Raw genomic sequence first — 57,671 nt, 5'->3', positions numbered from 1 at the left:
AATATGTCGGAGCGCACCCCTGCTATTAATGCGTATGTGAGCGGTATTGGCGGGAATGCGCGAATTGTGCTGTGGGACACGACTCTAGAGAAGCTTACGCCGGACGAAATCCTCACGGTAATGGCGCATGAGATGGGGCATTACGTAGAAAAGCACATCTATTGGGGGCTGGCCTACGGGATTGCTCTTAGCTTTGCAGGATTTTGGCTTGCGTTCCATGCGTTTCGCTGGATACTGCGGCGTTTCGGCGCAGCACTGGGGTTGCGCGGTGAGCGTGATTTGGCTGCGCTGCCGATACTTCTCCTGCTCATGATGGGGATGAGCTTTGTTTCCGCGCCCATGCAAAATGCCTTTTCCCGGGTGATTGAACACCGGGCCGATCAATACGCGATGCGGATGACAGGCGATGGCAACGCGGCCATCCATGCTTTCCAGCAGATTGCGAAGGAGAACTTGAGTCCAGTCACGCAGCCAAAGGTCGTGCAGTGGTTCCGGGGCTCGCATCCGACAATCATGGAGCGAATCTTGTATTTTGAACAATTCCAGAAGTGAATAAGTTAAATCGCATAGCGCCGATCCTGATATCACAAATTCAGGGTCGGCGTTTGTTTTTGAACATTGACAAAGGGGAGGCAGTTGTCTAAGATATGCTGTAATCTACACCAGAACGATCAGAATTGTGGGAGGGAAATTATTGAAAGGGTTTACAAAAAGACTGTTTTTTAATCGCTCCTTATTTCGAAAACAACTGCTCTCCTACCTCATTACGGTGCTCATTCCAATCTCGATGATTGTTTCTGTATATGCTTACACCATTAATGAAGACTTAACGTCCCAAATTGAACAGACATCGACGGCCAGCATTCAGCGTACAGCCAAAAATCTCGATAATTTAATTGACCAGATTAACTATTTTGCCCTTCAACTCTCCTTTTTGCCGGATATGAATAACATGTTGAAAAATCCAGTGGCTTTCACGCTGTATGACTATTACAAATTAAAGGAGCAACTGCGTAGTCAGATCAACTCCAATAATCTATTTTACTCCGTATATATTTACAGTGCCTTAAATGAACGCTTTATGACGTCGAATGAGGGACTTTTTGATGCCGATACGTTCTATGATTCTCAGGTTCTAACGCAAATTCGCAAAGAAGATCGACCGCATTTCTGGTATCAGGTGCGGGAAGATTATGTCACATTCTATAAAGATATCCCCGTCACTGAGAGCATGCCGCTTGGCACCCTAGTCATCAATATGCAGAAGAAAATGTTTCTGAATACCATGTACAACTTAAACATCGGGGATGAAGAACGTATTTTCGTCGTAGATAAAAGTGGCTCAGTGATTTCGTCGCATCCGCAGGTAGAGAACGAGATGATTCGTCAAATGATCACAAATGGAGATGCAGTGTCTTCATCAGGCACCTTGCAGAAAATCGTTCTCGATGGTACGAAGTATTTTGCTCATATCGCCTCCATGAAGGGGGATGGTTGGACGCTAGTTAACTTGATCCCTTATGCCAGCTACAAGGCGAAGCTGTTTGAAAAACTATCCAAAGTCCTCACGATTGTCTTATTCGTATTCCTAATTGGTTTGGCCATAGCCTATGCATTTGCCGTGAAGATGTACAATCCATGGAAAAAAATGATCGAGGTACTCTCCGGGGTCGGCGGGGGCAAATCGTCATCTGATGAGTACATGCTTGTCAGCGGAGCTATCAACTCCATGATGGCGACGATCAAACAGAATGAGCCAGTGATGAAGGATCATCTGATTTCGGATATTTTACGTAATAAAGTATCGGATAAAGAAACGATTTCAGCGCGGCTGCAACAGGCAGGTTTACAGTTTACCGAGCCTTACTATGCCGTCATTGTCGCTGTGTTTGATGATTTGCAATCGGAAGACGCCGAGGACCCGCAGCGCAACCTTCTCATTTACAGTATGGTTTTGGAAACGTTGAAGGCTTATCTGCCTGTAGAAGGGACGATATTGGATCGAAGCAAGCTTGGCTTTATCGTCAATTTGCCGCAAAAAGGCATGGACGCCGGCATACGGCAGCGTATTCATCAAACTTATGCAGAAATGAATGCGGTAGGGCAGGAGGAATTGAACGTTTCGCTGCAATTTATTGTGAGTGATGCGGATGCGCCTGAACGTCTGCATCTTGCGTATGAGCAGATTCGCAGAATGCTGAACTACAAAGCGGTCATTAACCGTAATGACATCGTTTTTGTACAAGATCACAAAAGTGAATTGAAATTCGTATATCCGCTTTCCTTGCAAAAGCAGTTGATTCACGCTGTCGCCACGATGAACCGAGAGAAGGCCAATCAGTGCATTGGTGAACTCTTTGATCAGTATATCTATAAGTCGAAATATCCGCTCGAAAAGCTGCAGGGCATGATTGTCGTGCTCATGAGTTCGGTGTTGAATGAATTGCTGAAGGAAGGCTACGACATTGGAAGCCTAAACGAGGATGTCGATATTTTTAAACTGAACGAATGCCAGAATAATGATGAACTGTATCAATTTATGATCACACATATTCATAGAATCATTGCGTTCTTGGAAACGTTGCAGGACAAGCAGGTCACGAATCTCTATGTTGCCAAAACGATTGCCTACATGGAGGAGCATTACGCCAATCCGCTGTCCATTACAGAGATCGCGGAGCGCATAGGAGTCAGCAGCGGTCATTTGAGCCGTACCTTTAAAGCGGAGATAGGGAAATCCATGTTGGAATACTTAACGGAATTTCGAATTAAGAAAAGTAAAGAGCTCCTTAGCGCTAGAAGCGATTCCTTGCAGGAGATAGGCTTAGCGGTGGGTTATCACGATGTGCAAAGTTTCATTCGTTTCTTTAAGAAATATGAGGGCATGACGCCTGGCGAATACCGCAAAAGCATCTAGAAAAACGGATATCATACCAAATTTGTAACATTTCACAAGCTCATATCAGAAAATCCTCATGTTTATTGCAAACTGAGGATTTTTATTATGGCTGCTCCTCGCTACGATGAAAGCGTACACAACAGCATGTGTAACATCGAATCGAGAGGAGGGGATGTGGTGAATCATCCTATAAAGGCATCGCATGGTGCGGTTGTAAATGCAAGACCTCGTGCAAGATCATCCGCCTTTATGAAGTCGTTTCATAAACACAAGTACTATTATGTTTTACTGTTGCCCGGTGTCATTTATTTTCTGTTATTTAAGTACATTCCGATGGGCGGCATTGCAATCGCTTTCCAAGATTTCAAGATTGCGGGAAGCGTGTTCGACAGTCCTTGGGTCGGATTAAAATGGTTCCGCATTCTGTTTGATTCGCCTGACTTTTGGATAGCACTTCGAAATACGGTAATCATTAGCTTCTATAAGCTGCTGTTTAACTTTCCAGCGCCGATTGTGCTTGCGCTCTTGCTTAATGAACTGCTCAATGGCGTATTTAAGCGAATCGTACAGACGATTATCTATTTTCCGCACTTCGTTTCTTGGGTTGTGCTGGGAAGTATTCTATTCTCCGTATTTTCGGTCGATACGGGGGTGGCGAAGCTGCTCGGCTTGTCCTCATCACCGCTGATGAATCCCGAAGTGTTCCGAGGTTTTCTAGTCGGTTCGGAAATGTGGAAGGAAGTCGGATGGGGGACGGTCATTTATTTAGCGGCTATTGCGGGCGTTAATCCAGAGCTCTATGAAGCAGCCAGAATAGATGGTGCGAATCGCTTTCAGTTGGTTCGTCATGTTACGTTGCCGAGCATTGCATCGACGATTGTCGTGCTGTTGATTTTGCGAACGGGACAAATTTTGAATGTCGGCTTCGATCAGATTTACATTTTATATAACCCGCTCGTCTATAATGTAGCGGACACGCTGGATACGTATGTATACCGTGTGGGGCTTACGATGGGCAGATTCCCGTTTGCTACAGCAGCTGGGCTGTTCCAATCGGTTGTAGGCTTATGCTTGCTGCTGTTTACGAACTGGCTCGTGCGTCGTATGGGCGAACGAGGATTGTGGTAAGGAGGTGGATGTGAATGCGTAAAAGTTGGGGTGAACGCGGCTTCGAAATAGGGAATGTGCTGTTTCTGGCTATACTGAGTATTGTGACGCTGTATCCTTTATGGCATGAATTATCAATATCATTAAGCTCGGCGGCTGGTGCCATGCGGGGCGGGTTGTTCTTTTTCCCTAGGGGCTTTACGCTGGACGCGTACAAAAGTGTGCTGGCTTCCAGTTTTATTTGGCTGGCCTACCGAAACAGTATTATCGTGGCGGTGGCAGGCACGTTCCTGCATGTCTTATTTACAGCGACGACGGCTTATGCGTTAAATAAAAGAAGTTTGCCTGGCGCGAAGGTCATTACACTACTGGTTATTTTTACGATGATATTTAGCGGTGGAATGATTCCGACCTATTTGCTTGTCAAAAGCTTAGGATTAACGAATACCCTATGGGCGCTTATGCTGCCGGGGATGATATCTGCTTTCAACGTAATCGTCATGCAAAGCTTTATGCGGACCATTCCGGAAGAAGTGGAGGAGTCGGCTGCCATGGATGGAGCGAATCCGCTGCGAACGTTTTTCACCATTATTATACCGTTATGCAAGCCGGTTATTGCTACGATTGCACTCTGGGAGTGCGTCGGATTGTGGAACAATTTTATGCAAGCGTTGATTTATTTGAATGATAAAAGGCTATTTACCCTACCGTTGTTATTAAAAGAAATTATTGCTGGCCAGCAATTGGCGACAGATACCGGTCAGTTTACAACGTTTGCTGCCGAGTCCGCGATAGCGGCTACCGTCATTATTTCAATCGTACCCATTCTTGCCGTGTATCCGTTCCTGCAGAAGTACTTTATGAAAGGCACCATGTTAGGCTCTGTGAAATCATAATTTGAAGATCATATAAGGGGTGTTCTTATGAAAAGAATGAGTAAAATGGTATCCGTCTTGTGTGTCACTTGTCTTGCAGGATTAGTAGCTGCTGGTTGCGGCTCCAATGAGCAAGGAGAAAGTGCGTCATCTTCCAGCCCAGTTTCTACGAAGCCGGTTACTTTCAATATGTTCTTTAATTACGGGATTCCGGAATATCCGGACACTGGTGGAGAAGCGAAACCGAAAATTATTTCATTGATGGAGAAGGCGGGAATACCGGGTATAGATTACAAAATTAGCATGATCTCTGGTGATGAATACAAAACGAAGCTAAATCTGATGGTGTCTTCCGGCGCAATACCGGATTACTTCAGTGTGGATACGACACAGCTAGCTCAGTATGTGAGTCAAGGGCTATTGAAGCCGTTGGATGATTTGCTGGCAAAAGCGCCGCACTTGATGAAGTACATTCCGAAAGAGCGTTGGGACGGTGTCAAATTTGATGGCAAAATTTACGCGATTCCGCAAGGGGTTAGACAGGAGTCGTTCAATTCCCCGAATACGGCGGGCTTGATGATAAGACAGGACTGGCTGGATGCACTCGGCATGAAGCAACCGACTAATCTAGATGAACTGCATGAAGTTCTTAAGGCATTCACGTTCAAGGATCCGGATAAGAATGGTCAAAATGATACGTATGGGTTTGGCGGCAACAAATCCTCGCTGTTTAATACTGTCTTTGGCGCTTTTGGCATTGCACTAAATGGCCCAGTCTTCTGGACAGAGAAAGATGGAAAGATCGTCAAAAGCTTTGTGACACCAGAGGCGAAGAAAGCTTTAGCCGTTCTGCAGCAATGGTATAAAGAAGGTCTGATTGACCCTGAGTTCCCTGTCATGGAATTGAAGCAGGCAGAGGCTAGGATCGTGAATTCCAAGGTCGGCGTGTTTGAAGGCGATGCTTTTGCAGTCAATGCGACTGGCGGCGGCTATTACACCTCGCTGCTGAAGGTGGTGCCATCAGCTAATATAGCGATGATTAACCGAGTGAAAGGACCCGACGACAAGCTGGGCTGGCCGCAGGTTAATCCCTATTCGGGAGGAGCGCTGCGTGCCATAAGTGCGAAGGCGCAAGAACCTGAAAGACTCATTCAAATGCTGGATTGGTCGGTCAGCGATGACCCGAACGGCGGCGTGGATCTGCTTACCTATGGCGAAAACAACGTGGATTACACCTTTGACAAGAGTAAAAATTTAATCGCACAAACATCCAGTTATTCCGATTTATACAAAAAAGGTTTCTCTAACCCTGTTCGCTTTGTGCAAGTAACGGACCGTCGTTGGACGGACGATAAAGTGCGGGCGGCGTTGGAAATCGCTTCAAAGGATATTATTAAGAATCCGCTTTGGAAAACAGTTCCAGCAGAGCTGGATTATCCGGATCTGGAGAAGAAGCTGTGGACGGAGTACTTTGTTAAGATTGTGACAGGTGTATGGCCCGTTGAGAAGTTCGATGAGTTCGTTCAGAAATATTACCAGCAGGGCGGACAGAAGATCGAGCAGCAGGCTAACGAAGAGTGGAAAAAAGCCAGTAAGTAAATAAAAGCAAAAGGTGATGGAGAGAAGATGAGAAAACAGCCGAATGTCATTGTATTTTTTACAGATCAGCAGCGATTTGACACCACAGGAGTTCACGGGAATCCACTTGGCCTTACACCGAATTTTGACCGTATGGCGATGGAAGGAACCCATGTGTTCAACTCGTACACCTGTCAGCCTGTTTGCGGGCCAGCACGTTCGTCTTTGCAAACAGGGAAATATGCAACAGCAACCGGCTGTTATGTGAACGGCATTCCACTGAAGGCAGAGGAGAAGACGCTAGCTCATCATTTCCGTGAAGCAGGTTATCATACTGGCTATATTGGCAAATGGCATTTGGCCGGCCAAGAGCCTGTCCCAGAGGCGCAGCGCGGCGGTTATCAGGAATGGCTAGCCTCTAATGTTCTGGAGTTCTCTTCTGATGCTTACGATACGGTCATGTATAACAACGATAATGAACCCGTTAAGCTGCCGGGCTATCGGGTGGACGCGCAGACGGATGCGGCAATCCGGTATATCGACAAGCATCAGGAAGAGCCATTCTTCTTGTTCCTGTCTTATCTGGAACCGCATCATCAGAATCACTCCGATAATTACCCGGCGCCAAAAGGCTATGAAGGGCGCTATAGCGGCAGCTCCTTCGTTCCTGGCGATCTTGCCTCGCTAGGCGGGACAGCCCATGCCCATCTCGGTGGTTATTACGGCATGGTCAAAAGACTCGACGAAGCGCTTGGTCGCTTGTTCGACGCTTTGATCAGTCTTGGAATGGAGGATGACACGATCGTGATGTTTACCTCAGACCATGGCTGTCATTTCAAAACAAGGAACAGCGAGTATAAACGCTCGTGCCACGACAGTTCCATCCGAGTACCGACCGCCTTCACGGGAGGACGTTTCCGATCAGGAGGGCGTCTGCAGGAGATGGTGTCCCTGGTGGATCTGCCGCCAACGTTATTAGACGCTGTAGGTATTCCAGTCCCGGCATCCATGCAAGGACGTTCCTTGCTCCCGCTGTTGCGTGGAGATCGTGAGGGCTGGCCGGAAGAAGTCCTCGTACAGATCAGTGAATCGCAGGTTGGTCGCGCCATTCGGACGCAACGTTGGAAGTATAGCGTTTCTGCGCCAGCTGGGAATGCTAGTCTTGATGCAGGATCGGATGTTTACGTCGAGGAGTTCCTCTACGATCTGCATGCGGATCCGCATGAACTGAACAACCTGGTAGGTATACAGTCGTTTAACTCCGTCGCTGCCCAGCTGCGCGAACGCTTGGTTCGTCGTATGCAGGAAGCGGGGGAAGCTGAGCCGGTCATTCAAAGTGCGCCAGTGCAGAGAAATGCCGGTGCACGACGGGTGTCTGTGAGTGAACTTAGGAAGAAGCTGTGAGCGGGGTCCGTCCTTTCGAAGGGTGAAACCTGCTGTAAGACGCCGAAGTCGCGTTAGTCCGATTTCACCCAATTAAATCCACTTCACGCGCCTGCATATCGCGATTAGTCAGATTTAGCCCAATTAAATCGCCCTTTTCCAATCGTCACACACGAAAACGGCCATTTAGTTCGGCAAAACCTGACTATTTGCCAGTTATCGGATGGAATCACCGATTTAGTTCGGCAAAGTCGGACTAATGAGGGAATGGTAGGATAAACAGCTGGGCCGTCCTTCAAGGACGGCCCAGCTGTTTATATTGTGTCTGTTATTGCTCGTTGCGCCGTGTCATCTGCTGCCAGACGGAACCCTCAGCGGCATGGCCGCCTTCGATGCGCTCGAGTGCAATCTTGACCTGCATCCGCACCTCGAATTCGGGGTCGTCTGCAGCCTGCTCAAGATCCGGAAGCACGCTGTGATCCCCGACTTCGTAGAGGAAGCGCGCTGCGCGCCAGCGGACCAGCTTGTTGCGGTCCTTCAGTGCCTTGGCCATCGCTGGCATAGCGGCCGGGTCGCCAAGATCGGACAGCGTGTCGCCTGCTGTCCGGCGCACAGAAGCTGTATCGTCCTCGAGGGCGCGATACAGATAGGGCAGTACCTCGGGTTCCTTAATATCCCCGAGGTACACCGTGGCCAGTCGCCGAAGCGACGTGTTCTCGTCCTGCAAGGCATGGACGAGAAGCGGCAGCGTCTCAAGCGACGGCTGGATCTTCTGAAGCGCCGCGTAGCGCAGCTTCCAATCCGGGTTGCGCAGCTGCTCTTCGGCTGCGACAAGATCTCCTGTGGCGGCCTCTGGCGCCGCAGGGGTGTCGGATGTCTCCTGCATCGCATGGGAGACCAGCTCTTCCAAGCGGGCATCGTCGTAAGAAGCATCCAGTTCCTGGACGACTTCGCCCGCGATGTCCGATAGCTCGCCGTAGCGGACGCCGAGCTCCTCGAGCTTCCGCTCTTTGATCAGGTTCGGCGATGCCGTACCTGCACGCACCGCGGCCTGCGTGAAGCGCTCCGGCATAGCGACGCGCGCTTCTTCAGCGCCTGTGCGCACCCGAACCTGGAGCGGAATGCCGCGAAACATCTGCACGAGCACTTGTGCTTCGCCATAGGCGGCATCAGCCGCAGGCTGCTCGGCAAGCACGCCAGCGCCTGCTGCTCCCTGGGCTTCGCCATAAATTTCGCGCGCCTGCGCCAGAATGAATTGCCAGTCGCCTTTCGAGCTGCGGTCTACCGCGATGAAGTCGGCTGCATGAAACACACTGATAACACCAGGCACAGCAAGCAGTTTTTGCACTTCCTCGGGGGCGCCACTTAGATTCTTCTTGGTATATGTTTCACGTACACCCCCAGGTAAGGACTCGTCCATATTGAGTTTCATGGAATTGGGGCTGGGTGTAGGTTCGATGGAAATGATTTTCATTATGTTCAACTCCTTAGTAGGAACGGATCCGACCATGACGACTTCGCCGTTCATTCGTTAGATGAAAAGGCCCAGACGGGGAACCGTCCAGGCCTTTTATCGGCAGCTAGTGCCCTTGTTGTTCATTGATGACGAAGTGGATAATACCTCTTGAGTTCTAGTCTAGGTCAACTAGATTCCGATTTAAATATTGATCCAATGTTTTGGTAAGGTCAAATACCGTATGAGCTAAGTCCACATTTTCAAAAATATGATCACAGTGGTCACGGTAAGCTAATTCATTTTCATAGTCAGACAAATATTTAGAGGCAATTTCTTCAGAATCTCCGCTTCCTTTCATCCGCTCTTCAAGTGTGTCCCTCTGGGCATAAATGAAAATTTGGACGACGCGGTCACTGTATAGCTTTTTGAGCGTTTCGGCACCGAAGCGGTTCAAGATTAAGTAGATGCTGCCGCTTTGCTGAAACATGAACTCAATATCGGAGCTCTTGATGCCATAGAGATGGTCATTAACAGTGCTAACTTCAATGAATTCGCCGCCAGCTTGTGCCTGGGCAAATTGAGCGGGTGAGATGAAATGATAATCTTGGCCATCTTCCTCTGTAGCTTTCGGAGGTCGTGTGGTGTACGAAATCACTTGTTTCATCCCCAGCGTGGAGCCGGACATTTCCGCAACGGTTTTGCGGCCTGCCCCGTGTGGGCCCGTGAATACAAAAATCATTTCCTTATCCTTTAATGCGTACATGGAACATACCTCCTTTGATTGGATGGGGGGTAAATCCTACGTGCGAGCACGGGTTGAAACGATTTTTATCAAATAGAATCTGAATTAACCATACCTATAGTTTACAACGTAAGGCTTCATCGGTAAAGACTTGGATGAAATCGCTTCATCCGTCTTAGCGTTTACTGCCACCGCCGCGTGTGCCTCTTGGCGCGCTTCCACGAGCGCCGCCTGGACCGCCACCACGCGGACCGCTTGGTTTGTCACTGCGCGGAGCACCGCCGCGCGAGCCGAAGCCTTCGCCACGAGGTGCTGCGCTGCGCGCACCGCGCTCATCGCTCCGTCCGCGAGCTGCGCCGCCAGAGCGAGCGCCGAAGCCCTCGCCGCGCGGAGCGCCGCCTGAGCGAGCGCCAAAGCCTTCACCGCGTGGAGCGCCGCCAGAGCGAGCGCCAAAGCCCTCGCCGCGCGGAGCGCCGCCAGAGCGAGCGCCGAAACCCTCGCCGCGCGGAGCACCGCCAGAGCGAGCGCCGAAGCCCTCGCCGCGCGGAGCACCGCCAGAGCGAGCGCCGAAGCCTTCACCGCGCGGAGCACCGCCTGAGCGAGAGCCGAAACCCTCGCCGCGCGGAGCAGCACCGCGTGCTGCTCCATCGCCACGGCCCTTGCCGCCGCGAAGCGTGCGAGACGCGCTAGCCGCGTCTTCGCGACCTGCGCCAGCGTATTTGTTGTATGGCGAGTAGGACTTGTCGCCATGAGGAGCTGAACGCTTGCGTTCTGCACCTTCACCGCCGTTGTAGGAACCAGTTACGCGTGCTTTCGCAGCGTTCATGTTCCCTCCGCGAGCTGGTGCCGAATTCGTAGTTGGCGATTCATGAACAACCGTAGCGCGTCCCCATGTATTCGGATTGCGTTCTGAATTCACTTTCGCAGGTCTTTCACCGGAACGAGCTGCACCGCCGCGAGTCCCGTATTTGTCACCTTTAGCGCCAAAGCCAGTTTTCCGTTCGCTGCCATATTGCATGCTCGAACGGTCACCGCGCAATTCGCGTGCGCCAGGTCTTCCTGCACGTCCGCCACTGCGTTGCTCTGGGGCACCTGTACGGTCATTGCGTCTGCCACCACGTGCAGAACCAGAACCCGTTCCGCCTTTGCGTGCAGACCCTCTGCCGTCTTGCCCAGTGTAATCCTCTGTTTTGGAACGAACAACTCTTCTTTGCTCTCCATCCGCGCCACGAAGGGACATTTTGATACCTTTTTCGATAAGTTCGATCGTTGGCATATCGCGTTGGGTTGCGAAAGTCACAGCGACGCCGGATTCACCAGCACGACCTGTTCGACCAATACGATGAATGTAGCTTTCAGCATCTTGAGGCACATCATAGTTGAAGATATGCGTTACGCCTTCCACATCAAGACCACGCGCAGCGATATCGGTCGCCACCAAGAGTTCAATGCGTCCTTCTCTGAAACGCTTCATTACCTGTTCGCGTTTCGCTTGAGACAAGTCACCATGAAGCTCATCTGACATTAAACCGATTTCTTGCAGTGTTTCATTGAGGGCAATTGCTTTGGCCTTGGTCCGGCAGAAAATCATCGCAAGATAAGGTCTATATTGTTTAATTGCTGCAATTAGCGCATCTTGTTTATCACGATCGGTCGTAGGGACAAGCACCTGCTGAATTTCGGTCAAAGTAACTTGTTTACTTTGAATTTTAATTTCTTTGGCTTCCTTCATATAAGCCTTAGACAGATTAATGACCTGTTCGGGCATCGTCGCAGAGAAGAGCAACGTTTGGCGATAAGGAGATGTTTGGGCAATGATATCCTTGACTTCATGCAAGAAGCCCATATGCAACATTTGATCGGCTTCATCTAATACGAGTATTTTCAATTTATAGAAATTGATAGAACCGCGGCGAAGATGATCAAGCAGCCTTCCCGGTGTTCCTACTACTATATGTATGTTGCCTTGAAGCTTTCTAAGCTGTTTTTCTACATCCTGCCCACCGTAGGCTGCTAGAACCTTAGCACCTGTAATCGGAACAAGGGTTTTCAACTCATTGCTGATTTGAATGGCTAATTCGCGGGTAGGAGTAAGAATAAGCGCTTGAACATCTGAGCTTTCTACATCAATTGTTTCTAATATAGGAAGTACAAAGGCAAGGGTTTTACCTGTACCTGTTTGAGCTTGTGCGATAACATCCGAACCTTTTAATAAAACAGGAATCGCTTCTCGTTGAATCGGCGTCGGTTCTACGACACCTTGATTTTGCAAAACTTGAACAACTTGTTCTCTAATACCTAATGAGGCAAATCCATTTGACATGGGTAATTGGCCAGCTCCCTTTTTCCTTCAGAGTAAAGACGATTCCCTCATTGTACAGGAATGAAAGACAAATGAAAACAGGAGCCGCCCCACAAGTAGAAATAAACTACTTTATTAATAGAAGTTTTACATGCTGGTTGTGCTCCAAAAGGCGTGGCAAGACCTCCTAAGTAGAATAAAGCTTCTGTTAGGAGGCCAGCCCTAATCATTTAGTCATGGGGTAATGATTGTGCTGTTCCAAAGACACGCGTTACGGTCTGATTGAAGTCAGTCAGTAGTGGCATAAGGGAACGACCTTGCCAGCTTTCCTGTGCATAACTGTTCATTTTATTAAGAAAATCTCGGTTTGCCGAAATGTAGACATCCATTAGATCAGGCTTAAGTACGCGAAGCTTCTGCGCAATGGCCTCTTTGAACGGATGAGAGAGTAAATCATGATGAATGGCCGTTTCATAACTATTGTAACCTTTATTCAAATCATTAGACGGTAGGGAGTCATCATAGGGATTATCATCGTTATAGAAGCCTTTAGCTGTTCCTTGATTATTTGTCTCTTTGGTCAAGCCCTTCGTGCCAATTGCACTGCTATCCATCATTAATGCGACATAGGCATTCTGATTGGTAATCATAACCAGAGCTGTATTAACCCCGTCCATGGTGTGTAATTGATCCGAAAGATATTGACTGTACTCCAGCTTCGTATTGTTGTGCGTCACTGGGCCGGAGAGTTGCTGTACTTGATAGGATCTATCATTCTGATCTGCCTTTTCGACATGAACGCCAAAATTCGAGCTCGTCGAATCATCACGATCGCCTCTGTACTGTTTACCGCTAGAACCACATGCGGATAATGTGAGCAGTAGGAATATGATTCCACAAATCGGAAAACCTAACTTCCTGAACATAATTAACAGACCTCCCAATGCGATTTATTGTCTATAGGATGAGATGTTTCTGTCTAATTATTCGTGTTCACAAATAAAGGCTTTTATGCATAAAGAGGTGGGTGTATGGAAATAACCATGAAGGGAAATATATCGCTACAGACGCTGTTTAAGAACAATTTGTGAACTCTCCTACAGCGATTGACAAAAAGTTTTCACGAATTTATAGTTATTAAAGTGAATTGACATGGGCATGGCCTTCGTGGTAAAAATATTGTTTTAAAAGTGGGGTTGATACAATGAGTCAATTGAAAAAGTTCTGGCGTCTGCTACCCCTTTTAGCGGTGATGACGTTCATGCTAACTGGGTGCGGAGACCCAACCTTATCTGCTTTAGTGCCAAAAGGTCCTGTGGCGACGGAGCAGCTCTATTTAATGAAATTAAGTCTCTTTATCATGATTTTTGTCGTAATTGTCGTATTTGCGATTTATGTGTACGTTTTAATTCGCTTCCGCAAACGTAAAGGCGACGAAAGTATTCCGAAACAAGTCGAAGGAAGTCATGTTTTGGAGATTATCTGGACAGTAATCCCAATTCTTTTGCTGTTAGTACTTGCGGTGCCAACAGTGTCCTACACGTTCAAACACTCCGAGAATTATAACAAGAACAAAGACGCTATCCATGTGAAAGTCACTGCGCATCAGTTCTGGTGGCAGTTTGAATATCCAGACCTTGGTATCGCAACAGCGCAACAGCTGGTGATTCCTAAGGACAAAATCATTGCGTTTGACGTTGTTTCTGCTGACGTTTCTCACGCATTCTGGGTACCATCCCTAGGTGGTAAAGTAGATACGAACCCAGGTATCCGCAACACGCTTTATTTGCAAGCGGATGAAATTGCAACGTTCCAAGGTAGATGTACAGAGCTTTGCGGAGCTTCCCATGCCTTGATGAACTTTACCGTAGCGTCTAAGTCTGAAGCAGACTTCAATGCTTGGGTTGCCAAAATGAAAGCACCTAATACTGTGCCAGCATCTGCACAAAAGGGTGAAGAGCTTTTCAAAGAAAACTGTATGTCATGTCATGCTGTTAATGCTAGCGGCCCAGGGGTTGCACCTAACCTTAAAGGCTTCGCAGATCGCGATACACTTGCAGGTATCCTTGAGAAGACACCTGAGAACTTAGCATCGTGGATACATAATCCGCAAGAACTGAAACCAGGTAACAAAATGCCAGCTTTCGGTAAAGAAGCTAACGGTAAACTTGATGATACTCAAATTAAAGATATTGTTACGTACTTACAAACATTGAAATAAACTCTTGATGTAAAGGAGGTTCATACGTTGGCTCACTCTCATCCAGTAAAAAAACATACCGGGCTTATGGATTGGCTTACAACCGTCGATCATAAGAAAATCGGTATCCTGTATTTACTAGCGGGCGGCTTCTTCTTCCTCGTAGGAGGACTTGAAGCGATCTTGATTCGGATACAACTCGCTTATCCAGATCAACAAATTTTCGTTGGAGATTCATTTAACCAATTAACAACGATGCACGGAACGACGATGATTTTCTTTGCGGCTATGCCGGTCATCTTCGCTTTCATGAATGCCATCGTTCCACTACAAATTGGTGCAAGGGACGTTGCGTTCCCTTTCGTAAACTCACTCGGCTTCTGGTTATTCTTCGCCGGTGGTGTGCTTATGAACACGAGTTGGTTCTTGGGCGGTGCTCCTGACGCAGGTTGGACGGGATATGCACCTCTATCCTCGATCACCGATGCAAGCTGGGGGGCAACCCTTGAAGGCAATTTGCAAGGAACTGATTTCTACGTTCTTGGTTTGCAAATTGCAGGTATTGGTACGCTAATCGGGGGGATTAACTTCCTCGTCACGATTATCAACATGCGTGCTCCTGGTCTTACATACATGCGTATGCCTATGTTTACATGGTCTGCTTTTGTAACTTCAGGTTTGATCGTTCTTGCTTTCCCGGCAATTACAGTTGCTCTAGTTTTACTTATGTTTGACCGTGTCTTTGGCGGAGCCATCTTCGATGCAGCCAGAGGCGGAAACAACGTACTGTGGGAGCATTTATTCTGGATTTTCGGGCATCCCGAAGTTTACATCTTGATTCTTCCAGCCTTCGGTATTATTTCTGAGATCGTTTCTACATTCTCGAAAAAACGTCTGTTCGGATACAGCTCCATGGTATTTGCAACAGTACTAATCGGATTCTTAGGCTTCATGGTTTGGGTCCACCATATGTTTACATCAGGTTTAGGTCCAGTAGCGAACTCGATCTTCGCGATTGCTACAATGGCCATTGCCGTTCCTACAGGTGTGAAAATCTTTAACTGGTTGTTCACGCTTTGGGGTGGTCAAATCCGTTTCACAACAGCGAACATTTTCGCTACAGCTTTCATTCCAACCTTCGTAATGGGTGGAACAACAGGGGTTATGCTTGCAATTCCAGCGGCTGACTTCCAATACCATGATACGTATTTCGTAGTCGCGCATTTCCACTACGTAATCGTTGGTGGTCTAGTACTTGGTTTGTTCGCAGGTCTTTACTACTGGTGGCCGAAAATGTTCGGTCGTATGCTAAGTGAAGGTTTAGGTAAATTGCATTTCTGGTTGTTCTTCATCGGCTTCCACCTGACATTCTTCCCGCAGCATTTCTTGGGACTAATGGGGATGCCGCGACGTGTTTATACGTATCAACCTGGGTATGACCTCGAAGTTGGTAACTTAGTTTCAACTGTTGGTGCATTCTTAATGGGTATCGGTACGTTAGTTTTCTTAATCAACATCATTACAACTGCAAGAAAACCAATCACAGCTCCTGCAGATCCGTGGGATGGACGCTCCTTGGAGTGGACAATTCCATCACCTGCACCTGAATATAACTTCAAACAAACTCCGCTTGTTCGTGGTTTGGATGCTTTCTGGAAAGAAAAAATGGCTGGTAACAAGCAAATGACGCCAGCTGAACCGATTGGTTCGATCCACATGCCTTCGGCATCGATCTTGCCGCTTGTCATGTCTGTTGGATTGTTCATCGCTGGTTTTGGTTTTATGTACAAAAATTACTATGTAGCTGGGGCAGGGATCATAGTTACTTTCATTGCCATGTTCTTGCGTTCCGTATATGACGATCACGGTTGGCATATTGAACCAGAAGAACTTGAAGATGATCATAAGGGGGTAAAGGCATGAGTAGTCATCACACGGGCGCACTGCCTGCTAATCCGGAAACGGCTACCCTCGAAGGGAAGAATAAAGTTCTTGGTTTCTGGCTTTTCCTTGGTGCAGAGGTTGTATTGTTCGGTTGCTTATTCGCAACTTACATTGCTCTTCGGAACTCTGTTCCGGATGGCCCAACAGCTCAAGAGCTTTTCAAGCTCAAAACAGTTGGTTGGTCAACATTTATTCTCTTAACGAGTAGTTTGACAAGTGTATTCGCAATTATTGCGATGCACCGTCAAAAACTTGGTCAATTGCTAGGCTGGTTAGCAGTTACTGTTTTGTTCGGTCTTTCCTTCTTAGGGATGGAGATCTACGAGTTTTACGAGTACGTGCATGAAGGCCATAAGTTTACGACAAGTGCTTTCTCCACCTCGTTCTATACGTTGGTTGGCTTCCATGGTGCTCACGTAGCATTCGGTGTCTGCTGGATTACACTGTTGATTTTCCAAGGTATGAAGAAAGGTCTTACAGTTGTTACGGCACCTAAATTCTATGTCGCTTCGCTGTATTGGCACTTTATCGACTTAGTTTGGGTATTTATCTTCACAGTTGTTTATCTGATGGGGAAGGTGGGTCACTAAATGAGCAGCAATTCTCATGATACACACGCACCTAGCAAACGAGTGAAGCACGATTCAACACTCAATCACTATTTGACTTACATTATCTCTATTCTACTCACGATGTTGGCATTCGCTGTCGTACTATACGGAGATTTGGATCGTTCGTTTATCTTGATTTTCATCGTATCCCTAGGGATCGTGCAGGCACTTGTTCAGTTGCTTTTCTGGATGCATGCCAAAGAGAGAGGACACTTGTTCCCTCTAATCTTTATCTTCGCAGGAGCATTCGTTGCTCTTACGGGTGTAATCACAGCGGTATATTGGGTTTGGTGGTAAAAAAGATAGAAGAGGCAACTTTGTTAAGACAAAGTGCCTCCTCTTTTTTTAAGTAGAGTTATTCGGAAGTAGTCAGCTTGAAAGGAGATAGGATGCAGGTATGAGTCAGATTGGTGGATTTTTTGATTTGTGGAATCCTGTTTTATTGTTGATCGTCGTTGTAATCGGATATAGTTATGGTCGATTTGTCGTGAATGGCATGGTGAGAGCGAATCAATCAGAGCCAATTTCGATGTCAGCGCAACTTCTCTTCTACGTAGGGCTAGCTTTATTCTATATTGGACAGGGAAGCCCAATTAGCTATATTGGGCATCACTACTTGTTCAGCATGCATATGCTGCAGCAAACGATTCTTTACTTAATCGTACCGATTCTCATTTGGTTAGGAACACCGGCTTGGTTAGTTCGTGCTTGTATGAAAAATGTTGTGTTTCGCGGTCTTTTTACGTTTTTAACACGGCCTCTGATCGCATTATTCATGTTCAATATGCTCTTCTCCATTTACCATATGCCATTTATTATGGATTACTTGATGAAGAATGATGTACCGCTGCTTGCTTATCATACGATGCTCTTAGTGACGGCCTTTATTATGTGGTTCCCGGTATTTTGTCCGCTTCCTGAGCTGAATCGTTTGAACGATTTGAAGAAGATGGCGTATATTTTCGGAAATGGTGTCTTACTGACACCGGCATGTGCACTAATCATTTTCGCAGATACAATTATCTATGATATGTATAGCAATGTCACGGTTCCGTTTGCTCACTTATCGCCACTTGATGATCAACAACTAGGTGGCGTTATTATGAAAATTTTGCAAGAGATTATCTATGGCGCTACGTTAGCTTATATTTTCTTCCGTTGGTATCGCAGAGAGCGTAAGGATGAGGATGAGTTGGATCCACTTCCATCACAAGAAAGCATGAATAACCAAGGCGGGAGCTGGAATCGCGCTTAGAGAAAGGATTACGAAAGATGCACATATTACCCACAATTTCTACGATGTTTATTGTGATTAGTGCCATTTTTGTTGGGTTCGGATGGTATCATATTGTCAAAGGAAACCGGGATACACATGAAAAGCTGATGGTTCTAGGCGCGATATTCGCTTTAGCCTTTTTCATCATTTACATGTCCCGCACCTTGTTTGAAGGAAACACAGCATTTGGTGGACCAGAGAGCTTAAAGCTGCCTTATCATTTGTTTTTGTTCTTCCATATTACGCTGGCTACAATCGGAGGCGTTCTTGGCCTCGTCACACTGTGGTTCGCTTACAAAAAGAAATTCCTTAAACATAAGAAAATCGGTAAAGTTGCCGCATTGGTTTGGCTATTGACAGCACCAACAGGCGTGATGGTTTACGTATTGTTGTATGTCTTGTATCCAGGCGGAACAACGAAGCCAGTTATTGATGCGATTTTCGGTTTGTAAAGGTTAGTTATAGCACGGAATGATGGGTAAGATCATCATTCTGTGCTATTTTTTTGCTTTTCTAAGGGCAGAATTTGTGATTCTGCCCATCGGATTGTAGAAATCACCAATTGAACATGACGAAATGACCATGCCATTCTTCATATTGCTCATAGGTTAATCCGTTGGATTCCACTACGCTTAAGGAAGAGATGCATCTCACCATAACAAGTAGTGGAGGGTCAACGAATGAAGAAAATTTTAGCTTCAACCATGATAGTCATGATGATGGGTACAGCGATTGCCTGTTCCTCGAAGACCGAATCAGTGACAACAACGAGTGAATCACAGTCGCCAGCGACAACTACCGCGACGACGTATCCCATGACTACAGATAAGACACTGACTTATTGGGGAGAGTTGAACGGGAACTTAACAGGTGTGAAAACGACACATGGCGATGTCCCCTTTTTCCAAGAGTGGCAGAAGAAAACAGGCGTTCCGATGAAATTCTTAGCACCTCCTACAGGGCAAGCCAAAGAAGCGCTTAACGTGATGCTTGCATCGGGAGATTTGCCGGATATGATCGAATACAACTTCCTGAGCGATTTCCCAGGTGGACCTGAGAAAGCCATTAAAGATGGTTACATTTTGAAACTAAATGATCTGATTGATAAATACGCGCCTAACCTAAAGAAATACCTGAAAGAGCATCCAGATGTCGACAAGATGGTGAAAACCGATAACGGCAGCTACTATGCGTTCCCTTTCATTCGTGGAGATGAGTACCTGCAGGTCTTCCAAGGCCCGATGATTCGTAAAGACTGGTTAGATGAGTTAGGACTCCCTGTTCCTGAAACGATTGATGACTGGACAACGACACTGAAGGCATTTAAAGAGAAGAAAGGTGCAGCTGCACCACTATCGTTTATCAGCAAACCTAGATTTTTCAATGAGTCCTATAACGGTGCATTCTTAGGTGCATTTGGGGTGAATCGCGGTTTCTATTTGGATAATGGGAAAATTAAATTTGGACCGTCGGAAAGCGGCTTTAAAGAGTACCTCAATACGTTTCACCAATGGTTTCAAGATGGCTTGCTAGATAAGAACATAGCTACGGTGGATAACAAAGCCTTGGACGGCAGCTTCGCTACGGGTGCGACAGGGGCTAGTATCGGAAATGCTGGGGGCGGAATTGGTAAATGGCAGCCACTGATACAAGCCAAAGACCCTAAAGCACAGCTCGTAGCCGCGCCATATCCGGTATTGAAGAAAGGCGATACGCCGAAATTTGGTCAAAAGGATAACCCGTATTCCTCAGGAGGCATTGTCGCGGTAACAGGAAAATCCAAGAACCCAGAATTAGCTGTGAAGATGCTGGATTATGGGTACAGTGAAGCCGGTCACATGTTCTTCAACTTCGGAACAGAAGGTGTTAGCTACGCGATGGTGGATGGCTATCCGAAGTATACGGATTTGCTCATGAAAAATCCAGATAAGTTAGCTCCTGCACAAGCAATGTCTATGTATATTCGCGGCAGCTATAACGGTCCATTCGTCCAAGATAAGCGATATGCGGAGCAATTCTTTGTCCTGCCAACGCAACGCGATGCTATCAATGTATGGAAGAAAACCGATACAGCCAAATACAGCTTGCCGCCGCTTACACCGACACCGGAGGAAAGCTCCGAATACGCGAAAATCATGGGCGACATGAACACGTTAGTGGACGAAATGACATTGAAAATCATTTTGGGCAACGAGCCTGTAGATGGCTTTGAGAAGTATGTGGATAAAATGAAGTCCTTGAATTTAAGCCGGGCTATCGAGATTCAGCAAGCAGCACTTGATCGCTACAACAAGCGATAAGTTTCATGTAGCACTGGGGAGGAGGGGATCCATGATCCCCTGCTCTACAAGTAAACTGGCGAGAGGGTGAGGATGGAGATGGCCAATACACAGCCACTGGAAGGCGTAACACTTACGAAACAACAAACCGCGTCAAATCGGTATATCCGAGATTTTATTGCCAATAAGTATTTGTATCTCATGATGGTACCCGTACTCGCTTATTACCTCATTTTCCATTATGCACCGATGTATGGCGCCTTAATTGCCTTCAAAGAGTATTCACCGATGAAAGGGATTCTAGGAAGTGATTGGGTAGGTTTTAAGCATTTTCATGACTTTTTCAGTTCGTTTTACTTTTGGCGGATATTGAAAAATACATTGGTTATCTCGTTATACTCATTACTATTTGAGTTTCCTGCTCCGATTATTTTGGCGCTCTTGATTAATGAAGTGCGGAGTAAAACGTTCAAGCGGGTCGCCCAAACGATTACGTATATGCCTTATTTTATTTCTCTAGTCGTGATTTGCGGGATCATTACGGACTTTACGAATGCAGATGGTGTCATTAACAATATTGCGATGTCCTTCGGCTATGACGGGCAAGCCATGCTGCAGAAAGCGGAGTTGTTCCGGCCGATCTACATTTTATCCGAGATTTGGCAACGGATTGGTTGGGAATCGATTATATATATTGCTGCGTTAATGAGTATTGATACCGAACAGTATGAAGCTGCACGCATGGACGGTGCAAGTCGATGGAAACAGATGATGTATATTACATTGCCAGGTATTATGCCGACTATTGCGATTATGTTTATTTTGCGTATGGGTAATTTGTTGAATGTGGGCTTTGAGAAAATCATTCTACTCTATAATCCGGTCAGTTATGAAACAGCGGACGTAATTTCCTCTTTCGTCTATCGCAAAGGGTTGCTGGAGTTTGGATGGAGTTACAGTTCGGCTGTTGGCTTATTTAATTCCATTATCAATCTAATCCTACTCATTACAGCGAATTACATTAGTCGTAAAGTAAATGAAAGCAGTTTATGGTGAGGTGATGTTGATGAGAAAAGGACCTAGTTTCGTAGAAAGACTATTCGATATTGCAATTCATTTGATTTTAACGCTGCTTGTCGTAGTTACGTTGTACCCTTTGCTTTACGTATTATTTGCTTCGTTCAGTAATGCGAATGAATTAGTTGCGCACAAAGGCATTCTATATAAATCACTTGGCTTTAGTTGGGAAGCTTATAAAGGGGTGATGAAGAACCCTGGGATTCTTATAGGTTACCGCAATACGATGTTTATCGTTGTGGCTGGCGTGATCGTCAACCTTCTGATGACTGCGCTGGGTGCCTACGTGCTATCTAGGAAAAATGTCATCTGGAATAAGGCATTCATGATCATTATCGTGATCACGATGTTCTTCCACGGGGGCTTAATTCCACTCTATTTGATCGTCAAAAATGTAGGTTTGCTCGACACCCTATGGGCAACGATTATTCCATTCTCCATCTCCACATTTAATTTGATTATTATGCGAACAGCATTTATGGCGATACCAGACAGCCTAGAAGAGTCGGCCAAAATTGATGGGGCCAATCACTTTACGATTTTGTTCCGCATCATCATTCCGCTATCCATGCCCGTTATTGCCGTTATGATTCTGTACTATGCGGTAGATAAATGGAATGGTTGGTTCTACGCCTCGATCTTTATCAAAAACCGCGATCTCTTCCCCTTACAGCTCGTTCTAAGGGAAATCTTAATTTCCAATTCAACAGATGGCATGTCTGTGGGAGCGGATGCAGGGGATCGTTTCCAGATTGGGGAAACCATTAAATATGCGACGATCGTCGTGGCAACATTGCCAATTCTGTGTGTCTATCCATTTGTACAACGCTTCTTTGTCAAAGGGGTTATGGTGGGCTCCCTGAAGGGGTAGAACATGAAAATAGGGATCTAGTAGCGCTTTTATCAATCGGATTTGTCATTTTGGACATTCCTCCCCTTGCGAACAGAGGTATAATAGAGTGAAGGAGACAATCCCTTCAGAGGAATTTTCAGGGTGCGCAGTGGGAGGAGATCCATGTGAAGCTTCGATTTTTTTGGCCTAAAAGGAAGAGTATTATCTTTACTTGGCTGTTATCATACAGTGCCGTATTGTTCGTGCCGATGCTGATGACCATTCTGATTTATTCACAGTCTAGTCATGTGCTCAAAAGTGAAATTCATCGCGCGAATGATTCCTTACTGAAACAAGTCCGTTACACGATCGACACGCAATTCGATTTGATGAAACGGTTGAATATGGAAATTACTTGGAATGCTAAACTTCAAAGTCTGATGTACACCAATGTACGAACCAATGATGATCAATATCTCGCGTTTCAGCTCGTCAAAGAGTTTCGGATGTATCAAACTTCATATGCGACGATCGATGAATTCTATGTGACTTGGGATCAGGAAGCTTCGATTCTCCGTCCAGGCAATATGCGTGATTTGCATACAGCGTTCGATACGATTCACAATACAGGTACTCTCCGATATGAACAATGGCTGGATACAATTCACCAAGCCACGAATAACCAATTTCTGATCCTTCCCCGTGTAGATGCGGGTCCTTCTTCATCCTCTATCGCGTATGTCACACACTTGCCTAAGGATCTGAACGGCAAACAAACGGGTACAGTCGTTGTGATGGCTGATCGAGAGCGGTTCGAGAAGGCCATTGAAAGCATTTCAGGGTTTAGCGGTGGTCAAATCGTCATTCTTAATCATGACAATCAAGTTCTACTCTCCAATGTTCCTGTGACCGTGAACAAGAATCTCATTTTGGACCAATTGCCAGATGAGGACACTGTCACGTATAAACCATCACAGGATGGAGAATCAGAGCTTTTCTATATTCAGTCGGCTGTTTCTGATTTGAAATATGTACTGATCATTCCAAGTCGTATGTATTGGGAAAAGGCGGAGTATGTCCGCAAGTTTACGTATATGAGCATTCTCATCAGCTTATTTGGCGCAGCGGTGCTAACCTGGTTCTTTCTGCGTCGTAATTACTCGCCGATCCAACGTTTGGTGCAATCCATTTCTGACAAAAATGCGTTTGAAGAACGCACAGACGGGAATGAACTGCATTTCATCCAAAGAGTGATCTCTCATACTCGGAATGAGAAAGATCAAATCGCGATGCAGTTGCAATCTCACCATCACGTGCTTCGTTCAAATATGTTAAATCGGCTGTTGAAGGGGCGGATCGATTCGCTCGTATCGTACGAGGAAGCTTTCAAAACTTTTCATATGGATGTGATTTCGAACCATTTCGCGGTTATTCTGTTTGCGGTTGAGAATTCCGATAGTATATCTACGAATTTGCCAGGTATGGACATCAATGAACGTAGAAAATTAATGCAGTTCATCATCACGAATGTTGTTGAAGAACTCACTGGTCATCGCCAGCATGCTGGTTATGTAGCCGAAATCGATGACATGATGGTGTGCTTGGTGAACTTTGCAGAGAAGGATGCAGCAGAACGTAAGGCTGATCTGGATTGGATTGCTGCTGAGGCACAGCGATTTCTGACGCGGTTTCATATGGATTTAACGATATCCATCAGTGGTGTTCACCCTTCTTTGATTGGCGTTGCTGAGGCCTACAGTGAAGCGCTGGACGCGATGGAATATAAGATGGTTCGAGGTAAAAGAGAGATCATTACCTATGATGAGATTCGAATCGACACGGCAGATAAGCTTCAGTTGGGTTATTACTATCCGCTCCAAGTGGAGCAGCAAATCATTAACCTCATCAAAGCAGGAGATATTGAGCAAGCTTCTGCCAGCATGAACGAGATCATGGGGCGTAATTTCGATAAGCCGCTGGTGTCGCTTACTTTGGCCAGATGTCTAATCTTCAATCTTGCAGGTACGATGGTGAAAGCCATGAATGAGCTAGGGGATGGGACTACGCAGCCATGGTTAGGGGACAACCCGTTATGGATGGATAAAATTATTGCCTGCGACACCATTCTCGAAATGCAGCAGGAACTGCAACTGCTTCTCAGAGAGGTATGTGCATTTGCCGCTTCCAAGATAGAAGCGAACCAGACGAAAGAACGCACGGAAACGTTGCGCGAGCTCATCGCGAAAGTCATGCAATACATTGAGGAACAGTATCAAGACGCTAATTTGAATGTAAATACCATCGGTGAGAACTTTGCCTTAAGAGGCAGCTATGTGTCCAAGTTATTCAAGGATCAGACAGGCGAGGGATTACTCGACTACATCACGAAATACCGAATTCAACAGGCGAAGAGGATGATTAGCTATAAGCAAGATTCGATCTCAGAGATCGCGCGGCTAGTCGGCTATAATGAAGTGGCTACCTTTATTCGTGTTTTCAAGAAGTACGAGGGAATAACACCTGGGAAATATAAGGAAATGAACTAATGCGGATCGAGCGATCAGATGTGAGGAGGGGAACAGAATGAGTAGACAGGTTAGCCGCAAAATGCTAATACTTCTAAGTGCAATGACTCTTGGGCTGTCGGCATGCTCTTCTGAGAGCCCGAGCATGCTCACAACGCCGTCAGGGCAGCCAACAGCTTCGGCTAAGGATAAGGAGCAGGTTGTGCCAGCGGCTGCAACGAAGTTGACCTATTGGTCTGAGCTGAATGGGAATGCCGCGAGTGTCAAAGCGAAGTTCAAGGATATTCCCTTTTTCCAAGAATGGCAGAAACGAACTGGGGTCCAGCTGTCCTTCATACAGCCGTCTGCGAATCAAGCCAAAGAAGCGATGAATGTCTTATTAGCCTCTGGCGACTTGCCCGATATGATGGAGTACGAGTGGGACAGCTTCCCTGGCGGGCCGGAAAAGGCGATTAAAGATGGCTATATTTTGAGATTGAATGAAGTCATCGATACGTATGCGCCTAATTTGAAGCAGTACTTAAAGGAACATCCCGAAATCGACAAGCAAATTCGAACCGATGATGGCAGCTATTACGTTTTCCCTTTTATTCGTGGTGATGATAAGCTTCGTACCTATCAAGGGCCTATTATCCGTCAGGATTGGCTTAACGAGCTCGGGTTAGAGGTCCCAACCACGATAGAGGAGTGGCATACAGTGCTCAAGGCATTCAAGGCAAAGAAAGGAATTGCAGCTCCGTTGACATTTCTTGGCGTGCCGAATCCGTTGTTCGGAATTGAGGGAGGTGCTTTTGTAGGCGCATATGGGATTCGCAAAGGCTTCTATCAAGAGAATGGTGAGGTCAAGTATGGTCCCATGGAGAAGGGCTACCAAGACTTCTTGGCTACGTTCCGAGGGTGGTATGAGGAAGGATTAATTGATAAGAATATCGCTTCCGTGGATACCAAAACGATGGACTCCAATATGATTACAGGGCGCAGCGGGGCGACGGTTTGGAATGCGGGTGCTGGTATTGGGAAATGGCAGCCACTCGTGGAGGAGAAAAATAAATCGGCTCTATTTGCGGCAGCTCCCTATCCCGTGCTTCATAAAGGAGATAAGCCGAAATTTGGGCAGAAAAGTTATGATTACGTCGGTACCGGCGGGGTAGCTATTTCGAGTAACAGTAAACATGCGGTAGAGGCAGCCAAGTTACTTGATTATGGATATAGCGACGAAGGTCATATGCTCTTTAATTTCGGCATTGAAGGAACGAGCTACACGTTGAAAGACGGCTATCCAACCTATACGGATTGGATCCTGCGGAATCCAGAGAAGCTGGCACCTTCGCAAGCCTTATCGATGTATACGAGAGCAAGCTATTTCGGGCCATTTGTTCAGGATGTTCGGTATGTGGAACAATATTACACCTTGCCTGAGCAAAGAAAAGCAATTGGGATCTGGGCGGATACGCAAGTTGAATCGTATACGTTACCGCAAATTCCGAAGACGGAACTGGAGAGTGCTGAGTTTTCATCCATTATGTTGGACGTGATGACACTCGTCGATGAGATGTCTCTAAAGATTATTCTCGGCATCGAGCCGCTTGATGCGTTCGATAGCTACGTAAGTAAAATGAAAGCATCCAAAATTGATCGTGCGATTGAGATCCAAAAGTTAGCGTTAAATCGCTATGAGAAGCGTTAGTGGCTTCTCTTTTTTTTATTTCTGCGAAGATAAATTTATTGTTTTTCCATTTTCATGTAAAATAGTGTGGGTAAGCAATTTCATGAGGGAGGCAGGCACAGTTGATGACACACCCTTTGATTGTTCAAGACGTAACGAAGCAGTACGGGGACAAAACCGCCGTGAATCGTATCGGGCTGCAAGTGAAGCAGGGAGAAATCTACGGTTTGCTAGGCGCCAATGGAGCAGGCAAAACGACAACGATGCGGATGGTACTCGGACTTATTTACCCAGATGAAGGTAATATATTGTGGAACGGACAGGGATATCGGGAAGAATTGCGGAGCTTAATGGGGTATTTACCTGAAGAGCGCGGATTGTATCCCAAAGTCAAAATTAGCGAGCAGATCTTATACTTAGCTGAGCTTAAAGGAATGAAACGACGCGATGCAGAGCACAGCTTGAAGATGTGGTTGGAACGATTTGAGGTTCCTGACTATTACAATCGTAAGGTGGAGGAATTGTCCAAAGGAAACCAGCAGAAGATTCAATTCATTGCAGCAATCATTCATAATCCAGAGATTCTTATTCTCGATGAAGCTTTCAGTGGACTCGATCCAGTGAATGTAGAGTTGTTGAAGAAAACGGTGAAAGGCTTGCGCGACGAGGGGAAAACGATTTTATTTTCCAGCCATAGAATGGAGCATGTGGAGGAGCTTTGCCAGAATATCTGTATGTTGCACCGTTCAAACACGATTCTTCAAGGCAATTTAAAAGACATTAAAGCTAGCTTCCCAAAGGAGAGAGTTGTGCTGGAAACAGCGACGAGTGTGGAAGGGTTAGAGAAGGTTCTAGGTGTAACATCGGTGAACGAAAGGCTAAATGGGTACGAGCTTCGTATTGCTAATCCGGAAGCCGCGCAGCGTATTCTGCAATATGCGATGGAACGGTCCACTGTGCAGCGATTTCAGATTATGGAGCCAACCTTGAATGAAATTTTTATCCAGAAGGTGGGAAGCCAGCATGAATAGTATATGGACTGTCATTAAATTTACCTACATGTCTCGCTTTCGTATCAAATCGTTTCAAGTAATGAGTCTAATCTTGCTAATCTTGATATCGCTATTGATTCATCTTCCATCCATTATCCAACAATTTTCATCCGATGAGGCGACGAAAATAGGCATATTTGGCACGAAACAAGAGGCTGTGTCAGCTAAATTAGAGGCATTTTATAATAATCAGCCCAATGCAGAGATACAAATTGTACCTCTTACCGATCAAGGAAGTACTGAAGCTAATGAGGTATTTGGGAAACAGCAAATTGCGGATAAGAAAATCAAGGGATACTTAGAGTTCACGGATGGGAAACAGGGCGGATTCCCGAAGATGATCTATAAATCTACAGGAACATCGGAGAAAAACAAGCTGCAAACGGCTCTTCAGCTAATCAAGACGGATATGGTGCTGCAAGGAGCAGGTCTGCCAGATGCGATTAAAACGGATATTCAAACGCCTGTATCGTTAGAAACGGTACAAATATCTACATCGGATCAAGCTGCTGAAGGCAAAACAGAGTCCCAAATGAGGTTGTCCTATATATTGGTGTATATTCTGCTCTTCATGCTATACATGGGTGCTATTGGATTCGGGAATCTCGTTGCAACGGAAATCACAGCGGAGAAAAGCACGCGCGTCATGGAATTACTCATTACAAGCGTGTCACCACTCAAGCAGATGTTTGGTAAAATCATTGGTATTTGCTTGCTGGCGCTATCACAAATTGCCGCATTAATCGTCGTCGCAGCTCTTAATATCCAATTGAGTGATGCGTCAGCCATCAAGGAACTGAATATTAGCTGGAGTGATTTAGAACTATCACTGATCGTTTATTTCTTAATCTTCTACTTACTCGGATTCTTTATCTATGCGACGATTTTCGCCGCAGTAGGCTCGCTTGTCTCCCGTACAGAGGATGTGGGACCAGCTATTATGCCAGTTACCTACGTCATCGTTGCCGCTTTCATGATTGCGATCTTCGGACTTAATCATCCGAATGCACCGTTCGTGGCAACGATGTCCTTCGTACCATTTTTCTCGCCTATGATTATGTTCTTACGTATCGGAATGAGCTCTCCGCCGTTTTGGCAGGTTGCCCTTTCGATCCTCATTCAACTGCTTTCAATCGGCGCGATGGCTTGGCTCGCTGCGAAGATTTATCGCACCGGCGTGCTGATGTATGGCAAGCGGCCGACGCTTAAGGAGTTGCGCAAGGCGATGCGGGCGTATCGGTAGGGGGAAGGAAAGCAGCTCAGTTCATACCGCGTTGTTGTTGATTTGTTGCAGCCAGCGTTGCAGTTCCTGTCCAATCGCATGCGGATTCTCTTCTGCTAGATGGTGAAACCCTTTGCCGATATCAAACAAGTTCAAATTAGACAGATGCTTCCGGCACCACTCAAGCTGCGGTTCGCGTACGGTGCAGCCTGGTGTCGCGTAGAAGAGCAGCTTGGGCACGGGTGTAACGGTAAACCATGCATTGCGAGCGTTCACCGCTTCGATAACTTCGGACGGGGTTCCTTCAATGGGAATTTGGTTCGGGAATACCCACATCGGCCTTCTGTCCTCTAACTTACGGAATGGCTCACGAAAGTACTCAAGCTCTTCCGGACTAATTGTTCGGTTTATGATGGTATTCGTCATGCCTTCAATAAACACGCTGTTGTCCCGCATAAACGGCCATCCTTCTATGGGGTCGCGAAGTTTTTGGAACAATGGCTGCGCTTCTGGCGGCGAGAAATCGGACCAGGATGCATTCGGATACAATGCTTGTGGTTCAAGCATCACAATAGCCTTGATCTTATTCGAATGATTCGTTGCATATTGCAAACCTATGGCAGCGCCCCAATCATGTACGACAAGTGTTATCCTATCGAGTTCTAATTGTTCGATGAACCGGGTTACATAATCGACATGTTCCAAGAACGTATAGCCGATGCCCGGTTTATCTGAGCGGCCCATGCCGATTAAATCAACGGCGATACAACGATGGGATTCTTGAACGTAAGGAATGATATTGCGGAACGTGTAGGACCACGTGGGGTTGCCGTGTAGAAACAAGACCGGATCGCCGCTTCCAACTTCAATATAATGCAGTTGATTGCCATTCACCGTCATGTAATGGGATTCAAAAGGGTATTCCTTGCCAATGGGTAACGATTCGAGATGGGACATACTTGGAGCAGCTCCTTTGTTGTGAGGTTCGGTTGATAAACCAAGTGTAACAGTACTCCCGGTCCGCTCATTGTATAAATGCGACAACCTTGTCGGTAACCAAGGAGTCCGCTCGTAGGGTTGCGAATGATTCAATAATATAAGTGTTCGCTTGGGCCGGACAAGGGTTCGTTTTCATGGAGGGAACGTTTTAATTCCGGTTGAACCTCGCTGCGGAAGAACTGCTCTGGACTTGTACCGGCAAACGATTTGAAGTCTTTGCTCAAATGGGCATGATCCGTGTAACCACAAGCCTGTACGATATCTAGATAATCATAACCTGCATAGTGTAGCCTGATTGTTTGCTGGAAGCGGACTATGCCTGCGAATTGTTTGGGTGACGTGCCGATCCCAGCGTTAAATCGGCGTTCCAACGTGCGTTTGCTCACATATAACTGCGCGGCTAAGCGCTCAATTGACAGCGAGCCCTGCTGCTGTAGGATTGCTTGTGCAGCAGCCTGAACCAGTTGTTCATCTACATTGTCTCGGAGAGCTGACAACAGAAATTGCTGCACGATATTCACTCGGTCTATTGCACTGGACGCCTCCGCGAGTTTTTCTTCCATCTCTCGGACGTCTTTGGATGGAAATACAAGATCCAAAGATATATCCGCATTTTGAAATTCATGAATGGGATATCGGGTGAAATGAGACAAACCACCTGGCTTGAACGAAATGATAACAGTTCCGATTGCACCCGTGCCCAGGTATTCCTTAAATGTGGCATGCATACCAGTGATGCCGCTTGCGCTCATGGGGATGACCTTATCATTTTCCAGTAATTTCATCGGCTGCCCGTACTGAATACCGATCACCGTCATGGTACTCGGCAACACTTTAACCGAATTGCGATTGGAGAAATTAACCGCATTGAAATCATCTTGCACCATGATGGCTTCGAGGTAGGGTCGTAGGATCAGTGATGGCGTGTATTTTTGGATAAACATATGGCACCGAGTGACTCCTTTCGTGCAGGGGTTTGAACACTATTATACGCTATAGTTACATATAGTCATAAGAAAAGCGACCTTTAGCCGTGCGGCTAGAGATCGCTTTTTTGTTTTAGCTCGTGAGTTTCAACAACATGGGTGTATGCGGAGCGAGTGTAAAAGAAAGCTCATCAAGTGTACCCAGTTCTTCGCGATTCCAGAGGCATGTGGCGCCTATATCTCACACCGTTCGAACATGCCATGGAGAATCGCCTAATGTCCCAGAAATCATCGGTCATCCGCCATAGGTTGGCATTATTGCGCCACTTTGGCAGAGGTCCAAGCTCCTGTAGCAGTTCCTTCCACACGTGCTGCGGAACCCGCAAAAGCCGTAGTTATCTTTCATGACCATAATCGATAGGTTCCCCCTTGTTAGAAAATTTGTAGGAATGTTGGGTATAGAATGCTTTTATCGAATAGGTATCATGATCGTTACATTGGAAAAAGCTTAATCGTTATTCGTAAGCGTAGTCCCTACAATCCGAACGGAATATTCTGCCTCGGGCGTTTGAAGAACGAAGGTTTCACCAGTTGATCTTGATAACAATTGATTTCCAAGTGGCGAAAACAACGAGATCCGATTATGATCAGGATCTATGTCTGTTGGGAGGACCACTGTAAATAATTCATGGGATCCTTCCCCATCATAACAAATGGTAATGTTACTTCCTATTACCGTCACTTTGTTCAACGTTTTAACAAGATTAACATCGTCAAGCTCAAGTAATCTCTCCAATATTTTTACATAGTGTTGAATACTCTTATGCACTTGGGTCCTCTGCAGTGAAGGATAACTGTCAAGGTACATCGTCATTTGCTCGTCAAGAAAAACAAGCTGATCAACAAGTCGACTACGAGTAGGGTTGGACAAATGGCTACGGTTCATCGTAGATTCCACCCCACATGATGAGATTCCAATATCGATCTAATTGCCTCATGTACAAAACCTCCGGAAAATTAGTTTGCTTATTATCTTTTTTCAATACTTCTGTAAGATTGAACAGACTAGGATTACAGTAAGAAGAACTGTAGAGAAGACGGAGAGTAGTTTAAAGAAGGTCTCCATTTTCGTGTGAACACCTCTCTTACTTGGGGTTACTTTCTCCCGTTTTATAAACTACAAGGATGGCACTACGTTGAAACCCTACCCCGCTTGGGGATGACTTCAAGATGGAACCATAGCATACGTTAACAATTTGATCCTCTCTCAATTCGGCTAAAAACTGATTTGCTCTTGCCTCCGCATAAGACGCATCCGTATCTAAAAACTCTTTTACTTGAATCACTTCGAATTCCTCCCTGAATTGTCGATTGACTAGCATGTACAGCAGAAAGACAGCGGAAAAACAGCCCAATCACAGCCCAATCACATAAGCCCTCACCCTTTCGCAAAGTACATACCTGAGATGTACAATACCCATAAAAGTATAACAAGACATCCCGCAAATAAAGGCGGAACGTCTTGTTGCTTTGACCATAACACTTTAACTAGCAGGTGTCAATTTGAATAAGCGAATGGAGGTGGGCCTTACGTAGGGCAGTTGGGAAGGGACTGTCTGTTTTTAGGAGAGGAATGGCAACTTGACTTGGAGTTAACTCCAGAGAGTAAACTATAACTGTAGGAATTATGTGCTATAAGAAAGCGAGGTCTCATCAGATGGATTATGTGAAACTGGGAAATACAGGCTTGGATGTATCGCGGATCAGTCTTGGATGCATGAGTTTTGGCGTAGCAGAACGCTGGACGCATCCCTGGGTGCTGAATGAAGAGAACAGTCGTCCTATTATTAAAAGAGCGCTCGAGCTGGGGATCAATTTCTTTGATACCGCGAATATTTATTCAGATGGAACAAGTGAGGAAATAGTTGGACGAGCACTGAAAGATTATGCGAACCGTGATGAAATTGTCCTCGCGACCAAAGTTCATTTCCGCATGCATCAAGGTCCCAATGGGGGTGGTCTTTCCCGGAAGGCTATCTTGAGTGAAATAGATAAAAGTCTGAAGAGACTGGGAACAGATTATGTTGATCTGTATCAAATCCATCGCTGGGATTATCATACGCCGATCGAAGAAACGATGGAAGCTCTGCATGATGTAGTGAAGGCGGGGAAGGCGAGATACATTGGTGCATCTGCGATGTATGCTTGGCAGTTTCTAAAGGCCCTGCATGTAGCCGAGAAAAATGGCTGGTCACGATTCGTATCGATGCAGAATCATCTCAATCTTATTTATCGTGAAGAGGAGAGGGAGATGATGCCGCTGTGCAAGGATCAAAAAATCGGCGTCATTCCATATAGTCCATTGGCATCTGGTAGATTAACACGTGATTGGTCAGAAACAACGCACCGTTCCGAAACGGACCAAGCTCAGCGAATGAAATATGATGCATTTGCAGATAAAGATCAAGTCATCGTAGAGCGTCTTGCAGCAGTAGCTAAACAACGCGGCGTACCTCGTGCGCAAGTGGCCCTTGCCTGGTTGTTGCAGAAAGAACCCGTAACAGCTCCGATTATCGGTGTTACACAAATGTCGCAATTGGATGATGCAGTAGCTGCGCTTTCTCTAACGCTTACATCTGAAGAAATTGCGTCGTTGGAAGAACTGTATGTGCCACATCGCGTCGTTGGGGCCATCTAAATGTTGATCGCTGAAGTAAGTGAGAAATTTGACTTGTCACAAGATACCCTACGTTATTATGAACGAATCGGACTTATCCCGCGGGTGAACCGCAATAAGAGTGGATTAAGGGACTATTTGGAGGAAGATTGCAGATGGGTTGAATTTATCAAATGTATGCGAGGCGTGGGTCTCCCCGTTGAAACTTTGATTGACTATGTGCGACTGTTTCAGCAGGGGGATGAAACGTTGGAGACGAGGAAAGAGCTCCTAGCCGAGCAGCATAAACAACTCACAGCAAGAATGGCAGACATGCAGAAAGTCCTCGAGCGTCTAGAGGGTAAAATGGATAGATATGACGAAATGATCGGAGCCGCACGCCAGACAAGTGGTTTTTCTCCTGTTATTTTCTCGCCGTAGATAAGCGGGAATCAAGAGAGGGATGCGAACCTGGCTGATGTAGGCGTTGTAAGGATGTTTTTCACCGTTGCAGCGGTGAGCGGCATCCGCAGCAAAAACAAAGGAGCTAAGCGCATAAACACGCTTAGCTCCTTTTCTAATTTATCTGCCCGGCAGCAGCTGCTTAATCCAACCGCCGAAACTCTTCGGATTCCGCGTTTGAATGAGCACGACGCCTTCGCCGCGGAAGCGGCAGACAACGCCTTCACCGCTGGTAAGGCTGGAGATCCAGCCTTTTGCTGCTTTTTCAATCGTATACTGCGTATAATCCGGCCAAGCAACAAGGTGTCCGTTATCGATGAGCACTTCCTCGCCCGGTTTCAAGTTAACTGCATGAATCGCGCCGTAAGAGGAGAGGAAAACAGTGCCTCTACCGCTAATTTCTACGATGAAGAAACCTTCGCCGGACATGAAGCCGCCCATTAGATTCTGCATTTTCGTGTTGACTTGGATACCGGAGGTGCCAGCAAGGAAACCGTCTTTCTGCACAAATAGCTTGTACGAGCCATCTAACTCAACAGCCTCAATGTCGCCGATTACGGCAGGGGCGAGCAGCACTTCACCTGATCCACGATTAGGAGTCAATTCTTGGAAGAAGAACTTCTCTCCGCTGAGCATGCGGCCGAGTCCTTTCATGATCCCGCCATCCACTGTTCCTTTCAGCTCGATATTGGGTGACATGGAGACCATCGCACCAGCTTCAGCTTTAATATTCTCACCGGCATCAAGCTGAACACGCAGCATCGGAAATGCGCCTTTATATAAAATTTCGTGTTTCATCGTATTCCTCCAATAGATTTAATTTTGGAATAAATTAGAACTGCCATATTTCTCTACGCCTCTTTGGGCCGAATGGTTGCATCCAAACTGCGATTCGCATACACGAAGATCGCACAGAGGAGCAGAATACTCATCGTGACATAGAACACAGAAGTGAAACCATACGCAGCTGCCAAGTGACTGCCGAGCAGGGGGCCGATGAGATTGCCAAGGAATAGTGAAGATGTATTGAATCCATAAGCGGTGCCTTGGATCTCTGGAGCTGCCAGCTTCATGACTAGTGCGTTCAACGATGGAATCATGCCCCCGATGAACAGTCCAAGCAGGAATCTTCCAACCAACAACATGGAAATATTCGTGGCAAAAGCCTGAGGGATAAAGGCCACTGCCGCCATGACGAGGGCAATGACCAGTGTCATGCGTTGACCGATTCGGTCACCAAGTCTCCCTAATGTAGGGGCTCCGAATAAATTGGCGATACCGGTAATGGCGACGATCAGTCCAGCGAAGAAGGCCAAGTGAGCCCCTGTATACAGGGTCTTGGCATACACCGTAACGATCGGTTCGATGCTCATCATTCCGATCTGAGTGATCAGAGATGCGGCGAACACAGGCAGCAAGGGGCGAAACAGGCGCCACTGTGTTTTCTGTTTCACCTTTTTGTCGGAAACAGGCTTCCGTTCCTCTTTAATGAACAGCATGACGATGAGGCTGGCACATAGCATGAGTCCTCCTGTGAAGAAGAATACATGGTGGTACCCGAGAAAGCTTGCCAACACACCGCCAATCAAAGGGCCGATGAGCGTGCCTGCAATAGCGCCAGTTTGCAGCGTGCCTAGCGATTTGCCAGAATGCTCCCGCGGCGTCAGGGAGGCTTGCAATGAGACGGCCATCGAGATGAAGCCGGAGAAGAAACCGTTCAGCAACCTCAGCGATAATAGCTGCCAAGGTGATGTGACGATGCCCATTAGTGCTGTTACGATGGCCATCCCGAATCCGGCACGAAGCAGCATGATCTTGCGCCCGCGTCGATCTGCAATGGCTCCCCACAGTGGCTGGGTCAAAAAGGAAGTAATGAATTGAGCAGCGACGATCCAGCCTGTCCAACGGACAATATCATTTAGATCATGAACCCCTAACTCCCCGATATAGAGAGGTAAGAACGGAAGAACCAGATTCATGCCACACGTAATGGAGAAGTTAGCGCCCCAGAGTATCCATAATGACTTTTTCCAATGTAAAGGGGTTGCCATGATGAGAGGACTCCTTATCTTTTTTTCTCAGTATAGCATAAATGAATCGCTCCCCAAGCATCTAGGTCCCTTGTGAAAACTGCTGCCGGTAGCTGCGAGGGGACATTCCTTCCAGTCTGGCGAAGCTCGCTGCGAAATAAGCGGCCTGCTCAAAGCCAACCTCCTGGGCTATATGGGCAATAGGCCTCTCCGTTTGCAAGAGTAAGAGCTTGGCCTGAGCCACTCGTAATTTCAGGAGGTAGGTTACGGGCGAGCAGCCGTATTCTTTTTGCATACAGCGAGCGATGTAGACAGGATGGAAGTTGAGCTCATCGCCGAGTTGCTTAGCAGACACGGGTTCGCGGAAATGCTGTCTTAAGTAGGAAGCCGCTTTCTCTGCGCAGGTTCTAGAGGCGGAGGCGTGATCGGTCTCACCAGACGCGGCAAGTTGATGCAGAATTTCTTGGAACAACTGCTGTTGGGCGAAGCGAGCACTGCTCACATGCGAACGAGACTGAAGCTGGAGAAGCTGGTCGAAAACCTCGTACATTTTCTCAGGATGCTGTAGCGTCGTAAATTGCGGAATGCGCATCGTGAACGGTTCCACGGCGAAAGCCTCAACCTTGGCTTCCTTAGGAGTAGGGTCCTCCAAAGAGACAAGTGGGGCGGCAGAAGGATTTATTAACCCCCATGCACCGCCTACATGGAAATGCAGCCAATAGGTGTGAGTGAGCTCTTCACATTCCTTTGTTGCGAAGTGATAGCGATCAGGCCGCAAAATGACAGCCTGCCCAGCCCCCACCTCGAAGCGGGCATCATCCTCCCCGATGTAGAAGCAGCCGGACGTGGTGATAAGCAAATCAAAGACTTGAATATGACTGCGACTTGGATGCTGACCACCCTGTGGAATGCTGTTTAATCCACTTGTGATATAGTGCGGCAGAGGAGGGATCGTGATCTCAAGAAATGCCATCTGAAAGCCACCTGCTTTATCTGAAATGGAAGTTGGAATTGTATAAGTTTCAGTTGCAATGTTGATACATGAAATCAACTATAACAGCTATAATTTGAACTGACTACAAAGTTTCATTTTCATAACAATTAGAGAATCATACTGGATGGTGGCGCGAACATGAAGGCGGAGACAAATAAATATTCATTATGGTTTCTAGCATGGCCTATATTTGTAGAATTACTGTTGCAGCTGCTCCTGGGTGCCGTTGATACGCTTATGGTAAGCCGCGTATCCGACGATGCGGTTGCGGTAGTTGGCTTGGCGAACCAAATCTTTCAAGCGGTTATGATCTTATTCATGACTGTAGCAAGCGGCGCAGGTATTCTCATTGCACAGAAAATCGGGGCTCGGCAGCAGGAGTCTGCACGAACGGTCGGGATTATGGCTGTCACGATCAGCGGGCTCATCGGTGCGATACTCAGTGTGATCCTGTATCTAGAGGCGGTTCCGCTAGCAAGACTGTTTCAATTGGAAGAGCGATTAATCCCAATGGCACATACGTATATTTCAATTGTCGGTAGTGGCATGGTATTGACGGCACTCACAGCTACCCTCAGCACAGCCATTCGGAATACAGGCAACACGAAGGGACCGATGATTGTCGCAATCGGGATGAATGTGATCCATGTCGTGTTGAACTACGCTTGGATCAATGGTGCGCTAGGATTTCCACAGCTAGGTTTAACCGGAGTTGCGATTTCAACATTAGTGAGTCGCTTACTCGCGACTTGTATGCTTCTCTATATGTTTGTATCGATCTTTGAGCGTAAGATTAGATGGCGTGATCTGGGTGTATTTAACCGGAAACTATTTAGCGAGATTATCCGAATTGGCTGGCCGCTCGGCATCAATATGTCATCTTGGGTACTGTCGCAGCTCGCAATATATAGCTTTCTAGCAACGATGGGGGCTGCGGCTTTGGCAGCGAGAACGTATATGAATACACTGGAATCCATCTGCTTCATGTTAGGTTATTCGATTGCTTTATCCTCACAAATCCAGATAGCGCATCTATTCGGTTCTGGGCAAACGCAAGCGGCTTACAAAGCGGGCTACCGTGGCACATGGATTGGGCTGGGCTTGGTTGGGTGCAACAGTATCCTTCTTCTAATCATCGGCAAAAGCTTCTTGGGTTTCTTCAGTTCAGACAATGTAATTATTGAGCTGGCTCTTTCTTGTTTAGTGCTAACAGCGATACTGCAGCCAGGCAGAATGATTAATATGGGCTTTGGCAATGCACTCAATGCGATTGGGGATACCCGTTTTAATATGGTGATTTCACTGTTCTCGATGTGGGGCGTTGCTGCGGGACTCTCTTATGTGCTTGGACTGCATTATGGGTGGGGATTGGCAGGTATTTATGTTGCCATGATGTGTGATGAGTATCTACGCGGTATTCTCGTGGCCATTCGTTGGCGGAGGAAGAAGTATTTGCGTATAGCGGAGGAACCGAAGAAAGGGATTGAAGCTGTGGGGCCGACGCCAAAAGTTAGCTACACGAGCCATCCATAATCTTGTCGGCAATCGTATATCAGTTACCTGCGCAAGCACCTACCTCCTGTAGGTGCGAAACCGAATATCTTGGTTGTAGTTGCCAAAGCCTTCCCCATATAACGTTAATCCACCGACATGCTCGGCATGATCGGGTACTTCTAACCGCAAGGTCCACTCGTTGCGTGAGAGGGGAAGGTCCTGAAGGGTAACCGCTGAAAGTTGCTGCCCATCTAAGAACGTTCCCGCTTCAGTGATGCGAAGTACCTTTAACCACCCATACTGGTTGGTGTAATCTGACCACCAAGAGGGAGTAAGAAGACCGCGGCCAGCACCGGAATCGCCAGGGCTTGTCCAGTAGCCGAGCAGCGTACCATTCACATAAAAGTGAATATCAGACGGCCAATTGGCTGCGATACCTGGTGCTTCCGAGCCGAGTTCCAGTGAGATTTCAATCTCCTCCAAAGTCTGACCTGGCAGCATATAGTTGGGGACCTGGTATTCTACGAAGCCCTTGGCAAACCAAAGAATTTTGGCATGCATGCGATCAGGCTCGAAGAAAAAGCGAGGGTCGTCAAACTGGCCAATGACTCGCTCTGCCGAAGCCAGACCGCAGGTCGAATGGACCTCGTAGCTTGTATAGTGACCTACAGGAATCGATACTTCGTTGAATAATCGCTCTTGTTCGGCGGACTGAGGAAGTTGAATGTCAATATGCGAGAGGGCTAATGTACAGATTTTGTGTGTACCGCCTTGCTTGCGAACGAGCTTTGTATGAATGAGGCCGCCGGTTTCCAACTTTTTGACATGCATTGTCACGATCGCACTGCTGAGGGAGAGGCGCTGCGCTAAATCCTTCACGTTCATCGCTTCCTCTGCTAATAACTCCAAAATGTGAAGCCGTACATCGCTAGCCAACGCTTCATATAGGGGCAGCCACTTGCGGTCTGTTGTCGTGTGAATCATTCTTGAACGCCTACTTTCGGTTTCTCTGATTAACATAAATATGAATGCAACAAAAACGGGTGAGAGGTATTGATCTCCATCCTTTTTTGCTGTTTAATATGAGTTGTACATAATAAACATATTAACTGATTTATATTTTTATTAATTATACGATGAGGTGAGCTCTTATGTCTACGAAAGCAAGCATGATTATTGACAAAGATTTTAAAGTTGGGGAAGTTGATCCCCGTTTGTATGGTTCCTTTATTGAGCATTTGGGGCGTGCGGTATATGGTGGGATTTATGAACCGGGACATCCGCAAGCAGATGAACAAGGGTTTCGAGGAGATGTGCTGGAGCTAGTTAAAGGTCTGAATGTGCCGATAGTTCGTTATCCTGGTGGAAACTTTGTGTCGGGCTATAACTGGGAGGATGGCATCGGACCTGTTGACCAACGCAAAAGACGTCTGGACCTCGCGTGGCGCACGATTGAGCCGAATTTGATCGGCCTTAATGAGTTTATGGACTGGTGCCGCAAAGCGAACACGGATGCGATGATGGCGGTGAATCTGGGAACTCGCGGTCCTGATGAGGCCAGGGACATTATTGAGTATAGCAACATCACGGGCGGCACCTACTGGAGTGATTTGCGTATTTCCCATGGCTACCGTGCACCGCATAACATCAAAACATGGTGCTTAGGCAACGAAATGGATGGCCCATGGCAAACCGGAAGTAAGACAGCAGTAGAATATGGCCGCATAGCTTGTGAGACAGCGAAAGTGATGAAATGGGTGGATCCTTCCATTGAGCTAGTCGCTTGTGGCAGTTCGCACTTGGGCATGCCTACCTTCCCAGACTGGGAAGCAACGGTTCTTGAGCACACCTATGATCATGTTGATTACATTTCGCTTCATCAGTACTACGGCAATCGTGACCAAGATTCTGCGAATTTCCTAGCCCAATCGCTAGGCATGGATCGCTTTATCCATACCGTAATTGCTACAGCTGACTTCGTTCAAGCGAAAAAGCGCGGTAAGAAGAAGATCAATTTATCCTTCGATGAATGGAACGTGTGGTATCATTCGAATGCTGCCGATCGCATCATCGAGCCTTGGTCCATTGCACCGCCACAGCTGGAGGACATCTATAACCATGAAGATGCGCTTCTTGTAGGCTGTATGCTGATTTCCATGCTGAAACGTGCGGATCGTGTCAAAATGGCCTGTTTAGCTCAATTGGTTAATGTGATTGCGCCAATTATGACTGCAAATGGTGGTGCAGCGTGGAAGCAAACGATTTACTATCCGTATCTACATGCGAGTGTGTTCGGGCGTGGAACGGTTCTCGTTCCGCTCATTAAGTCACCGAAGTATGATGCCAAGGACTACACCGACGTGCCTTACCTCGAGGCTGTTGCCGTACACAATGAAGACGCATCAGAGCTCACTATCTTTGCAGTGAATCGTCATTTAGCGGAAGCGCTTCCGCTGGAGATGGATCTGCGTAGCTTTGGCAGCTTCCACATCGTTGAGCATATCGTATTGGAGCACGAGGATCTCAAGGCTTCTAATACCTTGGAAGCGCCAGACCGGGTGAAGCCACATTCCGCAGGAAGTGCAACGATCTCGATGAATGGACAAATTGAGGCAGTGCTTGGTAAGGCTTCTTGGAACGTAATTCGTCTTAAATTGGTATAAAAATATGAAATAAATTCATAGGTACACCTATATAAAGCCGCGAGTTGGACCATAATAATCATATGAGAAACCTTGATCAGCAGGAATATCGAGGTTGTTCATGTGATGGTGCCCGCGGCTCTTCTTTCTTTTCCAATCCACGCTCTGGTATGATGAGAGAAAAGAGTTTGAAGGAGTTTGGGCACATGAAAATGAGAGTAGGCCTAGTTGGCGGCTTCTTGCTAGTGACAGCAATGAGCATTACGGCTTGTGGCAATCAACCATCGGCAACACCGAGCGCGAGTGTTTCTGCAAATGTAGACGTTGCAAAACTGTATCAGAATTATTGTATTTCCTGCCATGGTAATCAATTACAAGGCGGACAAGGTCCTAATATTCAAAAAGTGGGGGAACGCCTCACAGAAGCTGAAATTGTAAATCGGATACAAAAGGGTGGTGGCGGGATGCCGCCGTTTCAGGTCACGATGAAGGAAGAGGAACTAAAAGCACTTGCCGTTTGGTTGGAAGGTTTGAAGTGATTGACAGATACTGGAAGGATTAAGGTTCCCTTAAGGTTAGCTACATAATTTCTTCACAATTGACATTTACAATTAGGGGCATGAGGAGAGTGATGTAAGATGCACTTGAATTTGAAGCCCCGGAAGCGTCTTTCGAGTAAAAAGAGCTCAAGTCGTCTGGGAGCATCGATTTCACTTGTTTTATTTATGATCGGCTTACCTATTCTGTCTGTGGTAGGTATGGAATTTCTTGAACGTGGTGATTTACCTGAAACCATGCAGTGGATAACAGGAAATCAGCCATTATTTATGTTAAACGTAGGGTTGACCTTTTTTTTGTTGGCTTTTGTTTATGCCCTGGTAGGGTCTTTGGCAATCTCTGGCTCCATTACGACCTTAATTCTAGGTCTGATGGCAATTATCTCGTATATGAAAGTGAAAATGATCGGGGAGCCGTTCTTCCCTTGGGATATATTGCTGAACAAAGAGAGTATGGATATTGCTTCATTAGTAACGGGTAAAGCTGCTTTAATTCGAATTTGTGCTATAGCAGCTGTGATTCTCATCGTTCTTGCGCTTCGATGGGTAATCCCGCGTGTAACACTGCCTATTATCGCTCGATTCGGTTTAGGGCTTTTCTCGCTCTATGCCTTATATGCATTCGGAATCAAAACCCCGTTAGCTGGCAAAATTCTGGACCATGCAGGCGTTAATGAGATTGTGTGGGACCAGCAGCAAAACTACGCAAACAACGGGCTCACGCTTGCCTTCACACTCAATGTGAAGAATTCGATTGTCCAGAAGCCAGATACCTACAGTGAACAAGCACTGGCTGCTGCCGCTGCCACGATTCAAGGTGCTTCTTCTGTGCAACAGGAAACGGCTGGCGTCCGCAAAGCGAAAGCGACCCTTGCAGACGGGAAGCAGCCGAATGTTATTTTCGTCATGAGCGAAGCCTTCTGGGATCCTACCCTGCTTGAGAATGTCACGTTCAGCGAAGACCCACTTCCGACAATTCATCGCTTGCAGCAGGAGTCGAGTTCCGGTTATTTGCTTTCGCCACAGTATGGCGGCGGAACGAGCAACGTGGAATTTGAAGTATTAACCGGGAACTCGATGAGCTTCTTACCTGGCGGATCCATTCCATATCAACAGTATATCTCGAAGCCAATTCCAAGTTTGGCCAGTTATTTTGCAGATAAGGGATATAAGAGCATGGGGATTCACTCCTATGAAGGCTGGTTCTGGGATCGGAACAATGTCTATAAGCAGCTTGGTTTTGAATCTTTCAAGAGTAGTGAGCACTTCGACAACCCGGAAACGAAGGGTTATTTCATCTCCGATGCCGAGGTCGCAAGAAACGTGATCAATGAAGTTGATAAAACGGAAAATCCGATGTTTATCTATACCGTAACGATGCAAAATCATGGACCATATGATGATCCGCGTTATGGCGAGAATCAATTCAAAGCAACAGGTAATCTATCTGCTCAAGCCAAAAGCATCCTAGAAACGTATACACAAGGTGCGCATGACGCGGATCAAAGCTTGCAAATGATGATTGATCATTTCAAGGATTTGGATGAACCGACGATGATCGTGTTCTATGGCGACCATCTGCCGATGCTTGGCATGGATTATCAGGTGTATAAGGAAGCAGGCTTTATTTCAACAAGTGATGCTAACAAATGGTCGTTGGAAGAAATCAAGAAGATGCACAGCATCCCGCTTGTGACATGGGCCAATTTTGATATGCCGAAGCAAGACATTCCGGTGCTAAGTGATTCCTTCTTAGGGGCTCATGTGCTGGATATGCTTCATATGGAAAAGCCAGCGAATTTCGCTTTGAATGCCGAGTTGGCCCAGCAGGTACCAGGGCTTCTCAGCAATCTGATTGTCGATCAAGATGGCCAGCTGCATGCAACGGTTCCAGAATCCGCGGCGCCTCTCATCGCCGATTATCGGAACGTGCAGTACGACTTAATGTTCGGTAAACAGTACTTGGCCGCCTATTTGGATCATGATTATTTGACCAAAGGTACGCAAACGGGCTACAATGCTGAATTTGGCGTCCCTGGCGCTGCGCCTCAGTCTGAAGCTATAGGCAGTCAGGAAGCAAAGCCGGCACGTGCGCAATAAATTGGATCAGGCCGTCTCTCAAGTAGAGCTTACTTGGGGGGCGGTTTTTTGTTTGTTGGCGCTATAGGTGAGCAACCCAACAGCAGTAGAAGAACTACTCGCCGCAGGACTTGATCCCGCTCAGGATTGCTAATCTTGCTCCAAGAATAGTTCGTCATCTTATGCCTACCCTGCTAGAAATAACTGTTGCCAGATAGAGGTTTATTTTGGTAATATGGGATTCCGTCTCTACGCGGCGACTGCACGTTAAATGAAAAGGTAAACGGATCTTGAATGACAAAACAGGAGGTGTTTTATGCTTTTCGCGGTTCTAGCGCGCAAGGCGTATGCAAGAAACCTGCAGTATCGTGGCTCGCATTTGCTGCACAATGCCGTAAGTGCGGTGTTCGGCATTATTTATGCCAGCATCTGGAGCAGTCTAGGCAGCGATGCATCGCTGGGCGAATACGGTGCCAAAGGCATCGTAAGTTACATAGCTTTTAACCAAGCCATTCTGTGGATTACACAGTTTACGACGAATGGACTCGGACTCGAGCAATCGGTTCGGACAGGTCAAATCGCGGTCGATCTGATGCGGCCCGTGCATTTATTTTATCAAGCGATGAGCCGTGAATGGGGCCAAGTGTGGTATCAATTCCTATATAAAAGCATTCCGATTTATGTCCTCTATGTCTTCATCTTCTCCTTACAGCTTCCACAAATCGCCTCGGTGTATGGATGGACAGCTCTCTCACTACTCACGGCCTCTTATATTTCCATCTGTATGAATTACTTAATCGGCGTTGCCGCCCTCTGGACGACAGAATCTCGATGGTTTTACTGGGTTAACTATTCGTTTGCTATGCTGCTATCTGGTTTCTTTATCCCTGTGGAATGGCTGCCAGGCTGGCTTCGAACGATTAGTTTGTATACGCCATATCCTTATTTACTCTATTACCCAACTCGAATCTACCTTGGACTTGAACATGGCACTGTGGTGCTGGGCGCAATTCTTTGGGGCATCGGGTTTACTTGTGTCTGTTTGGCTATTACTGGGGTGGTTCGCAAGAAGCTGGAGGTGCAAGGCGGATGATCTCAATTCGGCTGTTTATGCTGCTGATTCGGGCAAGTTTCCGGAGCCGCATGCAGTATAAGTTTAATTTTATATTCTCGACCCTCATGTCTGCATGCATTCAAATCTCTGAGTTTATGATGGTGGCGCTGGTGATGATGAAGTTCGGCCATATCCATGGCTGGTCATTGTACGAAGTGAGCTATCTCTACGGGGTGATCATGATTTCCAAAGCGATTTATCGCACACTTGCCTCTGATGTGCATCATCTCGAGAAATATCTCGTTTCAGGCGACTTGGATGCGATTCTGATTCGTCCTGTTCCTGTGCTGCTTGCTTTGATGACCCAAAATTCACGGATTCTCATAGCCGAAATCTGTCAAGGAACTATCCTGTTGTTTATTTCGATGAAAGCGCTTATCGGAAGCGGGCAAATCGGTTGGAGTGCTATCCCTTTAACGGGGTTTATCATCCTCACAGGTGCGGTGATTTTATTCGCGATTGGACTGGCGACGGCAGCCGCAGGCTTCTGGCTTACACGGATTGAGTCCTTGCAAAACATGACCGAAGATGCCTCCCATACCGCGGCTCGTTATCCGCTCAGCATTTACCCCAAATGGCTCCAAGGCGCGCTGTTAGTGCTCGTGCCAGTAGGATTCGTCAATTATATTCCTGCCCTGTATGTGCTGAGAAATGAAGGTGGCTTAGGCATGTTGTTAGGTACAATAATTGTCGCTGGGGTTGCGTTATGGCTAGCCATGCGATTCTGGAAGTTAGGGTTGTCTCGCTATCAAAGTACAGGTAGTTAATTACATTAACCAAACGGGAGGGGCTAGTCTGCATGATAACAGTCAAGCATTTACGCAAAACTTTTCAATCCCCTGTCATTCAAGAAGGGAAGTTTTCGGGGCTCCGCACCCTATTCTCTAGGGCGTACAAAGAGAAAGAAGCCGTGCGCGATGTGAGCTTCGAAATTGAAACCGGCGAGTTCGTTGGGTATATTGGTCCTAATGGAGCGGGGAAATCGACGACGATCAAAATGCTCACAGGCATCCTTCACCCCACCTCTGGTGAGGTTCTGATTCATGGCAGCTCACCGCAGAAACAACGGAAGCAAGTCGTTCGGCAGCTTGGTGTCGTATTCGGACAGCGGAGCCAGCTGTGGTGGGATCTCCCTGTGAAGGATTCGTATGAAATCCTCCTCGCGATGTACCGCGTAGAAGCGGCCGATGCTCAGCGCCGATTAGGTGAATTGACGGAGCTGCTTGATTTAAAAGAAATTCTGGATACACCAGTTCGCAAACTCTCGCTTGGTCAGCGAATGCGTGCAGATTTGGCAGCTTCGATGCTGCATGATCCGGACATTTTGTTCTTGGATGAGCCTACGATCGGCTTAGATGTGGTAGCCAAAAAGAACATTCGTGGTTTCCTGCACACGTTGAATCGGGATTTCGGGAAGACGATACTGCTGACGACGCATGATATGGACGATATTGAGCAGTTGTGCCCAAGAGTTATTGTCATTAATCATGGGGAAATTGGCTATGATGGTTCCATAGACAAGCTGAGAGAACGTATTGGGCTGCCGACGATGATGAAGGTGTCCTATCGGGGCGAGATTGGGGTGCCGGATAGCTGGGATCTGCCATTTCGAGTGATCGCGCACGAAGCAAATACGCTGACCATTGCTTGTAATCGGCAAGAACTGAAGGCGATGGACGTCCTGCGCATTGTGAGCAATTGGGGCGATATGGAGGATGTACATATGGAAGAACCGGAATTTGAAGAAGTCATTCAGAACGTGTATCTTTGAGATATAGAAATCACTGGGAGTGGAGTGAAACCATGGCGATAGGGAATGAAGAACGAGAGAAGGAAGCGCAGCGCGTCTCTGTGGTGCGCGGAAACATTCAGCGGCGTATTATTGAGCTGCGCCAAACGGTAGATGACCGTAGATCAGAAGCGACGGCGATTGGCCGCAGCTTCTGGGACGATATTTCCGTCAATGCGGACAATGACGATGATTTGATTGAAACGGCAGCGAGTATGGCTCAGCAGGAGCATGTGCTGCAAGGGCAAGAGCGGAGCTACCGACTAGCCCAGGATGCCCTGCGCAAGCTGGAGCGTGTGGTGGATGCGCCGTATTTCAGCCGGATCGATTTTCAAGAGAAGGGCGAACAAGACCGGGAGAAAATCTATATTGGTTTGACGTCATTCATCGATAGTAAGACGGATGAAATACTGATCTATGACTGGCGAGCACCAATCGCCAGCTTGTTCTATGACTATCCGCCAGGCCCGGCGACTTACCGCACACCAGAGATGGACGTAAGCGGCGAATTATGGCTCAAGCGTCAATATATCATCAAATCCGGCGAGCTGCAGGATGTGTTCGATACAGGCATCTCGATCGGTGATGAGATGCTGCAGAAGATGCTCAGCCGCAGCGCGGATGAGAAGATGAGCTCCATCGTCACGACGATTCAGCGCGAGCAGAATCAGATCATCCGGGACGATCATCATAAGGTGCTGGTTGTCCAAGGTGCGGCGGGCAGCGGTAAAACTTCTGTAGCGCTGCAGCGCATCGCGTATCTGCTCTACAAGTATCGGACAACACTTAGTGCCGATAATATGATCCTCTTTTCGCCGAATTCGCTGTTCAGCGATTACGTCTCTCGCGTTCTGCCAGAGCTTGGTGAAGCGACTATGCAGCAAACGACCTTCCAAGACTATTTAACACATAAACTAACGGATACCGGACTGAAATTGGAAGATCCGTATGATCAGCTTGAATTTATTTTGACAGGCACAGAAAAGGATCCTATGTATGCGGCACGTTTGCAGAGCATCACCTACAAGACATCCGAAGCTTTCTTACGTGTGATTGAAGCCTATGGGGATAAATTGAAAGAAGGTGGGATCCGATTCGTTGACTTGGCTGTGGGGAAAAAGGTGCTGATCACCGCAGACGAGCTAAGCGAACGCTTCTACGGCAAGCCTTCGATTCTGGCTATCGGCGAGCGGATGGAGCAATTGTCGGAGTGGATTCTCGAAAAGCTGGATGTATTCCAAGCTGATGTGCAGAAGCGGTTTTATCGCAAGCTTGTGCGTGAGCCAAAATATATGGGCTCTGAGCCTGAGATGAAGAAAATGAGCAGAGTCAAAGCGCACAAAGCGATCACACCGCTCCGCGAAAAGGCACAGAAACTAGCCTATGTCGACGTGCTTGGCATGTACAAGGAGCTGTTTACGGACGCAAGCTTGCAGCAGGAGCTAGTGGGGCTTTCCCATCAGCCACTGCCTGAGGCATGGACGACGATTAGTGAAGTTACAGTGGGGGCACTAACGCAAGGTCACCTGCGCTACGAAGATGCAACCCCGCTCGTGTATCTCAAAGGGCTAGTAGAAGGGCAACTGCGCGTGGGTACGATTCGCTATTGCCTCGTCGATGAAGCACAGGATTATTCACCTTTTCACTATGCCTATTTGAAAAAGCTGTTCCCACGCGCCCGCTTCACACTACTCGGCGATTGGAATCAAGGGATCTTCACGCACGCGAACGCGAATGTGAGTGTAAGTGTAAGTGAGAGTGAGAAGACGAGTGCGCTGGAAGGAGCAAGCGTCGCGCAGCAAGAGCAAGGCTACAGCTCGATTAGCGAGCTGATGGGGGAAGACGAGACGGAGACGATCCGTCTCGTCAAGAGTTACCGCTCGACACGCGAGATCACGGACTTCGCGTGTCAGGTCCTGCCGGGCGGCGAACCGGTGGAACCGTTCAGCCGCAGCGGCGAAGAGCCGCGCTTGCTGCGCGCAGCAAGCGAGCAAGAGTTGGTCCGCCTCGTCGCAGAGACGGCGGCACTTCGTCGCGACGGCGGCGCAAGCTCCGTCGCGATCATTTGCAAGACCGAGCGCGAGACGGCGTCTGCGCACGGTCGCTTGAAGCCGCTGCTGCCGGACCTTGCGCGGATCAGCAAAGACACGCTGCACTACGAGGCAGGCGTGATGATCTTGCCGGCGTACCTCGCCAAAGGGCTCGAGTTCGACGCGGTCATTCTCTACGACGCTGGGGCAGCTGTCTATGCTGAGCCTAAGGAACGCAAGCTGTTTTACACGGCTTGCACCCGGGCACTGCACTATCTGGATGTCTGTTATCTAGGTGAATTAACCCCGTTTCTTCGCGGATAAATAGACATACGTCCATACCCAACCGCCTTGCCTAACATAGGATATAGGGAGAGCCAAGACCAGATTTTGTAAGGCGGAAGGCGGAGGGGGGAACTAACCATGTCAAACGTTGGATACTCCAGCACAGCTGTTGTTCTGGTATTGTACATTTTGTTGGTTATCATTTTGGCAACTTTCTATTAGAGTAATTGGCTGCATGAGCCGCTTTCCGAACTTCGGGAGGCGGCTTTGTTGCGTATTTACGCATAAATTTCCAGTTGCGGGAAAACTTAACGATAGCTGTTATTGTATGTCTATCTCATACTTCTATCTCATTCCAAAGTGGGAGAACCTTATGCCTGTAAAAAAGCAGATTACTACACTCCAACTATATTGTATTATCATCATTTCGATTGCCATAACGAATCATGTTCTGCTAATCCCTGTGCTGCTTCACTACGGGAAGAGGGATTCCTGGCTGGGAGCCTCATTGGCGGTCGTACCCATGCTGATAATGGCTAGTTTGATCTATTTTTTAGTGAAACGAACGAAACAGGGAGATTTAATTGAATGGATCCGAATGAGAATCGGAAAATGGGGGACGTATTTTTTTCGAACGATTCTCATCCTGATCTGTTTTACGCATGCCGTTGTTACCATCAAAGATGTCACTATGTGGACCCATATTACTTATCTTCCTAGAACACCTATATTTATGATTATGTTATTGTTTATCGTATTTTGCTTCTTTGCTGCAAGACAAGGCATGATGGCAATAGCGATTTCATCGGGTATCCTTTTACCAGTTGTTATGCTCCTAGGTTACTTTGTCATGGGTGCGAACTTTCAATATAAGGATTACACGCTGCTTACGCCACTATTTACACATGGATATGGTCCAACTTTAATGTGTGTGGGGCTAACTTGCAGTGCTTCCTTCGAGATTCTGAGTGTACTTATTCTTCAACATCATGTTCGAACCCGAATCCGATTACGAGGCTTATTAATTCTGTCCATGATTGTAATTGGTCTTACCATAGGTCCTTTGACGGGAGCAATCGCCATATTTGGTCCTTTCGAGGCGGCGGATTTGCGTTATCCAGCTTTTGAACAATGGCGTATGGTGACACTAGGGAAATATATTTCCCACTTGGATTTCCTATCTATTTTTCAATGGATTTCGGGCGCCTGCATGCGGACGTCCATCTTGATGTTCATTAGTGTAGATTTGATGAAAGTGAAGCAGAAATCGACTCGCACGCACATCCTCATCTGGATCAGTTTAGGTCTGTTAGGACTAAGCATGTACCCCGTATCTGATAATCAAATGGTGCTGTGGCTGCAAAACGATTACTATATGATCATGTTTGCAGTTGGTCTGGTATTGCTCTTGTTTCTACTAGTAGTCGCGATGCTGCCTATACGGCGAAAGGAGATGGAGGCGAAATGAATGAGCAAGATTTCCATGAATGGTTTGCTCTTTCGGACGACATCATTATCAAAACCTATCCAGTAACGTATGGGGAAATGAGCGATCGTGTTACGATGCTGTTTTGCGAAGGTATGGTCAGGACTGACATGATCGATGGTCTTGTGCTGCCTAGGGTGCAGGCGTTTGTTGACAGCGATTTTTACCGGAATGAAGATGCTTTGGATGTAAGCGCGATGTTGCAATTTGTGCAGTTAACGGGCAAAGACTGGATAACCAATATGAAATTAGCGGTTTATGCGGGACAGCTCATCTTATTTTTTGAAAATATCCAAGCCTTATATGCACTGGACATTGCCTCGCCGCCGAATCGTTCTCCAGAAGAATCGAGTACAGAGACGTCGATTAAAGGGCCACGTGATGGTTTCACGGAAGATGTTATCACGAATATCGCTTTAGTTCGCAAACGATTGGCTACACCGAGTTTATGCTGCGAGAAGATACATTTGGGGCGAAAAAGTAATACGGTCGTTGCCTTATTATATCTAGGTGATGTCATCAACGAGTCGATTCTCCAAGAGGCAAGAGACCGATTGCAAGTGATTGATGTCGATGCGGTTATTAGCAGTGCTCAACTTAATGAAGCTTTGTCAGGACGGGCTTTCTCCTTATTTCCGTTGTTAAACTACACAGGGAGGCCTGACTTTGTGGCCGATAGTTTACTTCGCGGACGATTTGCCGTCATTGTCGATGGTTCGCCGATGGCACTCATTGCGCCAGCTTCCTTGAGCTTTATTTTAGATTCTCCTGAAGATGTTCATAATCCCTACTATTTCGTTGCTTTTGAACGCATATTACGCTTGATAGGATTGCTGATCTCGGTGTTATTGCCTGGTTTGTGGATTTCGGTGTCCAGTTTTAACTTGGACCAAATTCCGTATCAGCTTGTAGCCACCATCTCCTCTTCCAGGTTAGGTTTGCCATTGTCAGGGCCGATGGATTTTATCATTATGTTGCTGCTATTCGAATTATTTCGAGAAGCGGGTGCCAGATTACCGAAAGTCGTTGGGCAGACCGTCACGGTCGTCGGTGGTTTAATCGTTGGGGATGCAGCGATTCGTTCGGGTATTACGAGTCCGACAACACTGGTTGTTACATCCCTATCCACAATTTCGATGTATACGCTGGTCAATCAATCCCTAGCAGGTACGATTACGGTATTGCGCATCGTCATTTTACTAATTTCCACTGTGTTTGGTATCTATGGCTTCATGATTTCGCTTATGGGTCTAGTACTCCTCATGTCTACGCTGGAGTCGTTTGGAGTCCCCTATCTATCGCCATTTTCGCCACCGCAATTTGGGCAGATGGTCACTTCTATCTTGGCTAAACCTTGGACGAGACAAAAGCTAAGACCACATGAACTCAAGCCCAAAGATGATACCCGGCAAGATGGGGAACGATCATGAGGATAAAATCGCTTTTGACATGGACAGTAGGTGTTGGTGTATTGATTAGCCAGACGGGCTGTTGGGATATGAAAACTATCCAGGATACGAATTACATGACGGCCATTGGTTTTGATTATAAAGATGGGAAATATATTGTATATGGACAAATGTTGGATTTTGCCAGCGTGGCGAAACAAGAAGGTGGACAGTCGGGGAAACCGCCAATGATTTGGGTTGGTAAAGAAGAAGGAGCAACGGTTAGCGATGCTTTTAATAGGCTTTATCGAACGTCTCAGCAGCGCGTTTTTTGGGGACATGTCGGCGCCTATTTGTTCTCCAAGAGTGCACTAGATCAGGGCATTGGTAAATTTACAGACGGGTCCGTACGTTATAGCGAGACCAGATTTACGCAATGGGTATACAGCACGAATGAGTCGATCGAGGCTATTTTCTCAGTAATCCCGTTCTTTAATGTCTCACCGATTAATTCGATACTGATGCAGCCTGTAGAAGCGTTTCGTCAACACTCATTTATTCCCCCTCATCGCTTATTCTGGGTGGCTTCTAAGTTGCGGGAACCTGGGTATACCGTGATGCTTCCCACATTAGACATCGATGATACAGTATGGGCCAAGAATGAAAAGCCAGATTCCAAACTTAGAGTGAACGGCGCTTACAGCTTGAACAAACAATATAAGCTAGAATGGGTATCTGAGAAGCAATTCCTTGGCGCTAGGTGGTTAAATCAATATACAAGTCGTACCCCCATAGTTGTGTATAGAGAAGGGAAGCCGGTTCAAACGGTGAATGTCAAACCAAAGGCTCATATCAAAGTACGCGTGCAGGGTGGCCAAGCCTTTTTTGATATTGAGGTTAAGGCACCTTTAGGAGTTGCTGAAATATTCGAAGGTGTCGGAGAGAGCGAGTTGGAACAATTAGTTGCCAAGCAAATTAAAGAGGAGATTGAGCAGACATTTAAGCTTGGCAAAAGCCGCAGCATTGATGTCTACTCGTTAGAGCATATTTTGTATAGAGATAAGTTCAAAGAGTGGGCGAAAATGACCAATTATGGAGTAAATCCGCTTACTGAGTACGAGCTCGGTAACGTAACGGTGAAAGCCACTGTGCTCCATTCCGGTATGCTCAAGATGAAAGAAAAAACGCCGCAATATTAGTCATATAAGCTGCCTACTGATATACGAAGCTCAGGAGGTAGCTTTTTAATATGTGTGTCGTTGTGCCGCTCACTGAGTAATCTTCATTTGAAACCGTATTCAATATCGGAAATGGGAAATGGGAAATCGTAGCCCGTAGCCCGTAGCCCGTAGCCCGTAGCCCGTAGCCCGTAGCCCGTAGCCCGTAACCAAGGCACCTCGGCCACTTGGTATCCGGCACCGCACATTAACCCTAAGTTGGGATGAGATTGTGAAATAACTGGAAAATATGCAGTTAAAACTGCTTAATTTCGTTGAAAAATGATAATAACTGGATTTTATGTAGCTAATTCGGGCTGATAATCGTGATAACAGGGATTCTGGACATTTTAACTGTATATTTTCCATTTATTATTAATTTTTAAGCTGAAATCGCCAAATTAGCTGGAGTTTTTACAGTTATTCGCTAGTCGCTCCAACAAATCGCCAAGCAACCACCAATCCACTAGTCACTCCAACAAATCGCCAAGCAACCACCAATCCACTAGTCACTCCAACGAACCGCTACGCAGCCACCAATCCACTAGTCACTCCAATAAATCGCCAAGCAGCCACCAATCCACTAGTCACTCCAACGAACCGCTACGCATCCATCATTTACTAGTCACTCCAACGAACCGCCACGCAATCACTAATCCACGTTAATCCTAACAAGCACAAGAAGCTACTCTTCACACTCATATATCACCATGCACCAGCTCTGCCAACTAGTTAATTCCCTGCATCGTAAGCCCTGCACCCCCCCAGTTTAGAAATATTTAAGAATTGTTTTAGACCAGGTTAATAGGCTCTTTAGTGGCAATTAAGTCTTGGGGGCTAAGATAGTCAATATGGAAGCGCAAGACGCGCAGCCAAATTAGAGATAGCGTATGATTACGCGGAGGCAGGACGAGATGAATAAGAAGTTAGCGATGTTGGGATTAGGTGTAGCAGTTGGCAGCATGATGCTAGTTACTTCCGTATATGCAGGTGTAGGCGAAGCGCCCGGGTATGAAGCTTTCAAAACCGCAGTGAAACAAACAGCAACGATTAAGAACGTCACGCGTCAAGTGAACGTGTCCCTTCAGGACAATGGAGCTTCCTTGCTCCAGGTGAAATCAACGATCAAAACCGGTGGAGCGGATCAAGTTGGAAGCGCGCAAGTACAGGTTCAAAGCAGCGATGCGGAGCAGCAAACGATTCAATTCTACAGCCAAGATGGCAAGCAGATTATCAAAACAGCCGATTCAGACGTGTACAAAGTGATTGAAGGTGACAACGCACCAGCGAAGTTCAAAGGGCATAACAAAGGCAATCATACACCGAACCCTGAAGTGGTTAGCGAAGTGGAAAATGTGGTGGATGCTCTAGTTGGCAACTTGAAAAATTACGTCACCATGGACGAAGCAGCCGGGAACGGCAAAGAGATTCATTTCAAGCTTTCCGGCAGCCAAATCTCTCCCGTGGTGAACACAGTAGGCTCACTCCTCATTAAACATGGCACGATGGCCAAAGATGAGCCAATGCCAGCGAAAGCGAACACTTTGGGGATTGACCTTGGGACTCTCAAGAATAGTCTGCCACAACTTGCTTCCGACATCTCCATGGATGAAGTAGAAGTTAACGCAAGCGTGGATAGCGATGACCACATTACGAGCCAATCTGCACAAATTCATTTGTCTGGCAAAGATGAGCAAGGCGCTAAGCACGATGTCGTGCTTAGCATTGATATGACATTGTCCAGCTTGAATTCGACTACGCCGGATACCATTGATTTGAGTGGCAAGCAAGTCGAGAATGTGAAGTTCGATGAGATGTCGGGTCACAAAAAGTGGAGCGACAAGAACTAATCACGAGTCACTTAGCTTAGTAAGTAAACAACATTCGGAAGAGGAGCCGTCAACCTCGGCCCTCTTCCTCATTTCTCTATTGAAAGGCGGAACGGCATGAATCACGTCGCCCAACTCAGTAATGTAACAAAAACATTTAGCAACCTCCGCGGTATCCATCAAGTGAATATGACAGTGCAGCGAGGCGATATCTATGGCTTTTTTGGGCCAAACGGAGCGGGAAAAACAACCGTCATGAAGATCATGACAGGCCTATCACAAGCGCAGCAAGGTGAGGTAAAGCTGTTCGGCTACGACGTGAAAACGCAGTACGAGCAAGCGATGGCGAAAGTCGGCGTATTGATTGAAACGGCAGAAGCGTACACGTACATGAGCGGTAGGAGGAACCTTGAGCAGGCAGCGAGATTGTACCAAGGTGTGAGCAAGCAGCGAATAGACGAAGTGCTCGAGATTGTGGATTTGACCCCTTTTCAGCATGAGAAGGTAGCGGGTTACTCGCTGGGCATGAAGCAAAGACTTGGACTAGCAGCCGCGATGCTCGCTAAGCCGGAACTTCTCATTCTGGATGAGCCGACGAATGGCCTAGATATTGAAGGTATGGTTCACATTCGTGAAATCATCTTGCAGTTAGCACGAGAGGAACGAATTACATTCCTAATCTCCTCCCATCTCATCCACGAAATGGAGTTGATGTGCAATCGTATTGGCATTATCCATCAAGGAAAGCTCGTCCGAGAGGGACTCGTCGTTGATTTGATCGAAGGCAGCCCTTCCTTAGAAGCGGCCTATCTACGTGAAATTCAAGCAGTCAGGGGGCTTGCGGCCAATGCCTAACATTTTAACGGCTAACGTCTGGAATGAGACACTAAAACTAGCCTACAAGAAGAAAACCATCTTCTTTCTAGCCGTCACGTTACTGCTCCCCGTCCTAGCGGGCATCTTGCTTTCGAGATTTCAGGATGGTATCGGTATTGGCGCAATCGCTGCAAAGGACTTTCCTATTGTCATGCTCAGCTTGTTCACGACGATTTTCCTGCCCTTGTTCGTGTTCATGGGTGCCGCTGATGTGTTCTCTGGTGAGATGGGGGACCGTACGATGAAAAATATCCTAACCCGCCCCCTCTCCCGTTTCAAGGTATTTGCATCCAAACAGTTAGCACTGGCCATTTATATCGCCCTATATCTAGTCGTAGCTCTTGTCGCATCGGTGCTCTCTGCACTATTATTTCAGCATTTCGGTGGCATCGGTACACTCGCTAATTGGTTACTTGCTTACAGCGCAGCTTTCGTACCTCTATTAGTCTTAAGCATCGCCGCGGTATGTCTGGCACAATTCTTCTCGAGCAGCAGTTCTGCGCTGACGGTCAGCATCTTGCTATACTTGGCATTCAAGGTAGCGGCGTTCTTCCTCCCGCAGATCGCTACGTACTCACCAACAGCCTACATGGATTGGCATATGCTATGGGTTGGCGGTTCAATGGTGACGAGCAAGATTTACTCGATCTTTATGTTTTTGATAGCGTGCAGTATACTATTTTTTACAGCAGGTTATTATTTGTTTGATAAAAAGGAGTATTAGTCTAAATGATTTAACTATACGAACATATGTGCTATTATGAGTGAACATGTAAAGATGAAAGGAGACCTATTTTCATCATGCTACGTCACAAAACATACAAGTTCCGTATTTACCCTACGCCAGAACAAGCCACACGTATTAACAAGGCGATTGGATGTAGCCGCTTTGTGTTTAATTATTTTCTTACCCTATGGAACGACACTTATCAAGAGACAGGCAAAGGTTTAAGTTATGAAGCATGTTCCGCAGAACTGACAAAATTAAAACAAAAATTAGTTTGGTTAAAAGAACCAGACAAATTTTAACTACAAAATGCATTAAGAAATTTGAGCATTGCTTTCAATCGCTTTTTTAAAAAACAAAGCGATGCGCCTGCATATAAAAGTAAGAAAAATCTTATACAGTCATACCAAACCAATTACTCAAATGGAAACATTGAAATTGTTAACAATCAAATCAAATTGCCTAAATTGGGATTTGTGAAATTTGCTAAAAGTCGTGAAGTCATAGGTCGCATCGTCAACACTACGATTAAACGCAATACATCAGGTACATATTTTGTATCTGTACTGACTGAAGTTGAAATTCAGGAATTACCTATAACAGGCAAAGAAGTTGGCATTGATGTGGGTCTGAAAGATTACGCGATTCTATCCAGTGGTGAAGTGTTTGGCAACCCTAGATTCTTTCGCGTGCTTGAAGAGAAACTGACAAGCGAACAGCGTAAACTGTCACGTAGGATTAAAGACAGTAGCAATTGGAAGAAGCAACGTATGAAAGTAGCACGTATCCACGAAAAGATCGCGAATGCTCGTAAAGACTACTTGCAAAAAATTTCAACGTATATTGTCAAAAACCACGACATCATTGCGATTGAAGATTTGCAAATAGCTAATATGATGAAAAATCATAAATTAGCTAAGTCAATTAGCGAGGTATCTTGGTCGATGTTTCACATCATGCTTGCATATAAAGCGAGATGGTATGGTCGCACAGTTGTGGCTGTGGGTAAAACATATGCATCTTCACAGCTATGTTCCTGCTGTGGTTACAAACATTTAGATGTGA

47 protein-coding genes and 1 pseudogene (2 of these 48 cut by a window edge) are annotated in these 57,671 nt (G+C 46.7%); 36 read left to right on the top strand and 12 right to left on the bottom strand.

Annotated features, from left to right (window positions below; translation table 11 throughout):
• The 6 genes from A8708_RS09560 to A8708_RS09535 form a co-directional block, all read left to right on the top strand.
• Nucleotides 1-552, top strand: partial view of a M48 family metallopeptidase gene (locus A8708_RS09560; RefSeq protein WP_167355870.1) — the end only. 636 nt of this gene lie to the left of the window's left edge; only the last 552 of its 1,188 coding nucleotides appear in the window; its start codon lies off the left edge, out of view; its stop codon occupies nt 550-552.
• A 142-nt stretch (nt 553-694) separates the two neighbouring features.
• A complete protein-coding gene (locus A8708_RS09555) occupies nt 695-2,917 on the top strand; it encodes an AraC family transcriptional regulator (RefSeq protein ID WP_068663251.1) in 2,223 nt (740 codons plus the stop codon).
• 159 nt (nt 2,918-3,076) lie between these two features.
• Nucleotides 3,077-4,027: an ABC transporter permease gene (locus A8708_RS09550; RefSeq protein ID WP_239696618.1), complete on the top strand. Its 951-nt coding sequence runs from the start codon at nt 3,077-3,079 to the stop codon at nt 4,025-4,027.
• A gap of 14 nt (nt 4,028-4,041) precedes the next feature.
• A complete protein-coding gene (locus tag A8708_RS09545; RefSeq protein WP_068663250.1) occupies nt 4,042-4,902 on the top strand; it encodes a carbohydrate ABC transporter permease in 861 nt (286 codons plus the stop codon).
• A 27-nt stretch (nt 4,903-4,929) separates the two neighbouring features.
• Entirely contained in the window at nt 4,930-6,480 is a 1,551-nt protein-coding gene (locus A8708_RS09540; protein ID WP_068663249.1) for an extracellular solute-binding protein, read from the top strand.
• 27 nt (nt 6,481-6,507) lie between these two features.
• The gene (locus tag A8708_RS09535) at nt 6,508-7,863 is read left to right on the top strand and encodes a sulfatase-like hydrolase/transferase (protein WP_068663248.1); all 1,356 of its coding nucleotides are present in this window, start codon (nt 6,508-6,510) and stop codon (nt 7,861-7,863) included.
• 307 nt (nt 7,864-8,170) lie between these two features.
• On the opposite strand, the gene A8708_RS09530 is transcribed toward A8708_RS09535, so the two are convergent.
• From A8708_RS09530 to A8708_RS09515, 4 genes are all read right to left on the bottom strand, one after another.
• Nucleotides 8,171-9,316, bottom strand: coding sequence for a virulence factor (locus A8708_RS09530; protein WP_068663247.1), 1,146 nt, complete (start codon nt 9,314-9,316; stop codon nt 8,171-8,173).
• 157 nt (nt 9,317-9,473) lie between these two features.
• Nucleotides 9,474-10,061, bottom strand: coding sequence for a guanylate kinase (locus tag A8708_RS09525; RefSeq protein WP_068663246.1), 588 nt, complete (start codon nt 10,059-10,061; stop codon nt 9,474-9,476).
• A 154-nt stretch (nt 10,062-10,215) separates the two neighbouring features.
• Nucleotides 10,216-12,363: a DEAD/DEAH box helicase gene (locus A8708_RS09520; RefSeq protein ID WP_068663245.1), complete on the bottom strand. Its 2,148-nt coding sequence runs from the start codon at nt 12,361-12,363 to the stop codon at nt 10,216-10,218.
• A gap of 209 nt (nt 12,364-12,572) precedes the next feature.
• Nucleotides 12,573-13,268 (bottom strand): hypothetical protein, encoded by a 696-nt coding sequence (locus A8708_RS09515; RefSeq protein ID WP_068663244.1) that lies wholly within the window; start codon nt 13,266-13,268, stop codon nt 12,573-12,575.
• A 278-nt stretch (nt 13,269-13,546) separates the two neighbouring features.
• Between A8708_RS09515 and coxB the strand changes: the two genes are divergently transcribed.
• The 13 genes from coxB (at nt 13,547) to A8708_RS09450 (ending at nt 29,047) form a co-directional block, all read left to right on the top strand.
• Nucleotides 13,547-14,563, top strand: a complete 1,017-nt coding sequence (gene coxB, locus A8708_RS09510) for a cytochrome c oxidase subunit II (RefSeq protein WP_068663243.1) — start codon at nt 13,547-13,549, stop codon at nt 14,561-14,563.
• Between the two features lie 66 nt (nt 14,564-14,629).
• Entirely contained in the window at nt 14,630-16,465 is a 1,836-nt protein-coding gene (ctaD, locus tag A8708_RS09505) for a cytochrome c oxidase subunit I (RefSeq protein ID WP_204787507.1), read from the top strand.
• Entirely contained in the window at nt 16,462-17,076 is a 615-nt protein-coding gene (locus tag A8708_RS09500; RefSeq protein ID WP_068663241.1) for a cytochrome (ubi)quinol oxidase subunit III, read from the top strand. Before ctaD ends, A8708_RS09500 begins: the two co-directional genes overlap by 4 nt.
• On the top strand, nt 17,077-17,394 hold the full coding sequence (locus A8708_RS09495; protein WP_068663240.1) for a cytochrome C oxidase subunit IV family protein: 318 nt from the start codon (nt 17,077-17,079) through the stop codon (nt 17,392-17,394).
• A 100-nt stretch (nt 17,395-17,494) separates the two neighbouring features.
• Entirely contained in the window at nt 17,495-18,352 is an 858-nt protein-coding gene (locus A8708_RS09490; RefSeq protein ID WP_068663239.1) for a cytochrome c oxidase assembly protein, read from the top strand.
• Between the two features lie 17 nt (nt 18,353-18,369).
• A complete protein-coding gene (locus tag A8708_RS09485) occupies nt 18,370-18,825 on the top strand; it encodes a DUF420 domain-containing protein (protein ID WP_068663238.1) in 456 nt (151 codons plus the stop codon).
• Between the two features lie 228 nt (nt 18,826-19,053).
• The gene (locus A8708_RS09480; protein WP_068663237.1) at nt 19,054-20,673 is read left to right on the top strand and encodes an extracellular solute-binding protein; all 1,620 of its coding nucleotides are present in this window, start codon (nt 19,054-19,056) and stop codon (nt 20,671-20,673) included.
• A 180-nt stretch (nt 20,674-20,853) separates the two neighbouring features.
• The gene (locus tag A8708_RS09475) at nt 20,854-21,708 is read left to right on the top strand and encodes an ABC transporter permease (protein WP_239696623.1); all 855 of its coding nucleotides are present in this window, start codon (nt 20,854-20,856) and stop codon (nt 21,706-21,708) included.
• Nucleotides 21,709-21,718: 10 nt separating this feature from the next.
• Nucleotides 21,719-22,600 (top strand): carbohydrate ABC transporter permease, encoded by an 882-nt coding sequence (locus A8708_RS09470; protein ID WP_068663236.1) that lies wholly within the window; start codon nt 21,719-21,721, stop codon nt 22,598-22,600.
• A 146-nt stretch (nt 22,601-22,746) separates the two neighbouring features.
• A complete protein-coding gene (locus A8708_RS09465) occupies nt 22,747-25,107 on the top strand; it encodes a helix-turn-helix domain-containing protein (RefSeq protein WP_068663235.1) in 2,361 nt (786 codons plus the stop codon).
• A gap of 37 nt (nt 25,108-25,144) precedes the next feature.
• Nucleotides 25,145-26,773, top strand: a complete 1,629-nt coding sequence (locus tag A8708_RS09460; RefSeq protein ID WP_068663234.1) for an extracellular solute-binding protein — start codon at nt 25,145-25,147, stop codon at nt 26,771-26,773.
• Nucleotides 26,774-26,877: 104 nt separating this feature from the next.
• Nucleotides 26,878-27,783 (top strand): ABC transporter ATP-binding protein, encoded by a 906-nt coding sequence (locus A8708_RS09455; protein WP_068663233.1) that lies wholly within the window; start codon nt 26,878-26,880, stop codon nt 27,781-27,783.
• Nucleotides 27,776-29,047, top strand: a complete 1,272-nt coding sequence (locus A8708_RS09450) for an ABC transporter permease (RefSeq protein ID WP_068663232.1) — start codon at nt 27,776-27,778, stop codon at nt 29,045-29,047. Before A8708_RS09455 ends, A8708_RS09450 begins: the two co-directional genes overlap by 8 nt.
• Nucleotides 29,048-29,068: 21 nt before the next feature.
• Here the strand turns inward: A8708_RS09450 and A8708_RS09445 are convergent, their stop codons facing one another.
• The 4 genes from A8708_RS09445 to A8708_RS09430 all read right to left on the bottom strand — a co-directional run bounded on the left by A8708_RS09445 (nt 29,069) and on the right by A8708_RS09430 (nt 32,297).
• Nucleotides 29,069-29,983, bottom strand: a complete 915-nt coding sequence (locus A8708_RS09445) for a haloalkane dehalogenase (protein ID WP_068663231.1) — start codon at nt 29,981-29,983, stop codon at nt 29,069-29,071.
• Between the two features lie 131 nt (nt 29,984-30,114).
• The gene (locus tag A8708_RS09440; RefSeq protein WP_068663230.1) at nt 30,115-30,969 is read right to left on the bottom strand and encodes a helix-turn-helix domain-containing protein; all 855 of its coding nucleotides are present in this window, start codon (nt 30,967-30,969) and stop codon (nt 30,115-30,117) included.
• Nucleotides 30,970-31,459: 490 nt separating this feature from the next.
• A complete protein-coding gene (locus A8708_RS09435; protein ID WP_068663229.1) occupies nt 31,460-31,897 on the bottom strand; it encodes a GreA/GreB family elongation factor in 438 nt (145 codons plus the stop codon).
• A 199-nt stretch (nt 31,898-32,096) separates the two neighbouring features.
• Nucleotides 32,097-32,297: a hypothetical protein gene (locus A8708_RS09430; RefSeq protein WP_068663228.1), complete on the bottom strand. Its 201-nt coding sequence runs from the start codon at nt 32,295-32,297 to the stop codon at nt 32,097-32,099.
• 371 nt (nt 32,298-32,668) lie between these two features.
• Here A8708_RS09430 and A8708_RS09425 point away from each other — a divergent pair, with 371 nt between their 5' ends.
• Entirely contained in the window at nt 32,669-33,649 is a 981-nt protein-coding gene (locus A8708_RS09425) for an aldo/keto reductase (RefSeq protein ID WP_068663227.1), read from the top strand.
• The gene (locus A8708_RS09420) at nt 33,650-34,048 is read left to right on the top strand and encodes a MerR family transcriptional regulator (protein WP_068663226.1); all 399 of its coding nucleotides are present in this window, start codon (nt 33,650-33,652) and stop codon (nt 34,046-34,048) included.
• Between the two features lie 141 nt (nt 34,049-34,189).
• On the opposite strand, the gene A8708_RS09415 is transcribed toward A8708_RS09420, so the two are convergent.
• The 3 genes from A8708_RS09415 to A8708_RS09405 all read right to left on the bottom strand — a co-directional run bounded on the left by A8708_RS09415 (nt 34,190) and on the right by A8708_RS09405 (nt 37,150).
• Nucleotides 34,190-34,867 (bottom strand): TIGR00266 family protein, encoded by a 678-nt coding sequence (locus A8708_RS09415; protein ID WP_068663225.1) that lies wholly within the window; start codon nt 34,865-34,867, stop codon nt 34,190-34,192.
• A 53-nt stretch (nt 34,868-34,920) separates the two neighbouring features.
• Nucleotides 34,921-36,120, bottom strand: a complete 1,200-nt coding sequence (locus tag A8708_RS09410; protein WP_068663224.1) for an MFS transporter — start codon at nt 36,118-36,120, stop codon at nt 34,921-34,923.
• A gap of 61 nt (nt 36,121-36,181) precedes the next feature.
• Nucleotides 36,182-37,150, bottom strand: coding sequence for a helix-turn-helix transcriptional regulator (locus A8708_RS09405; protein ID WP_239696616.1), 969 nt, complete (start codon nt 37,148-37,150; stop codon nt 36,182-36,184).
• 81 nt (nt 37,151-37,231) lie between these two features.
• Between A8708_RS09405 and A8708_RS09400 the strand changes: the two genes are divergently transcribed.
• Nucleotides 37,232-38,626: an MATE family efflux transporter gene (locus tag A8708_RS09400; protein WP_068663222.1), complete on the top strand. Its 1,395-nt coding sequence runs from the start codon at nt 37,232-37,234 to the stop codon at nt 38,624-38,626.
• 39 nt (nt 38,627-38,665) lie between these two features.
• On the opposite strand, the gene A8708_RS09395 is transcribed toward A8708_RS09400, so the two are convergent.
• A complete protein-coding gene (locus tag A8708_RS09395) occupies nt 38,666-39,571 on the bottom strand; it encodes an ArsR/SmtB family transcription factor (protein WP_068663221.1) in 906 nt (301 codons plus the stop codon).
• A gap of 167 nt (nt 39,572-39,738) precedes the next feature.
• Between A8708_RS09395 and arfA the strand changes: the two genes are divergently transcribed.
• The 14 genes and pseudogenes from arfA to tnpB form a co-directional block, all read left to right on the top strand.
• Complete coding sequence (gene arfA / locus A8708_RS09390; RefSeq protein ID WP_068663220.1) at nt 39,739-41,250, top strand: arabinosylfuranosidase ArfA; 1,512 nt, start codon at nt 39,739-39,741, stop codon at nt 41,248-41,250.
• A gap of 185 nt (nt 41,251-41,435) precedes the next feature.
• On the top strand, nt 41,436-41,768 hold the full coding sequence (locus A8708_RS09385) for a c-type cytochrome (protein WP_068663219.1): 333 nt from the start codon (nt 41,436-41,438) through the stop codon (nt 41,766-41,768).
• A 99-nt stretch (nt 41,769-41,867) separates the two neighbouring features.
• Nucleotides 41,868-43,886 carry an LTA synthase family protein gene (locus tag A8708_RS09380; RefSeq protein ID WP_068663218.1) on the top strand — a complete coding sequence of 673 codons (2,019 nt, stop codon included), beginning with the start codon at nt 41,868-41,870 and terminating at the stop codon, nt 43,884-43,886.
• A gap of 295 nt (nt 43,887-44,181) precedes the next feature.
• A complete protein-coding gene (locus A8708_RS09375; protein WP_068663217.1) occupies nt 44,182-44,958 on the top strand; it encodes an ABC transporter permease in 777 nt (258 codons plus the stop codon).
• Nucleotides 44,955-45,746, top strand: coding sequence for an ABC transporter permease (locus A8708_RS09370; RefSeq protein WP_068663216.1), 792 nt, complete (start codon nt 44,955-44,957; stop codon nt 45,744-45,746). The genes A8708_RS09375 and A8708_RS09370 overlap by 4 nt, the downstream gene beginning before the upstream one ends.
• 32 nt (nt 45,747-45,778) lie before the next feature.
• Entirely contained in the window at nt 45,779-46,750 is a 972-nt protein-coding gene (locus A8708_RS09365) for an ABC transporter ATP-binding protein (protein WP_068663215.1), read from the top strand.
• A 32-nt stretch (nt 46,751-46,782) separates the two neighbouring features.
• Nucleotides 46,783-49,122, top strand: coding sequence for an RNA polymerase recycling motor HelD (gene helD / locus A8708_RS09360; protein WP_068663214.1), 2,340 nt, complete (start codon nt 46,783-46,785; stop codon nt 49,120-49,122).
• Nucleotides 49,123-49,456: 334 nt separating this feature from the next.
• Complete coding sequence (locus A8708_RS09355; protein ID WP_068663213.1) at nt 49,457-50,551, top strand: GerAB/ArcD/ProY family transporter; 1,095 nt, start codon at nt 49,457-49,459, stop codon at nt 50,549-50,551.
• On the top strand, nt 50,548-51,999 hold the full coding sequence (locus A8708_RS09350) for a spore germination protein (protein WP_068663212.1): 1,452 nt from the start codon (nt 50,548-50,550) through the stop codon (nt 51,997-51,999). The genes A8708_RS09355 and A8708_RS09350 overlap by 4 nt, the downstream gene beginning before the upstream one ends.
• Nucleotides 52,000-52,013: 14 nt before the next feature.
• Nucleotides 52,014-53,156, top strand: coding sequence for a Ger(x)C family spore germination protein (locus tag A8708_RS09345; protein WP_204787498.1), 1,143 nt, complete (start codon nt 52,014-52,016; stop codon nt 53,154-53,156).
• Nucleotides 53,157-54,088: 932 nt separating this feature from the next.
• A complete protein-coding gene (locus A8708_RS09340; RefSeq protein ID WP_068663210.1) occupies nt 54,089-55,024 on the top strand; it encodes a hypothetical protein in 936 nt (311 codons plus the stop codon).
• Between the two features lie 96 nt (nt 55,025-55,120).
• A complete protein-coding gene (locus A8708_RS09335; RefSeq protein WP_068663209.1) occupies nt 55,121-55,858 on the top strand; it encodes an ABC transporter ATP-binding protein in 738 nt (245 codons plus the stop codon).
• Nucleotides 55,851-56,603 carry an ABC transporter permease gene (locus tag A8708_RS09330; protein ID WP_068663208.1) on the top strand — a complete coding sequence of 251 codons (753 nt, stop codon included), beginning with the start codon at nt 55,851-55,853 and terminating at the stop codon, nt 56,601-56,603. The genes A8708_RS09335 and A8708_RS09330 overlap by 8 nt, the downstream gene beginning before the upstream one ends.
• 77 nt (nt 56,604-56,680) lie before the next feature.
• Nucleotides 56,681-57,671 (top strand): annotated as a pseudogene (tnpB, locus tag A8708_RS09325) (IS200/IS605 family element RNA-guided endonuclease TnpB); it runs 113 nt beyond the window's last position.

Source organism: Paenibacillus oryzisoli, from assembly GCF_001653565.1.
Classification (GTDB): Bacteria; Bacillota; Bacilli; order Paenibacillales; family NBRC-103111; genus Paenibacillus_E; species Paenibacillus_E oryzisoli.
The sequence above is the reverse complement of the archived record's forward strand: the minus strand, read 5'-3'. Positions and strand labels throughout refer to the sequence as shown.

Coding starts and splice junctions, on each gene's coding strand:
- A8708_RS09350 (WP_068663212.1), top strand. CDS start 50,548: ATGAATGAGCAAGATTTCCATGAATGGTTTGCTCTTTCGGACGACATC.
- A8708_RS09520 (WP_068663245.1), bottom strand. CDS start 12,363: ATGTCAAATGGATTTGCCTCATTAGGTATTAGAGAACAAGTTGTTCAA.
- A8708_RS09370 (WP_068663216.1), top strand. CDS start 44,955: ATGATCTCAATTCGGCTGTTTATGCTGCTGATTCGGGCAAGTTTCCGG.
- A8708_RS09425 (WP_068663227.1), top strand. CDS start 32,669: ATGGATTATGTGAAACTGGGAAATACAGGCTTGGATGTATCGCGGATC.
- A8708_RS09480 (WP_068663237.1), top strand. CDS start 19,054: ATGAAGAAAATTTTAGCTTCAACCATGATAGTCATGATGATGGGTACA.
- A8708_RS09420 (WP_068663226.1), top strand. CDS start 33,650: ATGTTGATCGCTGAAGTAAGTGAGAAATTTGACTTGTCACAAGATACC.
- A8708_RS09475 (WP_239696623.1), top strand. CDS start 20,854: ATGATGGTACCCGTACTCGCTTATTACCTCATTTTCCATTATGCACCG.
- A8708_RS09515 (WP_068663244.1), bottom strand. CDS start 13,268: ATGTTCAGGAAGTTAGGTTTTCCGATTTGTGGAATCATATTCCTACTG.
- A8708_RS09435 (WP_068663229.1), bottom strand. CDS start 31,897: ATGAACCGTAGCCATTTGTCCAACCCTACTCGTAGTCGACTTGTTGAT.
- A8708_RS09540 (WP_068663249.1), top strand. CDS start 4,930: ATGAAAAGAATGAGTAAAATGGTATCCGTCTTGTGTGTCACTTGTCTT.
- A8708_RS09380 (WP_068663218.1), top strand. CDS start 41,868: ATGCACTTGAATTTGAAGCCCCGGAAGCGTCTTTCGAGTAAAAAGAGC.
- A8708_RS09535 (WP_068663248.1), top strand. CDS start 6,508: ATGAGAAAACAGCCGAATGTCATTGTATTTTTTACAGATCAGCAGCGA.
- A8708_RS09455 (WP_068663233.1), top strand. CDS start 26,878: ATGACACACCCTTTGATTGTTCAAGACGTAACGAAGCAGTACGGGGAC.
- A8708_RS09410 (WP_068663224.1), bottom strand. CDS start 36,120: ATGGCAACCCCTTTACATTGGAAAAAGTCATTATGGATACTCTGGGGC.
- A8708_RS09485 (WP_068663238.1), top strand. CDS start 18,370: ATGCACATATTACCCACAATTTCTACGATGTTTATTGTGATTAGTGCC.
- A8708_RS09460 (WP_068663234.1), top strand. CDS start 25,145: ATGAGTAGACAGGTTAGCCGCAAAATGCTAATACTTCTAAGTGCAATG.
- A8708_RS09545 (WP_068663250.1), top strand. CDS start 4,042: ATGCGTAAAAGTTGGGGTGAACGCGGCTTCGAAATAGGGAATGTGCTG.
- coxB (WP_068663243.1), top strand. CDS start 13,547: ATGAGTCAATTGAAAAAGTTCTGGCGTCTGCTACCCCTTTTAGCGGTG.
- A8708_RS09365 (WP_068663215.1), top strand. CDS start 45,779: ATGATAACAGTCAAGCATTTACGCAAAACTTTTCAATCCCCTGTCATT.
- ctaD (WP_204787507.1), top strand. CDS start 14,630: ATGGATTGGCTTACAACCGTCGATCATAAGAAAATCGGTATCCTGTAT.
- A8708_RS09375 (WP_068663217.1), top strand. CDS start 44,182: ATGCTTTTCGCGGTTCTAGCGCGCAAGGCGTATGCAAGAAACCTGCAG.
- helD (WP_068663214.1), top strand. CDS start 46,783: ATGGCGATAGGGAATGAAGAACGAGAGAAGGAAGCGCAGCGCGTCTCT.
- A8708_RS09415 (WP_068663225.1), bottom strand. CDS start 34,867: ATGAAACACGAAATTTTATATAAAGGCGCATTTCCGATGCTGCGTGTT.
- A8708_RS09395 (WP_068663221.1), bottom strand. CDS start 39,571: ATGATTCACACGACAACAGACCGCAAGTGGCTGCCCCTATATGAAGCG.
- A8708_RS09445 (WP_068663231.1), bottom strand. CDS start 29,983: ATGTCCCATCTCGAATCGTTACCCATTGGCAAGGAATACCCTTTTGAA.
- A8708_RS09470 (WP_068663236.1), top strand. CDS start 21,719: ATGAGAAAAGGACCTAGTTTCGTAGAAAGACTATTCGATATTGCAATT.
- A8708_RS09340 (WP_068663210.1), top strand. CDS start 54,089: ATGAATAAGAAGTTAGCGATGTTGGGATTAGGTGTAGCAGTTGGCAGC.
- A8708_RS09500 (WP_068663241.1), top strand. CDS start 16,462: ATGAGTAGTCATCACACGGGCGCACTGCCTGCTAATCCGGAAACGGCT.
- A8708_RS09495 (WP_068663240.1), top strand. CDS start 17,077: ATGAGCAGCAATTCTCATGATACACACGCACCTAGCAAACGAGTGAAG.
- A8708_RS09385 (WP_068663219.1), top strand. CDS start 41,436: ATGAAAATGAGAGTAGGCCTAGTTGGCGGCTTCTTGCTAGTGACAGCA.
- A8708_RS09355 (WP_068663213.1), top strand. CDS start 49,457: ATGCCTGTAAAAAAGCAGATTACTACACTCCAACTATATTGTATTATC.
- A8708_RS09490 (WP_068663239.1), top strand. CDS start 17,495: ATGAGTCAGATTGGTGGATTTTTTGATTTGTGGAATCCTGTTTTATTG.
- A8708_RS09440 (WP_068663230.1), bottom strand. CDS start 30,969: ATGTTTATCCAAAAATACACGCCATCACTGATCCTACGACCCTACCTC.
- A8708_RS09335 (WP_068663209.1), top strand. CDS start 55,121: ATGAATCACGTCGCCCAACTCAGTAATGTAACAAAAACATTTAGCAAC.
- A8708_RS09525 (WP_068663246.1), bottom strand. CDS start 10,061: ATGTACGCATTAAAGGATAAGGAAATGATTTTTGTATTCACGGGCCCA.
- arfA (WP_068663220.1), top strand. CDS start 39,739: ATGTCTACGAAAGCAAGCATGATTATTGACAAAGATTTTAAAGTTGGG.
- A8708_RS09530 (WP_068663247.1), bottom strand. CDS start 9,316: ATGAAAATCATTTCCATCGAACCTACACCCAGCCCCAATTCCATGAAA.
- A8708_RS09400 (WP_068663222.1), top strand. CDS start 37,232: ATGAAGGCGGAGACAAATAAATATTCATTATGGTTTCTAGCATGGCCT.
- A8708_RS09450 (WP_068663232.1), top strand. CDS start 27,776: ATGAATAGTATATGGACTGTCATTAAATTTACCTACATGTCTCGCTTT.
- A8708_RS09330 (WP_068663208.1), top strand. CDS start 55,851: ATGCCTAACATTTTAACGGCTAACGTCTGGAATGAGACACTAAAACTA.